Genomic DNA, 51,909 nt, shown 5'->3' on the forward strand with positions numbered 1-51,909 from the left:
CACGACGAACACTCACGCCCCATCCAACGACCGCCAAAGACACCAGTCACAAAACCATCCCAGAACACCAACTACCTAGATCAGATGCTCTCTAACTGCCCGGCTGATGATCTGTCACGCTGGCGGCACTTGCCGTTGCTGGCATGGAAGAGGGGGCACATGCCGATTTGGGAAGCAGCCCTTTGGGCTGGATGCGGACCTTTGGGGACGGAGTTCCTGCAGATTGTCTCTGTAGTCCGGCGGACCCGGAGACTTCCCGGGCAGCAGCAGAGTGTGCTGCTGTCCGCGTTCGTGGTCGCCGCGTTCCTGCGATGCGCATTGGGGGCCGGAGTCGGAGTGGCCACAGCAACGTCACATTCCTTGCCGCCCTTCGCGCTCGTAGCAGTCGGCATGACGACGCCGGTGCTCTTCACCCAGCTAGCGCGCTGGGTGCCGCAGGCAGATTCCGATGCGGGCACCGCTGCCAAAGAGCTGCCGGCGCAGGAGCGCGGGGCTGAGGCGGAGCCCGCAGCTGCTCATGCGCCTCCGGTCTTCTCCGAATCGGTCAAGCACTCCTTCCGCGGCAAGCGGGCCCTGTTCGTCGCTGCCGGGCTGACGGTCGCCTCCGCGCATCCTCTCCTCGCGGCTCCTGCCAGTGCAGAGGAAATCCAGGCGGCCTCGGTCGTCCTGCAGCCCCGGCCCTCGATCACTGCTGGCAGTCCCGTCACACTGTTCCGCCAGAGTGGCCGTCACCGCGATAACGCGCCTGAACAGCAGCGAGGTGAGCATGCAGAGGCCGACACCGCGCCCGCCGCGTATTGCGGACCGGGGACTGCAGCGGACATGAAAGGCGGCTATAGCGTGCGTGCCGCGGTGCTCGACTTCGCGGACGGAATGGGCAGGGTCTTCGACCCGCTGGCTCTCACCCCGCCTCCCCCCCTACCAGCGGCTCCGGATTTCATCGATGCGATGCTGAGCGAGGCGTTCGAACAGGCATGTTCTCACGGATTCCACGACAACCTCACCGAGCCGGACCATTCCTAGGGCGGGGGCGCAGATGGTAGAAAAGACAGTCGAGGAATCCACACCACGGCCTCCCAGGCCCCGCGCGGGGAAGAAAAGCACGGCACGACCCGCCGCACCCGACGTCACCACCGAGGCGAAAGCAGACGTCACCACCGCTAAAATCCCGGCCGAGTGGAAAGGCCTGGCATGGCTGTCGAAAGAATGCCCCGACGTCTACCGTGAACTCCTCGCGCAGAAAATCAAAGACCAGGTCAACGCCCGCCGCCTGGCATGGGGCCCCATCGTCGTACAGATCATCGGAAGCCTCTCCGGCCTCGCCGCCCTCACCGGCCTCCTCCTGCTGTCCTGGCACATGAGCGACCAGCACCAAGGCCCCGAAGCCGCAACCGTCGTCACCTCAGGCGCCGTATCCATCGTCGCGGTCTTCGTCACCGGCAGGGTGACCCAAACACGCGCCAAACCCCGCACAACCACGCGAACGACCCGAACAAACCCTTAATTACATCAAGCCCGTCACCCTGACAGGCGGACGGACCGAGCCGGGCCTGCGGCACTCGCACGTACGCAGACCGCGACCCACAGGGCGGCACCCGCCAGCACCGGCCAACTGACGATCTCAGCGCTGGCCATCACCCTGCCGGCCCCGCAGCAGGCGCCCGGCAGCCCGTGAGCGAGTGGTCTTTGTTCCGGAACAGGGTATGCATGCCGCAGGGACTTGATGGACTGGGGCGATGAAGATCTTGTCGCCTCGTGTCCTGCGGGCTCTTGAACGGTTCAAACGCCACCTATCCCTGGGATCACAACGCCCGCTACCACCGCTGGATCCTGCGGCAGTTGCCGAAGCGCTTCGACCGCGCCCTGGACGTCGGTTCCGGCAGTGGTGATCTCGCAAGGCTCCTGGCCGGAAGAGCCGATGCTGTGCAGGCCGTCGATTCCGATCCGGTGATCACAGCCCAGGCCCAGAAGCTGACCCCTTCCCAGCTCCCCGTCACCTTCACCGTCGCGGATGCAATAGCCGAGCTTCCTGCCGGCCCTTACGACGTCATCACGTGCGTCGCCACGATCCACCACCTGCCGTTCACCCTGGCGCTCACCCGTTTCCGCCGTCATCTGGCTCCGGAAGGGACCCTGGTGATCGTCGGCCTGTCTCGCGCCCAGACCCCTATCGACCACTTGCTCGGTGCTGTCGCCATTCCGGCCAACGCTGCCATGGGCTGGCTGAAGAACAAGGGCCGCCCCTCGCAGCGCCCCATCTCCATGACCGCCCCTACCCGCCCAGCAGACATGACCTTTGACGACATCGTCCGTGAAGCCACAGATGTCCTCCCTGGCGCACGGCTGCGACGACGGCTGTTCTGGCGCTATACACTTGTATGGAATCAGCCCTGAGTGGCCTGTGGCTTCCTCGACCAAACGTCGGTTCAGGGGCTCCTGCGGGTGCTGCCGGAGGATGTTGCGTCCCCGCCACGTCAGACGATCACGTGCACGGAATCCGGCCTCGGGAACGGCATGTACTCCCAGCCCAGGGGCCATCCGCCGTGGCACGGGTCTCCGTCTTCGGCCTCCAGCAGCCGGGGGATCCGCCACTGCCACCACCGTTCCTCATCACCTCGGCCGGGCCACGGAACCGTCGCCGCCAAGAACCGCTCATCCGCCTCACGCAGCCGTGCCTCAAAGGCGGACTGCACACGGGGTGGCAACTGCGGCCAAATACGCGCCAGCACACCGCGGGACCAGATGTCATTGCTCAGCTCCGCCGCGCACCATGAGTAGCCCGTCTCTACGCCAGACACCACGCCACACCACCGTGCGAGCAGCGCGTCCACCGTGCAGGGCTGCCCCCCGGCCCACCGCTCAGCATTAGCAGCGATCAGAGCGGCGCGTACGGTCTGCTGCTCCTGCTCCGTCCAGGCAATCCCGTCAGCAGGTTCATGTGTTCGACCCATGCATCGACTATCGCAGCACACACAGCACTCACGCCGCCCCAAACGCCGCACGGGGCGTCTCGACACCACCACAGTCATGAACAATCAGCCACCTCATCCGATACCAGCCACCGCCCATGTCAGCCGAGTTGAGCAACTCGGCTACGTTCAGACGCTGCTCGGGGCCCAGGCCGCTGCTCTATGCGGCCGTGGTGGCACTGTTTTACGGGCCCTCCGTTTCTTGCTGGAGCTCCGGCCTTGAGTCGCGGGCGCGCCGCATCGGGTGGCTAGTTCAGAGGCGCGGCGACGAGTCTGCCCGTCCGAGTCGGCCGGAGCCGCGTCGGACCTGGCGGATGTCGTCAGAGCCGGCGTGGCGTGGGGGCAGTTCAGGAGCCTGCGGGAGCTGCAGGCTGACCTGCCCTTTCTGCACTCCAGTGAACGCGCCGAAGCGCACGAACGCGGGCCGGCGGGGGTAGTAGAGCTGCAGTGGCGGAAGACGCGGGCGGAGGCGACCGAGGCCCCGGATTTCCCAGAGTTCGGCGCACTGGTGGAAGCGGCTCACGCCAACCCGAGGCTGCGGCAGCTCTATGTGTACTCCAGTCATTGGATGCTTGGCTTCAGCTCCTGCACCGGTTTCCCCTTCCGGAATGAGGTCGCCATAGCCCCGGCACACAACGGCAGCCCCTTCCGCGTGATGAAGCGCCCGCACGCCGACACCGTCGGAGAGACCGCCACAGCCGAGGATGCCGTCGCCCTGGCGGTGGCCCATATTCCCACCGGCCTTGGCGTGGCCGTCGCGGGATCCGCCGAACGAGATGGGTGACGCGCCTGAATTGAGTCACCGACGGTCACCGACCCCGTGACCAGTTGACTCCCCATCAGGTGACCAAATGCGGGGAGATTCAACTGGTTACCCATGGGCGGCATGCCGTTGACGAAGGCTCCGGCGGTGTGGAGACTGCGGTAGCGCGAGAGCAGCCGCACGCCTCCCTCTCGGGGAAGGCTCCGCCGACCCACTAGCTGCCCTCGCCGCGGCAGTCGGGGCAGGAGCGGCGAGGCCGGGGCCTCAGCTCGATGCGGTGCCGGTCGGCGTAAAGCTTGAGGCGACCGGCCTTGAGCGCGGCGGCGGCCGTCGCCGCGGCAAGTGGGAGGATGGCGGCGCCGCACCCCACCCCGAATCCGAGACAAGGAGCACCAGCACGACCGATCGCCCCGCGCCATCGAGGGCCTCGCCCTGACCGCGTCTTCGACGGAGTCCACACATTGGCGGCCCAGTTCGTGCAGCGAGAGCACCGCCATCGTGTTCGTGAGCCGGTACCAGTCCTCCGCTCCAGGCCGGCGGAGTTGATGCGCCGGAAGTCGCCTTCTACTGATGCTCCGGCCACCATGCTTCAGCAGGGTTGTTGTCCGCGCATCCCTCAGCTGCTTCCATGGCGGGGGCGACCCGGTCTCGCCCGTGTCACTGGTTCCAGTAGTCGCGCCGGGGCAACTGAGCCCATAGGTCGCACGGTCCGGTGACCGGACGTGTATCGGTGAGGCGCAGTCCCGCGAAGGCACAGGTGTAAGCCACGGCGTGGTGCTGGTAGAGGTAGGCGGCCAGGACTTCTTCTGTGGTGCTGCTCTGGTCGGGGGCGCCGCCGGGGTGCAGGCCCCAGGCTTCGATGGCGCCGTTGCGGGCGATGCTGCCCTGGTTGCCGCTCTTGGGGTTGGCGAACACGCCGTAGCAGAGGGTGCCGGCGGACAGCCGGGTCAGCACGCCCGGAGTGCTCGGCGCGGAGCCCCAGGGTTGGGTGACCACGCAGCCGCCATGCACGGTCGTGAGGCCGATGATCTGCACGGTCTCATCCGTGACGTACGCGTACCGGTCTTCCAGCAGTTCCTCGACCAGGTTGCGGTCCGCTGGTGTGGCCTGCAGACGGTTCACTGCTTCGGCCGCGTCGATCCCGGCCACACAGGCCAGCCCCGTGCCGTCATAGTGGAAGGTCCCCAGTGCGCCCACGAGCCGGGCACCCTCCGCGGCCGTGGTGCGCTCGGCTTCACTCAGGCCTCGCTCACCGGCCGGCAGCGCGAACAGGTCCGGCGTCGGGCCGGCCAGACTCAGCCGGCCCGGCGACCAGCCGCCTATCAACTCCCGCCACGGGTCGGCCCCGGCAGCGGCGAGGGCCAGCGCGTTGTCCGGCTTCCTGGACATGACCGCCTCCCACAGCGCCGTCACCCCCATCTCCAGCGCGTCCACGTCCGCGACCCGCCGGGCCAACTCCGCGACCACTTGTGCCGAGCCGTGCACGGCGGCCCAGTGGAGAGGCCGACCCGCTCTCCAAGCCTCCGGATCGGCTCCCTGCTCAAGACGCCACCGGACGGTGTCGTGATCCGTCCAGTCCCCTCCCATCCCGCTCCAGCCGTCACCTTGCACCGCCGTAGCACCCCTCCCGCACCACACCGAACGACTCCACCCCTACACTCGCACACCGCTCGGGCAACGCCCCGCGGCCCATATCCCGGTTCCGCCGGGGCCGCGTTCCGGTAGGTCCAGGCGTGTGAGGGTGGTCGGCGTGACAGACCGGGAACGGTGGTATGGCCGCCGGACTCTCTCCGGCCACGGGTGCGACAGCCCACGCCCCGTACCGTCGACGCCCTACGCCCTATAGAGGGCGGTGTTCCGTTCGCAGGGCGAAGGAGTGGTGTGCGGGACGAGGCTCGGTCCGGCGGTTGCCGGATTCCGGCGACGTCAGCTGAGGACGCCGAGAACGAGGGTCACGACGTTCGTGCCGTAGGTCTTCCAACGGTGGGTCGTGCGGCAGTATCGCCGCGGACGCTTCCGCCCGTGATGTGGAATGAGTACATGGCACCACTTGCACGGCAGGTCGCCGTAATACCTGCCGTCCTCCCCCAGCCGAGCCCTCTCCATAGGGCCTACCCTAACGGGCCGGCATGGGCGAGCCCAGCTCCAGCTGAGCGGAACTCGGCGCCTTACCATCGGCGCTGCTCCGAGATCCGCAACGGGCCGATCCGGGCGGATCTGACTCTCCATCCTGCGGTGGAGAACGTGCCGAGTCTGGCGCCCCCGGTGGGCGAGCCAGGGTTCGCCGCGTGCCTCTCACTCTCCCCCCACTGGACGCACCTCCAGCCCGGTCGAAGGTGATGGCTGGAATTCAGTTTTCTGCGGCTTCGCGGAACGCCGTGGTCTTCCGAGCAGCCTCGGAGAGTTCGGTCACATCCGTGAGGGTCAGCGCGCCTAGGGTGGATGCGTCGCTCCACGCGCAGATGACGATCTCCCCCGTCAGACCGTCGCGGTATCCGCAGCTCAGGCGACCGCCCAGCGGACCCGTATCGAAGGACGCCACATCGCGTGCTTTGGCGCCGGCGAAGAAGTTGCGGAACTCCTGGGTGATCGAGTACTTGCGCTTCTGCGCGCCGAGTTCGGAGTCCCACTCCACTGTATTGATGAAGAGGACCGCGTGTACCGAGGCGTCCGAGCCCTTGCCGTAGTACCAGCGCTTCCCGGCGTGGGACGTGCCCTGCGCCGCCCCGGCCCGTTCTGCCTCGTCGTCGGTCAGGAGCCGGTACCCGGCGACCTCCCGCGGGGCCGTGACCGCACGCGACGCGGGGGCTCCCTCCGCACCCGTCGGCGTGGCGCCACTTCGCGTCTGCGCGGCGCGTGCCTCGGGATGGTAATTCCCGGCGGCGATCACGGTGCCCACGGCGGCGACCGCGGCCATCACCGCGACCACGACGGCACGACGCCGCCCGTCCGGCACCGGCGCCTCGCCGTCGACACCCTCCCTGCGGGCGTCGGCGCCGCGCCATGACGCGGACAGCTTCCATACCAGGAACATCACGACCGCCGTGACCAGCACGACGCCCATCACCTGGCCTGCGGCATAGCTCTTGGACGTCTGATCAACGGACAGCAGAGTCATGGGTGAATCGTATATTCGGTCCTGGAGGCGCCCGCCTGTCCCCAGGGGGACGGCGTTGGCCGGATGAGCACGTCCAAGTCCATCGCACCGATCTGTGCCGGGGCACAGCCGAACACGCCCGCAGAAGGTCAGCGCTGCGGAAGTGTGCGGGCCACCAGCAGCCTGACTCTCTGCCAGTGGAGCAAACCATGGCCCTGGCTCCGGCCGTTCGTCGTTGCGGCAGGCGTTCAGTCTGCGGCACTCTTCGCGCCCGTCGGCGGCGGCCTCATCGATCAGCTCCAACAGGTCCTGCGGTGCTATTCAAGGTCGCCGCTGAGCGGATGGCAGAGAAGGGCAGGCCTTGGACCTTCGTTGCCAGTGGAGCGCCGTTGCGCGAGGACGTCCTTGTGTGAACCGATGCCGCGTCTGTGGAGCAATGCCTCGCAGTGTGCTTGTCCCGCCTGCGCGAGCTGGGCTTTTCGTTCCCTGAGTGAGAGAGAGGGTGTGACCGATCCGCCGCCCTGGATGTCAGTGCCGGCTGCTTACATGAGCCCATGGACACCGTGCACACGACCGCCGCCCTCCTCCCGGACCCCGCCGAGCTCCGCGCGCACCTGCGTGCGCTGGCCGTGCTGGACCAGGCGATCTGCCGCGACCCGCGGTTCTGCCGCTACTCCTTCTCCACCACCTGGGGGCCTGGGACGGAGGCGGCCCTGATGGACAACGGCTCGGGTGACGACTTCTCCGTCCTCTTCACCCCGGCCGGTGTGCTCGTCCGCGGCTTCGACCACGAGTCGGAGATGAGCCCGTACGGCACGGACGACGAACAGGTCTGGCCCGGTGTCATCGACGAGGTGCCCGCCGCGCTGCGCCCGCTCCTGGACGACCCGGCCTTCGTCGACGAGGGCCTCGGCGCCCCGCGGGTCACCGCCTGCCTGTGGTGGGAGACCGGCGGCAGCGCCTGGCACACCGGCTCGGCCATCGAGTTCCCCGCGGGCAGCCCGGACCCGGACGGCTCCGGGCGCCTCTTCCGCCTCCTCACCGACCGCTCCCCCGAGGCCGTCCAGGCGCACTTCGAGGAGGACTACGGGCGGCCCGTCCCCCTCGACACCGTCCGCCACGTCCTCGCGGGCCACCCCCTGACCCCCGAAGCCGCCCGCGGCCTCAACCCGGCCGCCCTCTCCGACGAGGCCCTGCTCCGCCGGATCGCCGCCGACCCCGAGGTCGAGGCGTACCTTGCCTGCGACGGCGAGTTCGACCTCACACGGACCAACCCAATCGAGTCGATCACCCTGCCGGCCGGTCTCCCGGTGGAGCCCGTGGCCGGCTGCAACGCGGGAGGCACCCACTACCTCTGCGGCCCGGCCAGCCCCGACCGCGTCCGCCCCGTCCTCTACACCGACTCCGAGGGCCAGGCCTCCCTCATCGCGGAGTCCCTCGCCGAGGCCCTGACCCTGGCCATCGTCCTCCCCTCCTGGCACGACGCCCTGGCCGGCTTCCGTCCCCCCGCGCTCAACGCCGACTACCTTGAGGACAACCCGGACCACCCCGAGGTCCGCGACCGCCTCCTCGCCGCCCTCCGCCTCCCCCCGGCCACCGAGCCCGAGGTCCTGGCCCGCCTCCTCACCACGGCCGCCCGCACCGTCCCGGACGGCATCCTCCCTTCGGTCGAGGGCGAGGAGGACGCGGCCTTCGAACCGATGTTCCGTCTGCCGGCCGAGTAGGACAGCCCCGCCGCGCGGCGGGGACGTAGGTCCGCCGCCGGAGCGGTGTGGTTGATCCTACTGGCCAAGTAGCGGACTCAGTGCTCGCCGACTGCGACGGCGTCGAGGCGGATCGCGGAGAGTGCAAGGTTCTCCGACCGGTACTCCCCGACCTCCGCAGGGCGTAGCCGGACGGAGGCATCCCTATGGAGAGGACAGAGGGCGATGAGTGTGGCTGAGAGTTGGTCGCGTGTGATGAGTCTGCTTCGGGAGCACGCGCCGGCCGATCACGCGGATCTGCCCGGGCCCGCTACGGAGCAGATGCTCGCGGCAGCCGAGGAACGGATGGCGATCTCCCTGCATGGGGACCTGCGGACGTGGCTGTTGCAGAACAATCTGGATCTGCCAGAGGAAGATTTCGACGACGAAGTGCAATGTTGCGGTTTCGACGGGTTCCCCGACGAGGGGAGCTTCTTTCTGGGTATCCGGACGATGGAGAGGCTCTACGCGAACCGCTCCACGTCCTGCGGATTCGACCCGCCGGATCAGCCGGACAACCCGTTCTGGCGTAACGAGTGGATCCCGTTCCTGTCGGACCAGGACGGCTGGACGGGAAAGTTCATCGACGCGAGGGACGGACGTATCGGCAGATGGTTCGTGGGTGAGCCCACGGTCACCGGCGAGTACGAATCGATGGCTCACTACTTTGACTCCGTGGCGGCGATGCTGACGAGGATCGGCGCGGGGGACTATCCCGTCTGTTCCGTTGCCGAAGGGCGACTCGTCTGGTCGTGAGACGGTTCCCAACTGGATGACGGCCATTGCCAATCCGTCCTCACCCTGGAACGGCACTGAGGTTCCTCAGCGTTGATGTTCCAGGGTAAGGACGGCTGCGGCGATGACGGTCATGCGGTTGGGGCTGCAGCGGGCCCGGCGCAGGATCTGCCAGGACTTCAGTCGCGCGATGCTTCGTTCGACCGGTGCTCGTGCCACTGACAGGGCTCGGTTGATCGTCTGCTGGGTTGTGGTGAGGCCCTGTCGGGAAGCCGTCTGATGGGCGTGGTCACCCAGGGGCCGGCCCCGATGTAGGCGCGGTCGGCGAGCACGGGGACGCCATAGCGTTCGCTGATCCGGATGATGCGGTGGGTGCGGGCCGCAGTCAGGTTGTGGGTGCGGCCGGGCAGGGCAGGTGAGATCCACAGCAGTTTGCCGGCGGGTCGGCCACGACCTCACGGTCACGCTGTGGCGGCGGTGCTTCTGGGAGAAGTCGGCCCGGCTGTCGCCGACCCGGTCGCACTCGGCGAGTGTCCCGTCGAGCAGGACGTCATCCGCATCGGCCTCGCGCAGGACCGGCCGGAGGCCCGCCGCCCGGCCGGACAGGTGCTGGACGACCGCCCGGACGTAGTCGTGGGCGGTGCCGACGGATATGCCGAGGCCGACGGCGATCTGCGCGAGCGTGTCGTGCCGGCGCAGATAGACCAGGCCGACGAGGGCGCGCTGGTGGGGCGGTAGCTTGCAGCGGCGGTCACCGTCACGGGTGGCGATGAGCATCGATACCCACTCGGATCGCGTCCATGGACGTGGTGTACGGCGGGTTGTAGAGGTCGTCGCTGGTCAGGGTGGTTTGAGCGTGCACGCGGGTGGCGTGGGGCATAAGGGAGCAGCCACCGGCTGAGCCTCCGGACCTACCGATCAAAGTCCGTTCCTGGAGGCCCCGATGACCGCTCCGCACAGTGTGTCCTTCCCCGAGCTGCTGGAGGACTACCTCGCCTCGGCGAGTCCCGATCTCGTGCGGCAGATGCTGGCCGCCTTCGCGAACGCGCTGATGAGCGCGGACGCGCAGGAAGAGTGCAACGCCGAGTACCGCGAGGTCAGTCCGGACCGCGTCAACCGGCGCAACGGCTACCGGCCCCGTCCGTGGGACACCCGGGCGGGCACCGTGGAGTTGGCCGTGCCCCGGCTGCGCGAGGGCTCCTACTTCCCCGAATGGCTGCTGGAGCGGCGCCGCCGTTCCGAGCAGGCCCTCATGTCCGTGATCGCCACCTGCTATGTCCGCGGGGTGAGCACCCGCCGGGTCGAGGGCATCGCCCGCGAACTCGGCGTCACCCAGCTGTCCAAGTCCCAGGTCTCGGCCCTGGTCAAGCACTTGGACGGGCAGCTCGACACCTGGCGCAACCGGCCGCTGGACGCCGGACCGTATGTCTTCGTGTGGGCCGACGCGCTGACCATGAAGGTCCGCGAGGACGGCCGCGTCGTCAACATCGCCTGTCTCATCGCGGTCGGTGTCACCGCCGAGGGACGGCGCGAGGTCATCGGCCTGGACACCGCGACCAGCGAGGACGGCGCCGGCTGGCTCGCCTTCTTCCGCTCGCTCGTCGCCCGCGGCCTGGACGGCGTCCGCCTGGTGATCTCCGACGCCCACCCCGGCCTCGTCAACGCGATCGGCGCCACTTTGCCCGGCTCGCAGTGGCAGCGGTGCCGAACCCACTACGCCCGCAACTTGGCGTCGCAGGTTCCGAAGTCCGCGGTCAGCGGCGTGATGACACTGCTGCGGACGGTGTTCGAGCAGCCTGACGCCGAGGCGATCAACCGGCAGATGGACCACGTCATCACCTCGCTGTCCCAGCGGTTCCTGAAGGCCGCGGCCCATCTGGAGGCCGCCCGCGAGGAACTGCTCGCCTTCACCGCGTTCCCGCAGCAGGTCTGGAAGCAGATCTGGTCGAACAACCCGCAGGAGCGGCTGAACAAGGAGATCCGCCGGCGCACCGACGTGGTTGGTATCTTCCCCGACCGCGACGCCGTCCTCCGCCTCATCACCGCGGTACTGGCCGAGCAGACCGACGAATGGACCGAACAACGCCGCTACATCGGCCCCGACATCCTCGCCGCCTGCACCGACGACCCCCGCATCGACCACGACACCCCCGAAACCGGGGCCCGTCACCCGCCCTCGGCAGCTGAAGCGATCTACCGCTCTACAAGGGCCGGAGGACACCCTCGGGGTCGGTGGACGCGGCCTCAGCGAACTCCTCGAAATCTACGTTCGCGAGCGACAGGTTCGCGTGGACGTCGTGGACGGCGGCCGGAGCGGTACGGAACTCACGGGGTGATGGGGAGTCGATGAGCTCCTGGTAGTACATCGGATCGAGATCCTCCTCCTCGCCCCACATATTGAGCGCAAGGAGCGCGTGCTGAGCGGACTGAACAGTCACACGGTCGACCACGAACACCACGCTCAGGTTCTCATCCCGGCTGACAGCAGCGAGGACCTCGTCGGGCGCGGCTTCGGCCCAGACCGGATCATCGACAAGGTGGACGCGAGCTTCGAACTCGCCGTTCTCACCCCATGGCTGCACCAGCTCCGCTGCCACCGCATGCCACGCGGTTTCGTCGTCGTAGTCGGTCCTGATGATCAAGGCGGCAAACTCATCGCGTCCAACAATCTCCGGCAACACACGCATGCGCCCTCCCTCAAAGCTCGGTTAGCGCCCGACTGTCTCACGGAGCACTGACACCGCTCTGCCTCGGCGAAACTCCCAGCCTCTGCGGCGCCACCGCCGACTGGTCTGAACAGGGCCTCCAGGCCATGTGGGTGATGCCAACAACCGTGCCGGTCAGCCGCATCGGTACACCACGTCCGTGGACGCGACCCACGACGTCTTCGGCTAACGCAGCATGAGGCGGGTTGAAGCCTCCCCCCGCAGGGCGAATCCGAAGGGCGACAGAACCTTCATCTTCCGCACAGCACCGTTTCTGGAAGCTTGCCTACAAGGAGCGCGCGTCCAGCACGTCGGTCTTGGCCGGGGGCCGCACATCCAGCGGCTCGTCGAATGCACTGAACGTCGTTGCGCTGTGGAACCTGGCGCCCGCGTAAACGGCCTTGAGGATGTACGGCTCATCGTTCGCACAAGACCCCCCAAATGATGAGCAGCTCACGTTACCCGACCTGCTCAACGGTCCATGTCGTCGGCGGCGTACCGCGAGAAGAACAGCCATCCGGGGCCTATTGCCCTTTACCGTGGTGGTGCCGCCGTCGTCAGGACGAGCGGTACGGGTGGGCCCGCGGCCACTTCGCACGTACGCGGGCCCTCCCTCCACGACGATGGCTATACGCGTCGGGCCAGTGGGTGATCTGGGCTGTCCATTGGCGGGTGGCTACAGGGTCCGCAGGACGGCCACGACTTTGCCCAGGATCCTGGCGTTCTCGTCGAGTGGGATGGGGGTGAAGGCTGTGTTGCAAGGCTGGAGCCAGATGCTGCCGTCGTCGGCGAAGCGGAGTTTTTTCACCGTGGCGCCGTCTCCTTCGACCAGGGCGGCCACGATGTCGCCTTGCTCAGCGGTGGGCTGGCGCCTGACCGTGACGGTGTCACCCGAGAGAATGCCCGCGTCGGTCATGCTCTGGCCTGTCACTTTCAAGGCAAACAGCTCGCCGTGGCCGACCAGTGCGACGGGCATCGGGAGCAGGTCCTGGACATCCTGCTCGGCCAGCAGGGGGGCGCCGGCTGCGATGTGGCCGACGAGCGGGACGTAGACCACGTCGGCGGCCCGTTCAGCTTGGCCGGCGCGCTCGGCAAGGTCTGCATCTGACGGCTCCGGATGACGGTGGACATGGGTGAGTTGTTGGCCCCGCAGGGTCAGTGCGTAAGCGCGCGGCCGGTGGGGGTCTGGCGCAGAAAATGCTTGCTCTGCAGAGCGTGAAGCTGGTGGGCGACGGAGCTGGTGCTCACCAGGTGGACCGCCTCGCCGATCTCCCGCATGGACGGCGGATAGCCGCGCTCACGTATGAAGGCGGCCACGAAGAAGAGAATGGCGCGCTGGCGCTGGGTCAGACCGTCAGCGTCTTCGCGGATTCCCGGTGGCCGTCCGGGCAGGGCACGAGTAGCACGCATGGGATCCCCCACTCATCGATCTTGCGTGGCCCCGACCGTAACCCCACATCCCCGGGCAACGGAACACTATTTCGACAAACGGCGTCACCGACGCCACCCGCCCTGCCATCGCCCCCGAGACGGTTCGCCATAGATAGCGGGTGTTCACCACCTCGCGGCGCGCTGAACTCGGTCATGCCGTGACGCGTGTAGCAGTCGCAATTCGGCGGGGCCACAGACGGATGAACCGGTAGTGGGTGGCGGTCGGGGGTGCGGCGGACCAGCGGTACATGCGGTCGGGAAATGCCTACGACCGAAGCCTGTCCGTCGGCGACCTCGACCGCGACGGCCACAGTGACCTCGTGGTCCGGCACCGCCGGTAATCGTTCACACCTACCTGGCCGCCTACGTCAGCCTCTGCCCCTGAAGATGCGCCCCATAGGGCACATGCCATGCCCCACCCCGCACCATCCGGTGGAGAGGACAGCGCACCCCTGCAGGATCCGTTGCCCGCTGGCGCCTTCGCCGGAATGCCCGGGGGCGCCCCGTTCCGGCCATTCTCCAGCGTTCCCAGCATGGCGCACCGGTCGGCGCGCCATGCTGTGGCCGGATGAGCAAAGGAGGTCCGATGGGTGATCACCGCAAGCCGGATCCGGATCTGGGTAAGGGCGAGCCGCCGCCCGGGAACGGTGATGGGCAGGTTCCGCCGCCGCCCCCTCCGTCCGGGACCCGCAGGAAGTGACCTGTGACGGGTGAGGGACGCGCCCACCGGATGGCCGTCGCGATGGACAAGCGCGCAGCCTGGCCTGCGGACTCACCGTGGGTCCGCGACGCCTTCGCGGCGCGGCCACGGCATGAGTTCGCGCCGGACCGGCTGTGGCACTGGGACGGATACGCCTACCTTCCCATCGACCGGGAGAGCGAACCGCACAAGTGGCTGTCCGAGGTGTACGCGGGCCTGGACGCGCCGGCCATTACACAGATCGACGGCGGCGTGCCCAGCTCCAGCCTGTCGTGTCCGGCGATCATCGCGGACATGCTCGACTCCCTCATGCTGGAGCCCGGTCATCGCGTCCTTGAACTCGGCACCGGCCAGGGGCTCAACGCCGCGCTGCTGGACTGGCGGGCCGGCCCCGGCCTGGTCACCACCATCGAGATCGACCCCGTCCTCGCCGCGGCAGCCCAGGAGCGGCTGAAGGCCGTGGGTGCACGCGTGGCGGTGCACACCGGCGACGGTGCGCTGGGCTGGCCCGACGGCAGGCCCTACGACCGCGTGATCTCCACGTACGCGGTCGAGGACGTGCCGTGGGCCTGGATCGAGCAGACGCGGCCAGGCGGACGCATCGTCACGCCGTGGGGCCGCCTCGGGCATGTGGCGCTCACCGTCGCCGAGGACGGCATGTCGGCAACCGGCTGGATGCAAGGGCTGGCCGCGTTCATGCCCACCCGGGGCACCGCGCCCTCCCGCCGTGGCTGGCGCCAGGTCCGCGGCGACCGCCCGCCCGACCACCAGGGCACCGTCTCCTTCACCCCCGACCGGCTGAACGACGCGAACGTGCTGTTCGCCCTCCGTGTCGGCCTGCCCGACGTGGACGTCTTCACCCGGACCCGCGACGACGGCACCGTCGACGGATATCTCCACGATGGCCACTCCTCGTGGGCCACCCTCAGCCAGACGGGAATCGGCGTGGCCGACGCTGATCAGGGAGGCCCCCGCCGGCTTGCCGGCGAAGCCATGTGCGCCCTCGAACTCTGGACACGACACGGCGAGCCCTCGGTGTACGACTTCGGGATGACCGTGCGGCCCGACGGGCAGTACATCTGGAGCGGGTCCCCCGACTCCGATCCCTACTGCCGGTGACCCGATCAGATAACGTACCCCTCAGCACGGCGCGTCAGCGGCCAACTGGTCCGGGCGCACCGCCTAGGTGGGGCCTGGGGCCCGATCAGGCGGCGTCGGCGCCGGACTTCTATCGTTGATCACGACGGCTGGTACGTCCTGCCCACCATACGCACGGTCGCCTCGGCCTTCCCTGGCACACCACTGTGAGGACCTGCACTGGGTAGGGAGCCGTGACGCTCGGGGCTGCCACTGTGGACGCTCACGCAATTCCCCAGGCTCCCGTCGTGTCCCAGGTGTCTCGTGCCGACGACGCTGCTCGTTAGAGTGCCTGCGTGTCGAAGACGAGCGTGAGCAATGAGACAGGCAGCCTGCTCTGCCTCTGGGTGGAACCGTGGGGAACTGATCACTGGATGCGTCCGGGTGAGGAGTTCACCGTCGTGACCGGGACGGAGCCCGAGGACTCGCCGTTCAACGTCGTCGTTCATGATCAGGGCATCACGGTGTGGGTGAATTCGGGAAGTGACGCCGAGGTCTTCGACAAGATCGGCAATCCGGCGCCGTGCGGGCATCAGCGGCCTGCCGACGCCGGATTCTGACCGGTCGGGTCGTCAGGTGAGTGGCTTGACGGGCCTGTCGGTGGTTCTTAGGCCGCTTGTTCGGGCGGTAGCTGGGGCCGTTCATGCTGACCTGGTGGCTGGTGTTGATCAGCCGGTCCAGGAGCGACTCGGCGACGACTGGGTTGGGGAAGAGGGGATACCAGTCGCTGGGCGCCCGGTTGCTGGTGATGATCAGGGACCGGCCCTGCCGCTCGCTGACCAGTTCGTAGAGGTCATCGGCCTGGGCCGCTCCGAGCTGGCGCATGGCGAAGTCGTCGAGGATGAGCACGTCGGGCCGTACCAGTTCACGGATCCGCTTGTCCCAGGTGCGGTCCGCGTGGCCGCCGGCGAGGTCCGCCAGGATCCGGCTGGTCTTGGCGAAACGGGGTCGGGAAGACACACGTCGCCCAGGCTCTCGGTCACTTCGCGGTCCGCCAAGGCGCCCACGTCCGGGATGAGCTCGCCGACCTCCATCTCGGCTTCTACGACGAGCTGCACGCCACTCCACAACTGCTGCCCTGGCTCCTCTCCTTGGAGGAGGGCCGCATCGACGCCACCCAGCTGCTGGAAGTCGAGCGCATCTCGTCCAGCTGAGCGATCTTGGATGCGAGGCCCCGGTCTGATCCGTCACCCCGGCTCGTCGCGTGAGCGCGCGGTCGACGGGAGGCGCGCGGCAGCTGGAGGCGATGGAGGGCGCGCCCTCTCCCTCACCGCACTGGGGACCCTCGCCCGCCGTCGCTGACGAGGACACCGCACCCCTGCACGGTCAACTGCCCACTGGCTTGACCGGCTGACATTTACTGCACGCGTCGTCGCCGGAACGCCCGGCGTCGAGGCCTTTGCCGCTGCAGGGGAACTGTGCTTCCGTTGTTGTGGTGGCAGGTCGTGAGCCGGTCACCACGCAGACGCTGGACGACGCGGGCCGTGAGGTATCCCGGTTCGAACAGTTCTCCAAAGTCCGCCTCACCAACCCCAACGCGTGGCCGGCCTATGTCCGGGTCTACCTGGTCGACGACCAGCCGCCTGAGGACCAAAGCCAGCAGGTCGTCTCCGCCGACTCCATTGGGGGGTTTCACCCGCGTCCCCTGCCATGGCGCCCCCACCATCGAAATCAAAGGCGAAGCAGCCACCGCTGTGGCGCACGACTCCCAGAGCCCAGCGGTCAGCAGCAAGGCGTACTACTCCCAGTAGACCGCCCCCGACCGGACGTTGAGCCAACACTCCGAAGACGACGGGAGCGCCGGTGGCTACTGGGTCCACTCCGGTCAGGTGCGAACGAATCCGGTCGGGTTGGCCAGATAGCGGTCGAGGTCCGGGTCCTCGTGAAGCGCGTCGAACTCGTTGTAAATCGTCCATTGCGCTTGGAGTTCGGCGCGCAGCCGGCCGAGCGCTTCGTAGACGGCCTCGTTGAAGTCGGCGCATTCCGCTTCGCGCCACGGTCCCGGGTGTGGAGGGTAGTCCCAGTTCAGCGACGTGTCGTAGCGCGCGATGAGCGCCACCAGGTCGCGTCGGAGGTCCTCACCTATGGGCAGTCGATCCAGATCGACCGCATAGCCCCACGCCCCCCGGTCCTCCGGAACCGTCCACAGGACACAGCCTGAACCCGCGTCGAAGAAGAATCTCGCGGTGGGCATGACGCGGGCCTCTCCATGTACATTCCGGCTGTGGGGCAGCCATCACACTACTCAACGGAGCTGGGAGACGGCACGGCCCGGATCGAGAACTCCGCCTTGCCGCGCTCCGGACGGCGTCAGATGCTCGTGACAGGAGTGCCTGGCGGGCGCAAGCGGCGTTCCCCGGCCGGGTGTCTGTCCTCATATGTGGAAACGCACTGAAGAGCACCGCGTCCGGGACTTCGAGGCCGCATCGTTCGCGGCATTGCTGGACCGGCGACCATGCTGCTGGCTCTGCTCTTGCGGTGCTGGGTGACCGCTGTGATCCAGTTCGTTCTCCTTGGGGACGGCGCACTGTTTCTCGCCTCACTGCCGACGTATTGGAATCCGTGAGCCTCGCGTTCAACGTCCGGCGTCGAACAAGCGGGCCTCGAAGTGGCAGGCTGTTGCCGTAGGAATCGCGAGGGACGACCAGCCAAGGCCGCTGTCGACGTACTGGCTCTCCTGGATCGCCGTGCCGGCCGCCGATCAAGTGGGAGTCCTTGCGTCCGTGGGCCTCACCGTGCGGCCTGTCGGCCCAGTCGTTCCATCCCAAATCGCGGGTGCGCGCCTCCACGCAAACCTCCTGGAACGCACCATGACAGGAATGGGCCTGCAACCACGCAAAGTGCGCACCGCGGCCGGGGGCACTCCCACGGGGTGCTCCCGGCTCCGTATGAGTACGCGTGCCGATGGACGCTGCCAACTACGCTGCGAGAATGGGCAGATGACTTTGAAGTGGGTCCTTACCGCCGTATCTGCCGTGCGCGACAGTGTAAAACGCCTTCTCGGTCTTCTCCTCATCCTCGTGCTCTCCGCCTGCTCGTCCCATGACCGCGCCACGAGCCAGAAGGAGGTGCGCGACCTCGCGGGCAGCGCGCAGGCCCAGCAGTCCCGGAAGGCGGCTGAGGATCACTTGCGGATGATCGTGAACGCGTACGCCAAGAACACCCCTCTGACCCTTGGTCTGGTCACCGTGAACGACTTATGCGCCGGGGGAACAGCAAAACAGTTGTTCTTCCAGACCGGTGACGACCAGTACAAGATCCGCTGCGGCCTGCGCGTTACCGCCTACTACGGCGCCGACCCGCACCGGATCGCTGACGTCCTGGACGGCATCCTCGCCGCTGGGGACCATGATTCCTCCCACGGGGCCCCTGGCGCTACCATCCCGTTTCACCACGGAAGCCACGGCAGTCCCATTATCGACTACTACCGGGGCGAAACCTCACACCCGGCCGCTCAGGACACTCCGGAACCAGCCCTTTTGTTCGACACCGAACAGACGTTGTCATGGGACACGGTGCGAAGCAGCAGGAAAACACTGATCAATGAGCCGGATAAGTACACGTCCAACGACCCGCCAATGACCCGGTGCCTTCGCGAGCCGACATCAAGGACAGTCAGCGACATCCGCATCCAGCACGGAATGGTCTTCAAGCTGGAACTATCGATGATCAACTATCATCGAGTCTCTAAGGATGGCAAGACTGTCCAGGTCTGGCGATGAGTGACATCACCGCGCGGCCCTGTGCCATCAAGGCAATGTCGGCGAGGCAACGAAAGGCCGGCCATATTTTAGCTGCGCTGATTCATAGCCTTCACTGCTCCAAGAACGGTAAGGGCACGGGGATCTCACGACTCTCCCCCTCGGCTCTTCTGACCGTCCAGGCCGCCGAGCAGACCGACGCGCGGGCGTTGCCCTGACGCGGCACCTGATCGAAGCCGAGGAGCCGGCAGCCGATGGACACCCCTCAACCGCTGACCGACGAGGAACTCGCCGAAATCCAAGAACTCGCCGAAGCCGCCACCCCGGGGCCCTGGCACGTCCGCTTCCTCGATGACGACTACGCCATGAGCCTCGTCGCCGTCAGCATCACGCCCGACACCGGGCTCGGCGAGCGCTGGCCGGACTTCGACCACCGGCAGATCGTCGCTGCCACTCTCGTCCAACAGCCGCGCTACGTCGATGTCGCAGACGAACTCTGGGACGAGAATGCTCGGTTCATCGCCGCTGCTCGCGAGGCCATCCCCCGCCTGGTCGCGGAGGTTCGACGGCTCCGACGGGATCCCGGCGACGCATGAGCGTGATCGGTGTCCGGCCCGACCAGGCGTACTGAGCCATGGCGGAAGGGATTCGCTTCACCGAGTGGGACAAGACCTCCGATTCTGGCAGACACCGACAGACCCAGGCCGTGAACCACGTCCGCAACTCGAGGCGAGCTGTGTCTGGTGCGGCGTTAGCGCGGTTCGCGGGCGTCGTTGCGGATTCTGGCGGCGGTGTCCGCGTTCTCGCCGAGGCTGACTCCCGTGCCGCCGTTGACCAGGGCGCCGGGGTCAACGACGAGGACCTCCCCGAGGGTGTAGTGATCGGCCCAGACGCAGAGGGGAGTCGTGATGGTGTGTTGATTCACCTCTGTACGAAAGTTCTGGCACTTCATCACGGCGTCGCCCAGTCCGCTGGGATGCATCCTCTGGAGGGGGCCGACGAGTTTGGTGTACCCCTTCGGTCCCTCGGCTGCGTTCTGGGCCATCTTCGCGAAGTCCCGGTCGACGCTCTGCTCGGGGGCGCTGATCGACCCCCAGGCGCCGGTGAAATGGACGGTCTGCCGCGAGGCGGAACTGCTCGGTTTATAGGCGATGCGGACAGGCGTGGGGTTGGAGATGCCGAGAGCGGTGTAGTCGTCCACGGCTGATGCCGGGACAGGACTGGTAAGCGACGCGTCGTAGACGAAGGCACCGCCCAGCACGCTGTGCGGCGCGGTGAGCTGATAGGGACGCGTGTCGGCCGGCGGAGTACTGCGCGTGCTGGTGGGTCCAGTCGTGCTGTCGGCGTTGTTGCCGGTGTGGCGGCCATACGCGTAGCCGCCTGTCGCGGCCGCAACCAACGCGCACGTCAGGCTCGCGGCGAGCAGTGCCAGCCGTCTCTTCGAGCGACGCCGTGGCGGCGTCGGGACCGGAGGGTAGACAGGCCCGAACCCCGGCCCCGGTGTCTGCGGAGGCCCATACGAATTGCCCGGCTGCTGGTACACGCCCGTTCCCCTTTCCGCGCCATGATGTGCTCGCCTGCCATCCTCGCCCACCGGCCAGTCAACGCAACCACCAGCCCCAGCCCGGAGAACGCGCGAAGAGAGGCGCTCCGTGCTGCTGGCTTCCTCTGACGTGAGCAGCGCGAGCAAACCATCACGCCTGAGCAGGGCCGGGCGGTGTAACAGGGCGCGCTTTAACCGATCAGGCGGCGGCGCCAGTCGATGGGGGTGACGGTGATGGCTCGGCCGGGGTCGTGGTCCCACTCGGTGTGGAGGCCTGCTGCATTGAGTGCGGCCACGACCTCGCGGCCGATGGCCGTCGTGGTCTCGGGTGAGCCGTCGAAGCCGCCGTAGAGGAGCATCAGTCCGCCGCCTGCGGTAGCGGAGTCCGTGCACTGGGTGTGGAAGTAGACGAAGCCGCGGGCATCGGGGCCGGCTTCCTCTGCGATCTCGCTCTGGCCGCAGCTGCGGCAGCAGGTGAAGTTCTCCCGAGCCGTGATGCCGGCTTCCTCCAGGGCGGTGAACGCGCGGGTCAGCTTCTCGGGGTCCGTCTCGCCCTGCCAGGTCGCCTGCTCGGCGACCCGCTCCAGCCACAGCCGGTCGGCCAGCTCCTGCGCCTGCTGGGGCGAGAGGGGCCTGCGGTCCTCGGTGATCAGATAATCTTCGGCGAGCTCGGCCAGTTCGGCGCGGGAGGCATAGCCGCCGGCCAGTACCTCGCGGACGCGTCTCTCCAGCTCCGCCCGCTCATCGGCGCCGAGGTCGAGCGGCGGTACCTGTGGGGCGGGGCCCAGGTCCAGCAGCGACCACGCCGGGCCGGCGTCCCAGCCGCGCTCCTGACGGGCCCAGCCGGTGAGCACTGCGATCACGGAGCCGGGCTCGTCAGCCGTCGCCTGGAATTGGCGGTCAGCGGCACCGTCGCGGTACTCCAGCGTGTAGTCACCGCCCGCCTCATGCCACACCTGGGCGAAGACGTCAGGCAGGTCGGGTATGCGCTGAATCACCAGGAAGCGGTCGCCGTCACCGCCGATCCGCCGCACCAGCCCTGCCAGCTCCTCGGCGGACACTTTGGCGTGCCGCTCCCCGTTCTCCGTCCTCACCACGATCTCAAGCATGACCGAACCCTAAACGTGGTCATGTGCTGCCCTGCGCGCTCCCCTGGAGCGTCGAGATGGGAGCGCCCCGCCCCCGGGCGACCTTGCGGTCAGTTCACCGGAGGCGGGGCACTCACCTCACATGGGCAGGCATCGCCCGCCCCGCGCCTCAGTACAGGTCGTGGTAGGTGTTCCAGCCGTCGCCGAGCTTCACCCGCGACTGGAAGCCGCCGTAGCCGTTGGCGGTGCAACGGAAAAGTTCACCACGGGAGTTGGAGGCCAGCAGGTCGCCGCCGACCTTCACCTTGCCGGCGAACGGGTCGCCGCCGGTGTTCGAGCCGGGGTAGAGGTACAGGTCGCCCCCGGGGGTGCGGGCCAGCAGGTCGGGCTTGCCGTCGCCGGTGACGTCACTGGGGGTGATGATCTTGCTGTAGGCGTTCCAGCCGCCGCTGGACCAGCCGGGGTTGCCGGCGGAGGCGGTGTTCGCCTGCGGGTAGAGGGTGAGGGTGCCGTTCGACGACAGTGCCAGCAGGTCGGGGCGCCCGTCGCCGGTGAGGTCGCCCGGCGTGAGGACATCCTTCAGCCACTCACTCTCGTGGTAGGGGAAGGAGTACTGCGACTCGTCCGCCCCGTTGAACGTCTGCAGCCATCACTTGCCGCTGGGCGTGCGGTAGAGGAGTTCGGAGACGCCACTGCCGTCCAGGTCGAACCGGGGCTTGGCCGCACCGGCCGCGGCAGCGCCGGCCAGCTGGTGGGCGCTGCGGGCCGGCAGCGTGAACGAGGGGTGGGCCGGCTCGGGCTGGACGGGGACGGCTGCCGTGTGGGGTGCCGCCGGCGCCTGCTGGGCCGATGCCGTACCGGACAGGAGCATCCCGGCCGACAGGGCCAGAGCGGTGCAGGCCGCGAGACGGCCAGTGCGCAGGGCACGCCCAAAAGACAAGGTTCCCCCCAGGGAAGATGGTGATGAAACGGGGTCGCACTCGCCGCCACTTATGTGGCGACTGGAGTGCACGGAGACATTTCTGACCTCACGCGCGGAGTGCGCGTCACAGTCCACGCCCGGCCATGGGCAGTTGAAGGGACTATGGCGTCGCAGCGCCGGGCGCCGCCACCTGGTGGACCCGGGACGTGTCTGGTTTGCGCATCGGCTGTCAGTTGGGCCGTGGCGCGCCGCTTTCTGCGGGTTCAGTCCCACCAGAACTCCCATCGGTGGAGGTCGATGAGGTCCATGGCGTAGGAGGCCAGGTCCGGGTGTGAGCCCTGCCAGAGGGTGTCGGGGCAGAAGGCGAAGTGCTCGGCGGCGACGGCCAGGGCGTCGTCGGTGCGGGTGGGAGGCGTGGCGATGCTGAGGTAGAGCGTGCTGAATCCGACGCCGACGACGCGGGCGCCGAAACGGTCCTCCCAGTCGCGCACGACGGCGGCGAAGGTGGCGGTGTCGTTGTCGTAGTTGACCGGTCCCGTCCAGCCGGACGCGGCGAGGGCGTCGGCGCCGCGGTCCGCTGTGACGAGCCCGAGCCGCGCGTGCGGGTTGCGTTCCATGAAGGAGCGCGCGTACTGCGCAGCAATCACGTCGGGGTCCGTTACGGCCGTGGGTGTGGGGGCCAGGCCCGGCCAGGTCCTGTCAAAGGAGGCGGTGGCGGCGGGGTGCTCGCCCGCCGTTGGCCGGTCTTCGCCGGCGTCCGTGTAGGCGTGCCACCAGCGGGCCAGGAGGGTCGCGGGGTCGTGGTCGGCCGGAGAAGACATGCGCTCGGGCCAGAGTTCACCGCAGCCCCAGGGGCGGAAGTCGGCATCCTGCGGGTCCAGGGCGTCGAGCAGGAGCGGCCACAGTCCTGAGGCGGCGTGTCCGGCACGCAGCCGGGACCACAGCTCGACCGAAGCTGGCGCATCGCTGAGCCACAGTGGCTGTACCTCGCCGTCGCCTTCGTCCGAGGTGATCAGGCGGCCGGGCGGCAGAGCGATGCCCTGGGGCAGTCGTGATTGAGGGTTCACGAGCGGATGCTACGTGCGGGGACTGACAACACGACGGCCTTAGGTTTGCGACCCAGAAGGCGGAGACGACCGGGTCCGGCCTCTCGGGGGCGGGCCGCCTGCCTCCTCCTTCTCGGCCCCAGGGTTCCGCACGTCCGGCCCGCTCCCCCGCCCGCCACGGCACGGCTCTGTGTTCCAGCAGTCGGGCGGGGGAGCGGGGAATCGGCGCCGCGGTCCCGCTCCGGCATCCATGCCCGTTGCCGGAAGAACTGGCGGTACTTGGTCTACTTCCCCGCCAGGGTGGGCCTGCGGTCCTGTCGTTGCTCGTCGCCGCGTTCGTCACCTTCTTCCTCCGATGGGACTGACTCAGGAAGGCACGGCACCGTACGGCCTGAGGTTGGCCCCACCGCACTGTTACAGGGACCGCAAGACCGCGACTACCTTGCCCAGGATGAGCCCGTCTTCGCCGAGCGGTATCGGTGAGAAGTCGGCGTTGCAGGGGGTGAGCCAGGCGCCGTCATCGGTCAAGCGAAGCTTCTTCACTGTGGCCTCGCCGTCGGCGGTGAGGGCTGCCACGATGTCGCCGGGCTCGGCGCTGGCCTGGCGGCGGACGGTGACGATGTCACCGTCGAGGATGCCGGCGTCCCGCATGCTCTGGCCCACGGTCTTCAAGGCAAACAGTTCCCCGCGGCCGACCAGGGCCACGGGCATCGCGAGCACGTCCTGGACGTCCTGCTCGGCCAGGATCGGGGCGCCGGCCGCGATCCGGCCGACCAGAGGTACCTGGACCATCCCGGATGTGGGTCCGGCCTGCGCGACCCTGGCGGACAGCTCCGCGTCCGACGGCGCGGGCGTGGAGTGGGCGCTGATGATACGTCGTCCCTGCGCGGTGGGGACGTAGGTGCGGGGCCGGTTGGGGTCCTGGCACAGCAGTCCCATGCCCTGGAGTGTATGGAGCTGGTGGGCCACCGAGCTGGTGCTGGCCAGATCGACGCTCGCACCGATCTCCCGCATCGAGGGCGGGTACCCGCGCATGCGCAGGGACTCCGCCACACAGGTCAGCACAGCGCGCTGGCGCGCAGTCAGCCCGTCGGCATCCTTGCGGATCCCCGGAGGCCGTCCGGGCAGGACAGGAGTGGCACGCATAAGATCCCCCTCTTTGCCGATCTTGCGTGCCCCTGACCGTAACCTCCCGGCCTCGGATAAGGGAACACTCATTCCCCGGTTGCGGACGCCGTGGAGCGCATGCGGGCCTGAGTCCGTCACCTGCGGCGGGCCTGCGCTGCCGGCATCCGCGCGCCGTGTCGTGGTGAACGGATGAGTCGGCACTCCGCAGTGTGCGCGCGGTGCGCGGGCCACGCTGTGTTCGGTGTGGCTCCGTTCGCCTGCGCGAACAGCTGACAGCCCTGCTGTGAGGGGGCGGTGAGGGACCTGTGTAAGGTGCAAATCCTCAAGGGTGCGGTACAGACCAATCGCGCCATCTTCTGACCAGCCGGGGGGCTAGTCCTTCATGCAGTTCATCAAGCGCACGCTGAACACCGCCGCGATCGCCGCGGCGCTGGCCGCCACCGCCACTACCGCCTTCGCGGCCGGGAACCCTGCGGGGGAGGCCACCAAGAGCGCCCAGGCCGCCGAGCGGCACCAGGCTCCGCAGGTGAAGGGGAAGCTGGCCGCGCCCCGGGCGGCGGCCGGTACCTGGGAGCGGACGGCCACCTTCCCCATGGCCGCTGTCGAGCGGGACGGGTGGCTGAATTGGCACTACCCCGACGGCCGTGGCGGTTTTGAGGCGTCCTGGCCCACTGTCGCCAACTTCAGCGCCTTCAAGCACTACCTCCAGGTCGACCAGGACAAGGACGGCGTCAAGGACGGCGCCTGGAGCGTCCTGAAGGACGGCAAGCTGCTCTACACCACGGCCAAGCCCAACCAGGACCCCTCCACCCGGACCATCGGCGGGGGCTGGCAGATCTACAACAAGGTCCTCTCCCCCGGTAACCTCGCCGGGGCCGCTGAGTCCGACATGATCGCGGTGGACAAGTCCGGTGTCCTGTGGCTCTACCTGGGGTACGCCGACGGCCGCGCCACCGCCCGCACCAAGGTCGGCGGCGGCTGGGGCCAGTACACCGAGATCGCCGGACAAGGCGACCTCGACGGCGACGGCCGCACCGACATCGTCGCCCGCGACAAGGCCGGCACGCTGTGGCTCTACACCGGCAACGGCAACCGCAACGACCCCTTCAACAGCCGGGTGAAGATCGGCGGCGGCTGGAACACCTACAACCGCCTGCTGTCCGTCGGCGACCTCGACGGCGACGGCCGCAGCGACCTCGTCGCCCGCGGCAACGACGGCACTCTGTGGCGCTACTCCGGCAACGGCGACTCCCGCGACCCCTTCGACAACCGCGTCAAGATCGGCTGGGGCTACAACTCCCTCAACTTGATCTGAGCCACCCGGCGCATGCCTGGCCGGTGGACGGATCCCGGTAGCGCCGTAGCGACAGGTGTGTGGGCGGTTATGCAAGAAGAGCCTCCCACATAGTCCTCTGCCTGATCCGCCGTGTGGGGCAGGTCCGTCCGGGCAGCCTGAGTTCCGCTGCCGCGCGCTCGCAGCAGTGGCGGCGCTCTACCTTTCGGCGGTGCCTCACCGTCCATCTCGCAGATCCGTTCTTGGACCCGCTCACCGGCCCGCTCCGGGCCGGTGAACGGGTCGAACCAGTGCCGGTCCCTGCGGGCTTCGGGAGCGGAAAGGTTCACCGCCGCCCAGGAGAACACTCCCAACAGGGTGGAACGCCCGTGCTGTGTGGCGCGCATGGAGAGCGCGGACGGAGCGGCGCGTACGGCCCCAGCTGCAGGCCGACCCCGAAGAAGGGGCGCCGTGCCGGTCACGCTGTGATCACTTGACTGCGGCAGAGTTGCGTAGCAGGCCGTCATCCGCCCTCGGCTCCGTCGGCGATACGGCGACGCCACCACCGGTCTGAGCGCCACTGTCGATGATGGGCGAATGGATCGGGCAGGGTGCGCTCGCGGTATGCGGCGTCCAGGGCGGCCACGTGGCGTTTCAGCTCCGTGCGGGGGCGAACAGGCAGCTCTTGCAGGACCTGGTCAAGCACGTCGCGTGCATGACGCACGTCGTCGAAGGAGCAACCGCGGCACGAGCACGGCGCGTTGCGCAGGTAGAGAGGGCCGCGTCCCTGCTGTGCCAGGAACTCGTGGTAGCGCCGCAACGCCCGTGCAGTGGCACTGGGGTAGATGTAGTAATCGCGGGAATGCCACTCCACCCGATGTATCGCAAGGCTGGTGCGGGCAGAGAGCCCGCGGATCCGGTCCGGGGACAGGTCCTCCCAGATACGAGGGCCACATCGTTCGGCGCGCAGGGCGCCTGGCCGTCTACGCGGCATCGGCCTTTCGGTGGGCAGTCATGCACTCATCATGCCAGCCCCCATGCCTCCGCCACCGCCCCGGCCGCAACAGCGGGGCCAAGCCGTCGCCATCCATCGGCGGTCTCCATGGCGACGGCCGCAGCGACCTCCCGGCCCCCACCTCGGGCGATGACCTGTACCGCTACTCCGGCACCAGCCACGCCACCGGCCCGTTCAACAAACGCGTGGCTAGGGACGGACGCTGGGGCCGCTATGGGCTGGGGCACTTCCCTACCGGGAAGCGCCCCAGCAGTCTCGTGGAACTGCAGCCTCTTGGCGGAGTCAGTACCGCCGGGGATGCTGTCCCGGGTGGGGTTCGGCGCTGTATCTCAGTCCCACCTGGTGTCGTGGGCAGCCGCTCAGTGACCGGGACGGAGGGCGCACCCCGATTTTGAACGCGTTCAAATGGCCTGGCAGTATGGCGCTGACGCGGTCGGTGAACAGGCGAGCCGCGCTATCGCGCCGTGTTCGGAGAGGTCCTGGCTGTGAAGCATGAAGTGTCCGGCAACCGGATGGTGTGGGCCTCTTCGGTGGTGCTGCTCGTGGAGGCGGCGCTCGCTCTGGTGGTGACGGTCGTGTACAACCAGACCACGGAGTCGCCCAACGTGGGGGGCAATTACGCGCTCGGGCTGGTGGCTGTGCCCTGTGTCGCGGTGGCAGGTGTGGTGCTGGCCGCTGCCGTGTCGGGAGCCATCGTGCTTCCCGTGGTTCGGGTGGGTGGTGCGCTGGGGCGGAAATTCAGTGGCCGCGAGAGGTGGTGGTGGGGGCCGCTGCTGGTGGCTGCTGTGCTCGCAGCCCTGTGGTGGGCGGCCGCCGTCGGCGGGGCCGTCGCATGGTCGTTGTGTCCGGTGCTGTGGGTGGTGACCAGCGCCGCGCTGGCTCTTGCGGCATGGGTCACGGGGTCGCGGTGGGTGAGACGGACCGGCGCGGTGGCGGGGTGGGGCGGGCTGTTGGTGATCTGTGTCGGAGTCCTGGGCGGCGTGGCGCTGCAGCTGAACCTTCTCACGGCGTACCGGCCGCCGACGCTCTCTCCTGCCGCACTGCTCGGGACGTGGTCGGACAACGAGGGCGCGACGCTGAGGTTCGCCTTGGACGGCAAGGTCACCGCGTCCGGCGTCAAAGAACACCGCGAGGAGAACTTCAACACCACAGTGAAGGCGTGCACCGGCGAGGGCACCTGGTCCTTCGACGACGGTGACAACTCCTGGACCCAGGAAGTCCAGGTCACCCTGCCTGACTGCTCATGGCCGGCCTGGAACGTAGGCGGTACGCAGCAACGCCCGACGCTCTACCAGTACATCGGCGACCCGGACTCCTGGGACCTGTACACACTCACAAAAAGCGAAGTGATGACGTCGGCGTCCCCAGTCGACACCACCGGCGCCCACGGCCGTCCGGAACTGTCCGCACTGCGACAAGCCGGTCACCATCGTCGCCCTGCTAGCCACCCCCGAGGCCGCACGACCCACCACCCCGATGGCCAACCCGGACGTCACCCCGATGCGCCGCAACTGAAAGAGCAGGTCAATCACCCTGCCGACCTTCTGGACGGCAGGGTCAGTCCGCGTCCGCAAACATGGTGCTGATGTTGTTCCGCATGAAGGCGTCCTTCCACCCCGGACGTTCCTCAATCCAGCCGCTCAAGGCGACGATCACCCTTCTCCTGGGACATCGTCCGGGTCTGGTAGTGCTCCGCCGCGGTCCCGTCGCGGAACGCCGAGTACGACTGGGTGCTCATCGAGTGGTGTCAGACCCGTGGGCGATGATCTGGCCATGCTGCAAGCGAGAGATGAATACGGCCGACGGGTGAGGAACCCGAAGGACTCCGCGGTGAGCCAGATGGTGGCGAACCTCGGCCGTGGCACGGGCTCTGACCGGAGTTCCGTGATCAATCTACTCACGTGCTCTCGATGGGACTGGTCGGTAGCATCCGCAGATGACGAACGAACCCGTGGTCGAGCTTCAGGAAGCTGAGTACCGCCGTGTATGGGAGCGGTTCTGCGCGGAGTTCGCGTTCCGGCCCAGCGTGTACCCGACGAAATGGCCGGCAATCAAGGAGCCCGCGGCCTCGCTGACCTGGAGCCTGGCGGCCTTGGACGACGATCCGTACTACGAGCGACTCGAGCGGCTTGTCGAGGTAGTTGAGCAAGGGCTGACGGCCTGCGTTTTGCCGCAAGGCAGGATGTTCGCACTGGACTGGCAGCACGCCTCGTTCCGATTCTGGCCCCGCATGGTCGGAGGTCCCGGGCAGGAGCGGTGGCCTTTGAGCCCGTACCCGGATGGCGACTACTACATCTATCTCACGGAGGACTTCCTGACCGGCAGCTTCGGGCACCCCTGGGAGCACTCCCTGTGTCTGTTCGGGCAGGCGTTCCTCGACATCGTTGCCGGCCAGGTCGACGAGATCCTCGGCGTGCCGATACGCAGATCCGGTCGGGCTACCGATCACCAGTAGCACGGCGCTGCACTCATGAGTTGGTGAGGATCCGAGTCCGCAGGAGCGAGAAGGATGCCCGGCCGTACATCGCTCGCTTTAGGGTCTTCACGCGGTTGACGTGACCTTCGACGACTCCTGAGCTCCAGCGCAGGGTGAGTGCGGCAGTCACGGCAGCGAGGTCGCCGCGGAGGAAGCCGGCGAATCCGCTGATGGGCTTGGGTGCGTCCTGCTCGGCATGGCGGATCCATTCGGCCAGCAGGAAGCCCTGCTTCCACCGCCGAGCTGATTCGCTGCCCGGGATCAACTGCCCGACCCTGATGGGAGGTTGCCACTTTGACGGATGGGGCCGTGGCTGCCGGTCGATGACAGCCGACGGAGCTCGTGGATGCTCAGTCAGCCGCTTCCTCCAAGCGCCCCAGGATCGCGCGCAGTGACTGGGTGCGATACGAGGCGTGCGACGGGAGTTGGGCGAGGCACGATCGTAGGCGCCGTACTGTTGCCAGCCGGACGTTGCCCGGACCGATGGCGTCGATCACCACGGCGACCGCGTTCAACGCCCAGGACTGGGCGAACGGGTGGGCCTCCTCGGTAGCTGCCGCCACGAGAGCTGGCAGGAAGTCTCCCTCGGGCAGGGCGTACAGGCGGGCGTAGGCGGCCAGCCGGGTACCACCGTCGGCCGATCCGAGCGCGTCAGCGACGTCGAAATCATCCAACTGTGGTGTCAGCCTGACCAGCTCCGCGACGATCTGCTCCTGGCGGTAGGTACGTGCTGCGCCAGACGGCATCCTCATTCGCAGGTCGGTGAATTCACCTAGGAGCCGACTGACCGCCTCGTTCGCCCTCTCTCCCCGGCCACGGTCGTCCCCGGCGGCCACCAGTGCGACCCGCGCCTGGCGACTCGCGTCGTTCACGGCCAGCCGTGTCTCCTCGGCGCGCTGTTCGGCAGCCTCCACACGCTCCTCCAGCTTGCGGTACTGGAGCTTGGCGCCGCCGGGAAGCTCAATGCTCTCGAACAGATCACCTAGCCACGGCACTACCGCGATCGCGGCCAGGATCAGGGTGGCGCCGTCGATCTTGATGTCCGGCCTGGCCAGGTGGAGGCCACCAACTCCCAACGCGCCAAGCGAGATCACCGGCGCTATCAACCGCTTCCGCCAACCCACCGACGCGCCCCCTGGCCCCGATTCTGGCAACGAGCCCAGCATTCCAGAGACTTGAGCGCGACGTGCCGCATCCGTCCACTAGAACGCCGAGCGTTCACCGCGCCGGGGCACGTCTAAGAGATCATCTCATTTGGTGGGTTGGGTAGTCTGTCTGTGTGCTGATGGTGGAGCGTCTGGTGCCGGACGGATTGTGGGAGTTGTTTCAGCGGGTGGTGCCGGAGGCGCCGGTGCGTCCTCAGGGGGGCGGGCGGCGTCGCCACGGGGATCGCGAGGTGCTGGCGGCGATCATCTTCGTGGCCACGACGGGGTGTACGTGGTCGCAGGTCCCGCCGGTGTTCGGCCCGTCCGGGGCGACCGCCCACCGTCGCTTCATGGAGTGGAGCCGACAGCGCGTGTGGGCGAAGCTGCACCGCCTGGTCCTGGACGAGCTCGGGGCCCGTGGCGAGCTGGACTGGTCGCGGTGCGCGATCGACTCGGTGAACATGCGGGCGCTGAAAAAGGGGACCTGACGGGCCCGAATCCTGTGGATCGGGGCAAGTACGGGTCGAAGATCCACTTGATCACCGAGCGGACCGGGTTACCGATTTCGGTCGGTATCTCGGGCGCCAACCTCCATGACAGCCAGGCACTTGAGCCGATGGTCCGTGGCATACCGCCCATCCGCTCACGCCGCGGTACCCGCCGTCGGCGACCGGCCAAGCTTCACGCCGACAAGGCCTACGACAACCGTCACCTGCGGAAATGGCTCCGCAGCCGAAACATCACACCCCGCATCGCACGCAAGGGAATCGAGCCCTCCCAGAAACTGGGCCGCCACCGCTGGACCATCGAGCGGACCATGGCCTGGCTCGCCGGATGCCGCCGACTCCACCGCCGCTACGAACGCAAAGCCATCCACTTCCTCGCCTTCGCCAGCATCGCCAGCACTCTCATCTGCTACCGCAGACTCGCCAAATGAGATGATCTCTAACTGCCGCTCCTACCAAGAGCCCGGCCACTGACGAGGAATACGCCCTGCTGACAAAATCCCCACTGCACCAGTTGAAGTTCGGTCGGGCAGGACGTCCACGACGCGGCCAGCCTCGACGTCGACCAGGAGGGTTCCGTAGGTGCGGCCCTTGCGGAAGGCGAACCCGTCGACGCCGGGGACCCGCGGGGATTGTTCCGGAGCGGTGGGAGGGTCCAGGAGTTCCAGCAGCCGGGTGCGGCCGGCGACGAGGTGCAAGAAGCGGCACAGCCGTTCGCCGGCCCGGCCGCCGAGCTCGACCGCGACCTGACGCTGCCAGTCCTTCAGCCCCAGGCTGGAGCGGCGATACCGCTCACAGCCCATTTACCTGCTCGACGAACGTCCGGCGCTGGCACCGGGTCCGGTCGCAGAAGAATCGCCGGACCCGAAGCCTGACCAGCAGTTCATCCCCGTCAGAGGCCGCTCGGCCAGCCTTCGCTCGTAGGAGGAGTGGACTCTCCGGGCCCGGGCACAGCATCCCGGGCATCTGGGTGGTGGGCCACAGGCTGCCGCCACCACGACCAGGACCTCCGCCGTGAACTCCACGGCCTCCAAGCGAACATCGACGTCCGGGAACAGCACATCATCCAGTGAGCAGACCCCCACGAGCCAGTCGTGCCCTGCCGGAACGTTCCCGCACACGAGCCCTGGCCTGGGAAATCACGGAACTACGGTCAGAGCCAAAATTCGAGATCCGCCTCAAGGCACGAACGACGCCAAAACACTCCGTGCGCACCCGGTACCAGGGCCCGTCCCCCCCTCGCTCGATCAGTCCGGAGGCAATGCTGTGGCTCATCGTGCGAGTGTCCACGACCAGAGCATCGACATCAAAGGAGAAGCAAGCGCTGCCGTACCGCCGCCGGCTGCGGACGAGGGCGGAGGCATTGGCCACGACACCATCGGGGCACGAAGATGTATTCGACCGTGTGCCGAAGCAGAGCGGCGCTGACCTGTCCCACAGGCCGTGCGCCGCTCGCCTGGCCAGCCCGCCGCCGCTCGCGTCGTTGGGTCAGCCCAGGCCGACGGCGGCCAGCGCGGTAGTCCAGTCAGTGGCGATCGCGTGCCGGGCGGCATCCAGACTCACCTGACCGCTGCACACGGCCGTCTTGAGCCGGTTCTCTACCGTGTCCTTGTTCCCCGCGCTCTTCCCGCCGACGCTGTAGCGCGGCTCAGGCCAGAGGTTCTGCGGATCCCGCGGCGCACCGCCCAGCTCCAGGGGCACGAGGTGGTCCTCCTCGTAGTCGGCGGTGGCAGTGTCGCTGTAGCCGTAGGCGGCGATCTGCTGGATTTTGAGGGGGCTGGTGTAGCTGGTGGGCGGGCGCACCGTGGAGGTCCAGCCGGACACGCAGATCGTCGAGTTGATGGTGGTCTGGGTGACGTCGGGGTTGTAGGCGCCGGGCTGGCAGACCGGGTCCGGCAAGGGCAGGTAGGCCTGCGAACACGAGCCCGGCACTGGTGTCGCTGTCGTGCTGGCGTGGGCCGAGCCGGCGGTCAGGCCGAGGGCGCCGGCGGCAAGAGCCAACGCGGCAGCAGGGGCAAGCCGAGGGAGCATGCGCATGGGGGGTCTCCGTCACCTTGGGCCCGGATAGGGACCCCGGGCATCTGACGGTATGACACCACCACAGTGGTCTATGCGAGTAGAACCATGGGGTGACTAGACGGTGACGTGCGCGATTCTTGCCCGCCGATGGGCTGCTCCTGACCGGATCTTCAGCCTCCCTTGGTCGACGACGCCCCAGCGCGCCTCCTATCAGGGCCACCACGTGCTCTCGGCCGGGTCTGCGCGCGCCGTTGCCGGAACCGTCAGTCGAGAGCGTCACCGAGCGCCGTCAGCAGAGCGTGTTCGCACGTGCCCGGTCCGTCCACGGTGTCCACGAAGTTGGCGATGAGCGCGACCGCCACGGTCAGCGCGCGGGGTTCGCTCTCCGGCACGGGCCCTGCCCTCTCGCGCCAGGCCACCGGGTCGCCGTCGTCGAAGGACACCCGCACGGCCTGGGCCACCATCGGCAGGTCAGCCGACTCCACCAGACCGTCCCAGCGGCGCAGCTTGCCGATGAGCGTGTTGGTGAATTTCTCGGCGAAGGCGGCGCGGCCGGGCTGCCCGGCGCCGGTCCGGTGCAGTGCGCCGTCCATGAGGAACAGCGTCCCGCGCAGCAGCTCCGGCGCACCGTAGAGGGCTGTGGCATCAGCGATGCGCCGGCTCAGGGCAGGCCACTGACGCTGATCGTGGCCCGTGCGCACGAGGCAGACCTGGTCCCATGCCGCTTGCACCGCACCGATCTCCACCCGCGCCCCACCGGTTGCCACAGCCAGCCAGCGTAGCCACGCCTGTCGCACGGCAGGCCCCAGCGACGAAAAACAGCCGCGAAAGAGCCGGATACTCGATGCCCGAGGCAGACCCGTGTCCGGCGGGGGCTTCGCTGTCACTGCCCGATCAGTCACCTGGCAGCGGCATCGCCTGGTGACGGTACGGAGGTGCTGGAGAACGGCTGCTCAGCGACCCCTGCTGTGCTGCTACGTGTCTGTGAGTTCGCGGAGGGTGTCGGTGTAATACCGGCGGCGTTCGGTCATGAGTGCGGTGACGTCGTCGTCCGTCACCTGGGAACATCTTTGAAGACGCTCCAGCAGATTGTCTCGCTGTTCGTGCCCGGAAGCCGCGACGTAGGCGATCGTGCGGGCCGTTCCTCCCCCGGCGAGCAGCAGTTGGTGGGGCAGGCCGCACCAGGTGTCGAAGCTCGTACAGATGGCTCGCCACAGGCACCAGATGTCCTCGGGCCGGCGGTGCTCGGCGAGCAGGAGCGCGGCGGTCTCGATGGTGCGGCTGAAGCCCCAGCAGTGGCGGTGGAACCGTGTCTCCTGCTCCAGCAGGAAGCGGGCGAAGGCGTGATCGACCGGTCCCGGGGTGAGGATGAGGTCATCCAGGACGTCCCTGCGGTCCTTCCAGTACCGGTCGAGTGGCAGGCCGTCAGCGTCGTGGGCTGCTTCGAACTCAAGGAGGGCCCAGCGCTCCGGATCCTCCAGCCACCAGGCGGGCGCGATGGCGTCGCCCTTGGACGTAGGGACAACCGTTTCGTCAGGAATGGCAAGCTCCCTTGTCGCGGGGTGGGGGTCGCGGCGCGTGTCCGCGCAGGGCGGCACGGCGCGGGACGGGACCGTCATGGGTGATCTGCACAGTAAAGGGCGCCGCCGACCGCGACGACAACGGGATTCGATGTTGTACGCGCGCTGTACCGGGAGCCACGGTCGACCGAATCGCCAACGCCCAACGCTCCGAAGCGCGCTCTCGTTTCTGGATATCGCTGGCGGCGGCCGACACAACGACAGCCTTGCCGGCCCGGGTTCGGCCCCTGGCAGTTGCCGCGGCGTTCTGGGGGTGACCTCTCAGATGGGGCGGTACATCTCTGTGGTGGTACCCGGCGGCAGCGCGCGTGTCATGTGGAGGTAGGCCGTTCCGTAGGGGGTGTCGGTCCGCAGTAGTTCCCACTGCTCCAGGTCGTGTGCCAGTAGCGGCGCAACAGTGCACGGAACTGCGCGAATTCATGATCGTTCAACGGGCCCGGCCCGTCTGTATGCGTGGCTATCGCTCGACACTGGGTTCTGCCCGGCGGATCTTGGGCAGCGGCTCTCTCCGGCCCTGGAAGGCCGTTTGCTGCAAGAGTCAGCAGAGCCGGTCCGGGGAGGGAAGCTGGGTGATCTGTTCATCGCCCCAGGCGTAGACCTCCAGGTTGGACAGGTAGCCGTCGTAGGCGAAGACCAGCGCGCCACCGACGGCCTGTCCATCAGGACCGAGCACCGTGGCATCGGCGACGGGATTCTCGGTGACGGGCGCACTGGGCACCGACAACCTGTCCAGAGCGAAGTCGATGCTGGCGCAGGAACATGTGCAGTGACCGGTCAGCCGGAGGTGGGGGATCTGTGCACGCAGAGCGTGATGGACAGGCTTGTCGCCCTTGAGGAGCGCCTCAAGGAGCGCGGCCGCTGCTGCGGGTATTCGATCACTGGTCGTGCTGGTCTCCATACCCTGACCCGACCATTTACCAGGCGGAAGGTCAAACCGGAAATCCGGCGTAAGCCGGTGCCCGGGACCTGTCACGGACGCAGCCAGAGGCGGATCGCGGCGACACACACGGACACCCGCAAGCACACGCGGTGGCATCGCTCGGGGGCCGACGATTCAACGCACAGGCAGCCGAAGTGCCAGTCAGACCCTGAGCCACGACCACCGGAACCCGCTAGGAGTATCAATGTCAGACCCCGCCGCTATCGTTCGAGCGTTCACGATCTTATCCCGCCCATCCGCTCCCGGCGCGGACCGCGGCGACGGCGGCCCGCCAAGCTCATGGCGACAAGGGGTACGACCCCGGCTGCGCGGGTGGCTGCGCTCCCGGAACATCACCCCGCGCATCGCCCGCAAGGGGATCGAGTCGTCCTGGCGGCTGGGCCGTCACCGTTGGACTGTGGAGCGGACGGTGGCCTGGCTTGCCGGGCGCCGCCGGCTGCACCGCCGCTACGAACGCAAGGCCGAGCACTTCCTCGTCTTCGCCGGTATCGCCGCCGCGCTCATCTGCTACCGGCGTCTGGGCGGGTGAGCCGGTTCATACAGCTCCGAGGAACCCCGGGTCGGCGTCGTCGAACTGGCGGCACGAGTCGCGGCTCAGCCCCAGGAGTTCCGCCATGGGCACCGCACGGCGACTGGTCGCCAGCAGGTCCTGGCGGGCCTCGGCCGACCACAACGGCGGGAAGAACGACAATCCCTGCCGGCCGTTCAGCACGGAGACCTCAGTGCGCCAGCCGTCCCACCGCAGACCCCCGTAGAACTCCTGCAGCCCTCCGGAGAGAATCCAGGACAGCCAGGCCGAGTGCCCGGCGCCCAGCGCTTCCCAGCCAAGGGAATCGGGGGCGAAGTAGACGATCTCGCCCGGCTCGCCGGGCCGACCGGCCTCCCGCGGATTGCCCCCATTGAGGGCGAAGACCCCGCCCAGCACATCGTGCGCAACCACGAGCCCCGCCCCCGGCCGCCAGGCTGGATCGAACGTCGAGGGCATCGCATTGATCTCTGCCAGGCCCGGCAGTCTCTCGGCGCCGGCGCCACCCGGGCTTCCGAAGATCCGCAACCAGCCGCTGTCCACGAGCAGACCGCCGCAATTCAGCACGATCCCGCCCAGGTTCGACCGGGCCGAGACCTGGAGCTGCAACAGGGACGCGCGGCCTGTCTCGGCGTCGCCGGGCAGCACCTCAACTGGTACGTCAGTGCCGGACAGCTCCTGAAGGAGGAGCGGCCAGGCTGGATCACCGACGTTGAGCAGCTCATTGACCTCGCGCATCCCCGCATCGTCGCACCAGCACTGAAAGCGCAGTCCGCCAGGGCACCCTCACTTCGATCCACCAAACGAGACGATCTCTTAGTGAGCGTTTTGGTTATGTTCGCGCTGGTCTGATGTAGTTCTGAACTGCCGATGCCGCAGAGCTGTCGTGCCGTCTGTGCTGGAATATGGCTTTTCTGACGAGCGGTCGGCAGGCGAAGTGATCCGGTTGCCACCGGAACATCCCGTCTCGATTACACATGCCCTACTTCACGATGCATCCAGGACGCCCGGCACGCTCCCGATGCCACCGCACACTCCCTCCCCGACAGCCGCAAGCGCCGGTATCCCCACACCATGCGACCACCCCGGCCCTACCCGAGCGGCCTGTCCGACGCGCGGTGGGAACTGATCCGCCCCACCCTCGAAACCTGGCGCCAGGCCCGCGCCGGAATCCGACGGCCCCACCACGACCTGCGGGCCCTCATGAACGCCATCCTCTACGTCGACCGCACCGGCATCCCCTGGCGCTACCTGCCGCACGACTTCCCACCCTGGCAGAGCGTCTACGGCTACTTCGCCCACTGGCAAAACGACGGCATCTTCGACCACCTCAACGGCCTCCTGCGCAGCCTGCTCCGCCAGGCCGAAGGCCGCGAACCAGAGCCCACCGCCTGCCTGCTCGACTCCCAAAGCATCAAAACCTCAGCCAACGTCCACCTCGCCGACCAGGGCATTGACCCCGCCAAAAAGATCATCGGCCGCAAACGGCACATCGCCACCGACACCCTCGGGCTCCTCCTGGCCGTCCTCGTCACCGCCGCCAGCGCCCACGACTCCGCCGCCGGCACCCACCTCATCGACCACCTCGCAGCCCGCCACCCCACCATCACCAAAGCCTGGGCCGACAACGCCTACAAGAACAAAGCCATCGAACACGCCGCCACCCGCGGCATCGACCTCGAGATCGTCCAACGCGACCCCCACACCCGCGGCTTCACCGTCCAACCCCGCCGCTGGGTCGTCGAAAGAACCCTCGGCTGGCTCATGCACCACCGCCGCCTGGCCCGCGACTACGAAACCCACCCCCACCGATCAGCAGCCACGATCCAAATCGCCGCCATCAACCTCATGACCCGACGCCTCACCCACCAGAACACCCCCAACTGGCGCCACACCTGACCCCAAATGAAACAGACAACCGAGAATCAAACGCTCACTTAGGCGAACGCCTGCGGGGGGAGGAGGCCGTGCCGTTGGTCGCAACCCTGTTGGATGTTGTGGCGAGTGTCCACACGCCGGAACAAGTCCTCGAACTCCACAGCTTGTTGCGCGGGGGGAGCCGTGCGCTGGACGCTGAGGAGCTGCTCCGTCGCGGCGTGGCGAGCGGCTGGTCTCCTGAATCGATCAAGCTCGTGGCCTGTCAGCTGCCCGTGGAAGACCCTGCTCTTTCCGCACTCCTTGAGGCAGCGGCGGAGTTGCACCCGGATCGGGTTCGCCCACTGCTCACGCAACTCTCCGGGCACCGGCGGTTCGCCATGCTCCGCGGAATCGCACACTACGCCCAGGTGAAGTACCTCACCCACTACTGGCAGGACCCAGAGTGGCGATCAATCCAACGTCTTATCGCCTCAGAAGTGACTCCCCCTCGGGCAGCGGCCGCGCTCTCCGCCAGCGGGACTCGGGGGATGGCTCACATGATCGGTCAGCTTCGGCCGATCCCCCAGATCATTGATATCTGCGGGTCGCTGACCCCAAGGGACGCGGTCCTGTTAGGAGCGGTCATCGAGTCGGGGATAGTGGCTGCGGAGAAGGCGGGGCGGGCTGCCGAGCTCCGTCGCGGCCTGCTCGCCCGAGGGATGGACTGGCAGCTTTCGCTGCAGCGCAGGGTCGACAGCTTCCTGCTCCTCCACGAGTCTTCTTACGGCCCCGTAAACAGGCAGTGTACCCGCCGCAGACCCCCCAGCCTGCGTGGAGGGAACGCCAAATCTGACATGGAGACGGTTGTCTGATTTCTTGGTCCTTTTGACCGGCCGGCTGCCGCAATGCTGCGCCGGGAAAGAACGGCTACGCCTCGGAGGCTGTTTCGAACGGCGTGGCTCAACAAGCGCCTCACCGCACCAGGCATCGCACAACCAGGGAACCGTGCCCGGCGAGTTTGGCCACTTCGACGACCCGGCCGGGACAGGGGGCCTGGGGCGGCCCTTCGCAGTGAGAAGGCTCGGCCCACCCGAGCGCATATTGGCCCGTGGCTGCCGGGACCCTGCCGTGTCTTGGTTGGGCAGGGCCCGGCAGGTCAACGGGTCATGTAGAGGGCGGCATGACCCACAGGGCGAGCGGGTCCATGTCGTCCCGTTCCACGGTGAATCCGGCTGAGCACAGAATCCCCATCACTGCGGTTTGCACGTGACCTGCCGCCTTGATGAAGTATTGGAAGGCAGGGCCGCCGTCCGGGCGGCTCGTGTCGTACGCGCTGTGTACGGACGGATCACATTTCCAGTAGACGGAGGCTGCTGCTGGATGGTCCTCAAGGAGTTCGACTTCGACCTTCGCTCCTGGTGACGGGTCGTCGATCGTGCCCAGGGAGGCCGGCAGTCCGGCCTTTCGCAGCTCATCGCACACCTGGCCAGCCAGCCTGGACCGCGCCTCAGCCACCTCCGCGGTGACGTGCTTGAGCCCGAGGTCCTCGGGTGTCAGGTCATCGAAGTTGATGTTGATCACGCTTCCTTGGTTGCCTGGGGTGCCGGATTCTAAGAATCCGGCACCCCAGTGACTCATCCAGACGGCTGCCGCTCAGCAGACCGAGCGAGCCTTCCCCTCTCAAACGCTTCGATCATCGTCTTGAGCATGCTGGCGGATCCAGGGCCGTTTGGTGTTGACCAGGTGTAGGGGATCCCTTCCAGCAGCGGAGCGCACTTGTCCGGACAGGGGCTGCGCTCGCTGTAGAGCTCAGAGATCTGGCTCCGGTTGAACCCCTTTGACTCCAATTTCTGAATAATCTTCTCCTCAGAGTGAAGCCCGAGTGGCGTGTTGGCGAAGACAACGAAGTCATCCTTCGCGCCGGTGGCAGCGGCCCACCCCGGAACCCTCGCAACCGCGACATTCATCCCAAACTTGTACCTGAGCCCACTGCCAACCCGGAACTTGTAGGCCACGACGGCCAGTTCCGAACCGGCATACGGGATCATCTTCCTGCACAGATCACCGTCACCAGCGGCTGCCGCACGGAGCGGCTTGGGCTTTGTACACAGCCTGACCAAGTTGCTGATGTACTTCGCACCGATACCTTCGATAGCCAGTTCGCTTAGGCCGGCGGTGCGCAGGGCCCTCCAGGCGTCTGTGATGCCGATGCCGGTTCGGAAGGCGGCGTCGAGAGACTTGACGCCGTCGGTGATGGCCTTGATGGCGACGTTGCCGAAGACGAGGGTGGTGATGTCGAAGGCTGCCCAGCCGCAGTTGCCCCAGCTTCCGCCGCCTCCGGTGACCTTGTCCCAGCAGCCGGTGAAGTCTTCGGTGAGCGCCTTGATGAATCCCTTGGCGACGGCGCGGTTGAACTCCTGCTGACTGATGGTGTAGGTGACGTCCTGCGTCTGGGGGTCCTTCAGTTCCACGCTCGCGAGGAACAAGGTGTCGGAGGCGGGGCATCCGTACTGTGCGTCAGGGATGTTCGGGTTGGTGCACAGGTACAGGTCGACGGACACCTTGGAGGTGATCGTCGCGGTGATGACGCAGTCACCGGTGTGGATGATGACGTTGCAGTTGTCCTTCTTGACGTTTTCCGGGTCGCCGACGGGCTCGACCTTGGTCTTGAAGAAGACGCCGCCGATGCTGCCGGCCCCGGTCGAGATCTGGGTGTTCTTCTCCTTCGTCTCGGTGCGCTGGGCAGCGTCCTGGGTGTCCTTGGATGCCTGGTCGGCGTCCTTGGCGGCTTGTTCGGCCTCGGTGGCGGCGGTGTCGGCGCGGTCGGCTGCGGCCTGGGCGTCCTTGGCGGACTGCGTGGCCTGCCTGGCGGCCTCCTGCGCTGCCGCCGCGTCGAGCGCGGCCTCGTCGGCCGAGGCGCGGGCCTCCTTGGCGTAGCCTTCGGCTCGGCCGGCTGCCTTATCGGCGGCTGCCGCGTCCTCGGTGGCCTGCCGGTCGTATTCGACCGTGCGGGCCAGGGACTTGGCGGCCTCGGCCGCATATCCGGCAGCCTGTGCCGAGTAGCCGAGAGCTTCCTTCGCATACCCGCGGGCTTCTGCCGCGTACGCTGCCGCGTTGGCGGCGTGGAGGTATGCCTCCTTCATGTCGCCCTGGGCCTGGTTGGCGATGTCCTTGGCCGCCTCGGCCTCGGTTTTGGCGTTGTCGGCGTGGGCCTGGGCGACGGCCTGCTGCTGCTCGGCGATCGTCCGCGATGCCTGTCCCGTCAGCACCACCAGGGAGGCCGTGCTGTCGGTGTCCGCGTACGGGCCACCGAGTTGGACGGCGTCGTTGGCCGGCTTGGCGACCTGCCGGGCGGCAGCCGTGGCGTCGGCTGCTGCCTGCGCGGTGACATGGGCGTAGCCCGCCGCCTTGGCCGCAGCTGCGAGCGCGGTGAGGGCGTCCTTCATGGCGGCGTCGGCGTTGGCCTTGGCCGACTTCGCCTGGGCTGTGGCCACGCCTGCCTGCTTGACCGCGGCGGCGGCTTCGGTCGCCGCGTGCTGGGCTGCCTCGATGGCGTCCGCGGTGGCGCTGGTGGCCGTCCTGACGGCCGCGTCGGCCTTCAGTTTCGCGGCCTGTGCGCCGTCCGCGTCGGCACGTGCCCGCTTGGCCGCCGCCTCCGCCCGGGTGGCCGCGGCGTCGGCCTCGGCTGCCGCCTGGGTGGCGGCATCGGCCTCGGAACGGGCCCGCCCGGCTGCTGCTTTTGCGTCGTTCGCCGCGGCAGCGGCTTCATCTGCCGCCTTGCGGGCGGCGTCCGCGGCGTCACCGGCGTCCAGCGACTGTGCGTAGGCTTCCTTGGCGTCGGCCTTGACGCGCGCAGTGTTGGCTTTCTGCTCGGCGTTGTAGGCGTCGCTGCGCAGCTCGACCGCCTTGTCGCGGGCCTTGACCGCGTCGTCGCGCTTGCCCTTGGCGGTCTGCTCGGCGGCTTCGGCCCGGTCCTTGGCCTCCTTCGCTTTGCCGGCCTCGGTCTGGGCGTTCTGCTTGTGCTGGTTGGCTTCGCCCTGCTTGGCGGCGGCGGTCTCCTTCTCCGCCTTGGCCTTCTGCTCCTCGGCTTCCGCCGCGAGCCGCTTGGCGTGCGCATCGGCTGCGGCGGCCTTCGCCTGGCCCTCGGCCTTGACCGCGTCAGCCAGCTTCGCCTTCGCTGTCTCGGCGTCGGTCTTGGCGTTGTCGCGGTGAAGTTTGGCGGCATCCCGGGCGGCCTTGGCCTGCACCTCGGCCGTCTCGGCGGCCTTCTTACGGAACTCGGCTCGTACTTGCGCTGCCTGGGCAAGAGCGCGCTGGGTGATGGTGTCGCTGTCGGCCGCCGAGGCGCGGGTAGCGGCCTCCGCGGTCTCCCCGGCCTTGACCATTGCCTCCAACGCGGCAACCGTGCCCTGGGTGACCTGGTCCTTTTGCTGCCCGACGATCAGCCCGCGGCCCCGCGGAGCTCCGTTCTGGTCAGCGATCGCGTAGGCGGCCTGCTGCGCCGTGGTGGAGGCGGCAGCAGCCTTCTTCGCCGTCTCCAGCTGGGCCCGGATCACGCCGAGCTGGTTCTTCGCCTCCGCCTGCGCAGCGGTGACGTTCGCCCTGGCCTTGTCCACACTGGCCTTGGCCGGGGCAGGGCCGGTGTGCCCCTTGGGAGCAACTTTGAACTTCTGCCCGTCCGTACCGTTGCAGGACAACAGCAAGGCGTCCTGGCTGTTGGTGAACGAGCGCAGGTCCAGGCACTTGCCCGAGTTCGTGTTCTTCAGGCTCGTGGTAGCGCGGACGTCGGCTTCCCACGTCTGGGCCGGAGAGTCGTTGCAGCCCCAGATCTGGATCTTCGTACCGTCCGCGGTGCCGTCTCCGCTGACGTCCAGGCACCGGCCGGAGCCGACGTTCATCACGTGAAGGCCGTGGTCGTCCTGGTAGAGACGCCAGTCCTGTGCGGGGTCGTTGTTGCAGGTCCAGATCTGGACGGGTGTGCCGTTGGTCTTCCCTCCGCCCGCGACGTCCAGGCACTTGCCCCCAGCGGCGACCACCTTGATCACGTTGGAGGCATCCCCGATCCAGCCGAGACCGCCCTCGGTGGAGTAGTCCAGCCAGCGGGTGGAGTAGTCCGCCACCCACGACTGACCCAGCAGCCTGCCCAGGGCGAACGTGCCGTCCTGCAAGGCCTTCGCGGCCGTGGAGCTGGAAGCGAGGATCTGCTGACGCTGGGTGGCCTGGGAGACGATTTCCTGCTGCCACTCTGCGGCTGCCTGCCCCACCTCCTTGCCCAGCACCCGGTCGGGGTCGATCGGGTCGTGCCACGAGCAGCTGGCGAAGCGGGCCTTCAAGTCCTCGACGGCGATGCGGAATTCAGGGCTGTCCGGCGCCGGCGCCGTGGCGGGGAACCCGCCCGAAGAGAGGAAGATGCGGGCGTCGTCGGCGAACACCCGGGGGACGAACCACTGGTTCTCCTCGACCTTCCCCGAGTTCTTCTTCCACAGCGCCCACGCCTGCTGCTCCTGCGGGGTGCCCCCGGTGGCATACAGCTGGTCACCGATCGCCAGCGCGGCGGCCTTCGACTTGTCGTCGGCGGTCGGCGACGGATCGAAGAATGGGTTCCACACGTCGTCCCCGGCCCCGTACGACTGGTACAGCCACGGCAGCAGCCCCACCTGATCGAAGATCTTGCCGCCGCCTCGCGGCGGGTGCGGGTAATCCAGGCCGCTGACGGCGCCGGACCATGCCTGCTCCTGGTCGCTGACCTTCTTCAGCCACTGGGCGGTGCTGTCGCGGTCCGCGTTGTTCGCCTGGTGCAGGGGCGTCTTGTCGTCCATCAGGTCCCGGCGGACCTTCTGGTGGAGCTGGTCCGGCGCCAGGGTGATCGCGTCCTGTGCCAGGGCATACAGGCTGGGTCCGCTCTTGCGCAGGGCCTGAGCGGCCACGCACTGGTCCTCGCGCAGCTGCTCAGCGGACTTGGTGTCGTAGCCGTCGTAGGAATCCCCGACCAGACCCAGCTCATCACGGCCAGCGGGCCGCGCAAGGTCGGGCCGCACCGCGAGGCCGACCACCATCGCCACGGCGGTCAGCAGGAGAATGATCCGTGCAGCCAGCCCCGACTTTCCGGGCCTGGGTAAGAGAGGGTTCGGTGATCTGGAGCGCAAAGCAGGTGCCTTTCATCCCGAGGTCGAAGCGACCCAGGGCACACCTCACCCTCACGGGCGACAGTCTTCCCCCGGCCGCTGCTGAACGTGCGCGCACGCCGGGCCGGGTCAGGACCCTCCGTGCATGCGGGCAACCGTAGGCGCAACCGCGTCAAATAGCACGGGAGTTCGATGATTCCGGCCAGTGTCGCGCCTACTCAGCGCAGCGGTACCACAGCGTGCCGTCGCGCTGCGAGCCCAGGGAATCCTGTGATGTTCCTGTGAAGCGGACGCACGCGTTCGACGAGGCGCACGCAGGGCGGATCTGTCCAATTCTCACCAACTCCGCACCGCGGGAAGGCCCCAGGCGGCGGGGGTGAAGCGGGCACGGGAAAGGGCGCTGGCCCGGGCCGTAGTGCTGGGGCAGCGCCCTTGACGGTGTAGACCAGGGGCCAGACGGCGGCGAGCGGCCCGTGCGGGGTCTTGGTGTGCTGCATGGCCGTCAGCTTGCGTACGAAGACGATGGCGAGGATCGCGGCGGCCGAGCATGAGAGCGTCCTCGAGCATGACCAGGTCTGTACCGTGCTGGAGCGAGGCGGGCGTCTTGGCGTGGTCACTCCACTTGATGCCCAGGCGCTGCGTCCCCACGGCCGCGGCTCACATCGCCCACCAGCGCTGGATGGGAGCGTGGGACACCTCGCGCCACGGGCCGTCGGGGGCCTGCCGCGTGCACGCCTTCCAAATCTCACCGGCTATCCCGACCGGGACCCAGAGATCCCACGCCCTCCTCTCCGTCGGCGAGCCGACGACGCCACCACAGGTCAGAGCCCCACTGTCGCTGACGGGCGAAGGGATCGGGAAGGGTGCGCTTGAGGTATGCGGCGTCCAGGGAAGCCACTTGGCGTTTCAGCTGAACGCGGGGCCGGGCAGGCAGCTCTTGCAGGACCTGTTCCAGCACGTCGCGTGCATGTCGCACGTCGTCGAAGGAACAACCGCGGCACGAGCAGTGCGCGTACCGCGGGTACAGAGGGCCACGCCCCTGCGGGGCCAGGAACTCCTGATATCGCCGCAACGCGCGTTCAGTGGCACCGGGATAGATGTAGTAGTCGCGGGAAAGACGCTCCACCCGATGTATCGCAAGGCCGGTGCGGCCGGAGAGCCCCCGGATCCGGTCCGCGGGCAGGTCCTCCCACATGCGTGGGCCACATGGTTCGGCGCGCAGGGCGCTCGGCCGTCTACGCGGCATCGACCTTTCGGTATGCAGTCATGGACGCCATCATGCCAGCCCGTATGTCCCTCCCACCCCAGCCGCAATAGGTGGGACAAGTCTTAGGGAACCACCCGTCGCACGACCAGGGTTCCATGTCCCTCTACTTTGGCGACCTCAACGACGCGGCCGGGTCGGGGAGCGTGTACGAGCAGACCGTTCCCGATGGCCATGGCGACGTGCTCCGGGCTGGTGGCGCTGCCGGCGCTGAAGAGCAGGTCGCCGGGCTGGATGACGGACAGCGGCACGGGGACTCCTTCGCCGACCTGGGTGTAGGTGGTGCGGGTGAGCTGGATGCCGACGACGCCGTAAGCGCGTTGCATGAGGGAGGAGCAGTCGCACCGGCCGCTGGGGTCGCTGCCGTGGGGGTTGGTGCACGAGCCGCCCCACTGGTAGGGGGTGCCGAGCTGGGCGAGCGCCCAGCGGATTGCCTGCTGAACCGGTAGAGGCGCGGTGGCGGGGATCTGGTAGCCGGCGGCCGGTACGGTGCCGGGCGGCATGGCCTCGTAACTGGTGGCCGCCGTGGCGGCGCAGCTGCCCCAGAGCTCCAGGGCAGGGTCCGAGCCGGACGGGGCCGAGCTTGCGTTCCTGGCGCAGCCGGCACACCCCGGCCTCCCCGGCCGCCGCGGTGCGGTGGGGCGTCGTCCGGGGCCGGCTGGGCCGGTCGTGCAGCCCCTGCTCGCCCTCGGACCGCCAGCGGCGGATCCACTTGTGGGCCGTAGCCCGCGAGATGCTCATTTCGGCCGCTACATGGGCGACGGGCCGACCGGAGCGGACACGCACAACCAGAAGCCGCCTGCCGTGAACGGTCAGCCGGGCATTACGGTGGGACACGAAGACCTCCGTGCGGTGCGTTCCCAGACAGCTCCACCACATCGGAGGTCTTCGCCATGTTCAAGACCCGCCAGTGTCAACAACGCTCGTGATCAATACACCTAGTTCCACCAGCCCGTGTCGGCCGAGCCGGTGATGTGGCCCGTTTCGGTGGCGTACGAGTAGCCGTCCCAATACGTGGCCCCCGGGCAGGACCCGTAGAGGTGGTAATTCCAGACGCGCTGACCGTTCTGCTCGTCGTTGAAGTCGGAGCTGGCGCTGCTGCCGCACCCGGACAGCTTGACGTAGACGCGCTCGTCGGTGCGCGCGCCGCGGCTGTCGACGTAGTAGTTCAGGTCGGCCTGCCTGGAGTTCTGGGAGGTGGTCAGGCAGATGCTGACGTACGCCCCGTACTGCGTGGTGTAGTGGGCGCAGTGGGTGCCGTCCGCGTGCGCGGCCGTGGCGCCGAACATCAGGCCCGACACTGCCAGGCCCATAGTCGCGGCGGTTGCCGGGAGCCGCTTCACGATCTTCATGACTCTCCCCCTTGACGATCCCCGACGGTCGGGAGCCCCAGATAGGCTGGCGCATATACCGGCGATCCTCTTGAGACGCATTACGTTTCCCCTTCTCGGCAGGCGAACGGTGGTGTGACGGAGCGCTGGGCGGCAAACCCCGAAGGCCACCCTCTATTTGCGGTCCGCAGTCCGACAGTGCTGATGCGACGAGTTGTCCGCGCGGCCGGGAGGTGATCCGCGCAGGTCATCCACACAGCTGGGGCCGGACAAGTGGCGTTGTCCGCGGACAACTGTGGGACTGACCGAGCGCAGGAGCTGCCGGGCCAGGCCGCTGCACAGCCAACTCGCCCGGCCGCTCTGGCCGCTGGCCGCGTCACTGCCACCCCGCGCTCTCAGCGATCGCACCAAAGGGACCTCGGCCTCCTCCCCGCCACCGTGCCAAGGCCGTTGTTGTCAGTGCCGGCGCCTACCGTCGCGCTCATGGGCTACGACATCCACCTCACCCGCCGCGCCCCCTGGTGGCACGAGGCGGGACCCGAGATCACCGCCGTGCAATGGGCGGCCGTCGTGGAGGCGGACGCGGAGCTGGAGATGGTCACGCAGCCACCAGGCGGGGACGGGCCCTGCCACTGGATCGCGCGCATGGTCCCGCATCCGCCCGAGGAGCAGCCGGCGACCGCCCTGTACTGGGACTCCGGCGAGGTCCGTGCCAGGAACGCCGCCGACCTGCTTGTGGCCAAGATGCGGCAGACCGCCCTCGCCCTGCACGCCAGGGTCCAGGCGTCCGTCGCGGGGCTTGCCGCGGCGGCGGGTGGTTTTGTCGAGGGCTTGGCGGACGTAGTCGAGGCGGTCGGTGTCCTCGAGCCAGACGATGTTGTCCTCGTGGGCCAGTTCGCTGTCTTGCAGTAGCGAGCTCATCAATGCGGCCCCTTCTCGTCCCTGTCGTTGTGGCGGTGGCTGGCCGGTGTCGTGACGGCGGCCAGGTGGCTGTGGTCGGCGGGTGGTACGGCGCGGCTTTCATCGTACGTGCGCGGGGTGGCAGGGCGCCCGGATCAGCCATGCCCACCCCCGGCGGTCGTCGGGGGCCTTCTCCGGCCGCATCGTTGGTCCCGGCCCTGCACCCGGGAGGCACCACGGCCTTCAACTGCCTGCGCCTACGGGAGCTGACGGGCCATCGGTGTAGCTGCATGGAAAGGTCGATGACGGCCCACAGGCGGGTGCCGTCTGGCGCCTGGTCGGTGCCGCACGCCGCGACCGAGGGAGAGCTGGCCACTGCGGTCAAGGACGGCTCAGCGCAGGTGGCGGGGGTGTGGTGGTGGCTGAGGACGAGGATGCAGGCACGATTGCCTTCGTCGGCCAGGTGCACGCTGATGCGCCGGCCCGCGTCCGCGACGGCCGGAGCGATCAGCGCGGCCACCACCCCCCGCACCGCGGACTCATCGGGGCGGTACCCCCAGGCACGCAGCTGTTCGACGATGCGGCGCTGGGCGGTGGAGGCAGTCCACGGGGCCGATTCCAGGGGCCAGTTCACGCACCGGCGGTTCGCCAGCCGCACCCGCGCCCGCGCACCCTGCAACACCGGCGCGTGTGCGGTGCCGGGCTCGGGCGGGAAGGGGGACGGCGGCTTCTTCGGCGGTGTCGGGGTCTTGGGGGATAGTCCGGCCGGTGCTCCAGCGCCGCATCCAGGGAGGTCTCGGACATGCGTTGCCCCTCCTCGCATACAGCACGAGCCGCTGCCGATTCCCGTACAGTCCATGCTAGGGGTCAGTCTGGCGGGCCGTCAGCGCCTTCCGGCGAAGCCCCACAGTCCCTCCAGCTCAAAGGGTGGCGGTAGACCGCTCAGCGATCGACCACCCAGCGTGCATCCGCCGGCCAGCTTCCCGTGCCAACGATGTGCTTCACGAGCCTGAACGCTTCACCGAGGGGAACCGTGTTCTCATCCGGGTGCTCGTCGTCCTGCCCATTCGCGAGGACGAACCCTCCGCTGGACCCCTGGGCACCGGGGGCCACGGCATGCTCGCCGGGATCACCCTCGTCTTCGAGCAGCATCACCATCGCGCGCTCGGTATTCGTCACGAAGGCCAGTGACCGTCCCGAGGAACTGGTCAACCACGTCTCAAGCTGTCCGCCGTCGATCCTTGACCGAAGAGCTTCCAGCACCGTCTCGGACGACACAAGGACGGTGCTGTGGTCATTGATCACCCAGGACTCGGTCACGAGCACGACGATCTCACGGACGGATCTAGAGACAGTCCCCAGGGGCGGTGCGGACAGAGAACGGGTCAGTCACATTCTCAGCTTGGCGTTTAACCTCATGGGCAGTTCGCGCATACCGTAAGCGCGTGAACGACATCGACACCGAATCCCTTGGGTGGGAGCTCATCGGCTGGGACAGCGACGAGCAAGCCGCTCATGTCACTGGCCTGACCCGAATCGAGATCCTGAGTATCAGGGACCTGTTCCCGGGCCGCGGCGACGACTTTCTTGAGACCGCTGTCTACGAGGTTCCGTCCGCGCTGTACTCGGCGATGCGGCGTGCCGTCCCGCACCTGGAGTTCCGTGAGGGGCTGGAGTACCAGATCGGTGGTTTCCGCATATCAGTCTGAGCTTGGCGATCCACTGATGCGTCGGGCTTCGTGCCGACCTTGTGGTGTCGGGCCAGGTATAGGACTCGCCGGTCGCGCGGCTCACCATGCTTTGGTGGGCCGCGCGCTCCGCTGGGTCGCACACAGGTGTTTCGAATCGGGCACTTTCGGCATGTGATGCGTCAGAGGTGCTTTGCTGACGTGCCAATTTCCGCACGTTCCTCAGTTCGGCTGCGCCGGGTGCGCCAGCTCCACACTGTGTGTCCTACGAGGGCCACCGCTACGCTACAGGCCCCGATGCGTACCGTGTTCAAGGTGACGACGAGGACCTGCGTGTCCGCCTCGGCCCTCAGTCGCTCGTTGGCCTCGAACACGGTGACCACCGGAATGAGTAGGCGGAATGGGAGCCCGCCGACGCCGGGGGTGCGTGCCACGTTTCCGATGAACCCCAAAGGCGCACCGAAGATCACCGCGCAGGCTGCCCACACGTCGATCTGGTCCATGCGGAGACTGCCGCCGTGGTCCGGTACCAGCTGCCCTTTTATATCTTCCGGTATCGAATCGTCGGACGCGGACGGAATTCCCGACACAGGAGCGGGGTACAGGTCCTTGAACACGTAGTAGGTGATGACGGCGACAATCAGGCCGAGGGGCGCCAGCAGCGACGACTCGATTTTCGAGCGGCGCCAGTAGCCGACCAGGAACGCATAGCACGCCCACGTCCATCCGATGGGGAACATGGCCCCCACACCGGAGACGACGGAATTGTCTACCTTCTCGGAGGCGGGGCCGATCAGGCCGAGCAGCACACCCACCACAACAGCCACGGCGATCGGCATAACACGGGTGCGCCACACGTGCATGTTCCCTCTTCCCTGTTCCTTGAACCGAGTTGGCGCCGCTTCAGGGCCACACTCTCACGTACGGCCCTGAAGCGGCGCACCAACCTACCCCACGCGCCGCAGAGTTACTCCTAGGCGGAGGTGCCGGATATTAGTCGACGGCGTAGTAGGTAGAGCACCTGTAGATCAATCCCGCTCTGATGCTTGCCTGGGAGACATCACCGGCAAGGGCGCTGGAGCTGTCCTTGGTGCCGTTCATCTCCGCCGTGGACCTGTGAAACCTCGACGGGTGATAGTAGTTCGAGTAACACCTTTTCATCGTCGTACCGCCGGATGTAGAGAGGTACCAGCCGTAGCACCATGTGCCGCCGGCTGACGGGTTCGTGCACTCATCCACCTCGGCGGGGCCCGCCGCGACGCCCATCGTGGTTGTCACCACACCCCATTCGGAGGGGTTGCCCAGTTGTGCGGGCACGGGCGTGCCGTCGCCCCGGTGGTGAACGGTAACCGTGGTGGTGGGGGCGATAGCCCCGGGGCTCTGCGCTGCGGCAGGCGTTGTCAGGAGCCCGGCCGCTAAAAAACTCCTCCCGTAGTCCCCCCGTGGGACTCGAACAAAGTTTCTACAGACCCGCACTTTCCTGTAAAGGGAGTTCGAACGAGTTGACCGAAAGTCTCACTTGATCGATTTACTGGCCTATTTCGGAAATTTCTTCACATAGCGACACCCCTCTCAGAGCAGTTGCGTGAATACCTCCCTGGAGGCTTGCGATCTTGGCGCCCGCGTCTCCTATCTCTTCCGCTGTGGTCAGCGGCCCTACGAAGGGAGTCACCTATCGGCGAGTACCGGATCGTTGTCCGTGACAACCAGCTCGTTCCCGTCGGAATGATCGACGACTACCTCTCCCTTGAGATGGTCCTGAAATTCAACGACGTCGGGCAGTGGACGCTCAAGATCAATGCGGGGCGGCCCCACGCCCGGCTTCTTCAGCCGGGTTGTGGCATCGCCGTCTACCGCGAAGGCGTGTCACTACCGATCACGAGCGGTCTGATCCAGGGCATCCAGAAGTACTGGACTGTTGACACGGACTCCGGTGACGGCGCTCTGTTCATCACCGGTGCCGATGACAACCAGCTCGTTGCTGCCCGTCTCGCCTTCCCCGACCCGGGTAATGCAGTAGAACAACAGACCCGGGCGAGTGACGGTGCCACCGACCGGGAAGCGGCCTACGCGCTGCAATCGCTGATCGACTGGAACGCCGGAGTGCATTCCCGCGGTGACCGTCAGCCTCTTAGCTATGCGACACCGGACGGTTCGGCCTGGCCGTATGACCACTGGGGACCGACCACCGCATTCACCGCGCGGTTTGACAATCTGCGGGATGTCATCAGGCCGATTGCCGAGGCCGGCCAGCTGGGATGGCGCAATGTCTGTGACCCCGAGTCCCGCGCCATCCGTCTGGAGACCTACCAGGTACAAGACCGCACGGGCACGGTCCACTTCAGAGATCATCTCATTTGGCTGGGTATGCTGCTGGTCGTGTCGGGGATCGTTGAGCGGCTGGTGCCGGACGAGTTGTGGGAGCTGTTCCAGCGGGTGGTGCCGGAGGCGCCGTCGCGACGTCAGGGTGGTGGCCGGCGTCGGCACGGCGACCGCGAAGTACTGGCCGCGATCGTGTTCGTGGCGACGTCAGGCTGCACGTGGCAGCAGTTGCCGA

Annotated in this window: 43 protein-coding genes and 11 pseudogenes; 22 read left to right on the plus strand and 32 right to left on the minus strand. The window is 67.7% G+C overall.

Annotation, left to right across the window (positions count from 1 at the left end; translation table 11 throughout):
• Positions 1 to 390: 390 nt before the first annotated feature.
• The 4 genes and pseudogenes from ACZ5ID_RS34510 to ACZ5ID_RS34525 all read left to right on the plus strand — a co-directional run bounded on the left by ACZ5ID_RS34510 (position 391) and on the right by ACZ5ID_RS34525 (position 3,753).
• A complete protein-coding gene (locus tag ACZ5ID_RS34510) occupies positions 391 to 1,023 on the plus strand; it encodes a hypothetical protein (RefSeq protein ID WP_468906070.1) in 633 nt (210 codons plus the stop codon).
• A gap of 13 nt (positions 1,024 to 1,036) precedes the next feature.
• A complete protein-coding gene (locus ACZ5ID_RS34515; protein WP_468906073.1) occupies positions 1,037 to 1,504 on the plus strand; it encodes a hypothetical protein in 468 nt (155 codons plus the stop codon).
• Between the two features lie 232 nt (positions 1,505 to 1,736).
• Positions 1,737 to 2,394, plus strand: a pseudogene (locus tag ACZ5ID_RS34520) (class I SAM-dependent methyltransferase).
• A gap of 906 nt (positions 2,395 to 3,300) precedes the next feature.
• Positions 3,301 to 3,753 (plus strand): DUF6193 family natural product biosynthesis protein, encoded by a 453-nt coding sequence (locus ACZ5ID_RS34525; RefSeq protein WP_468906075.1) that lies wholly within the window; start codon positions 3,301 to 3,303, stop codon positions 3,751 to 3,753.
• 636 nt (positions 3,754 to 4,389) lie between these two features.
• Here the strand turns inward: ACZ5ID_RS34525 and ACZ5ID_RS34530 are convergent.
• Both ACZ5ID_RS34530 and ACZ5ID_RS34535 read right to left on the minus strand, forming a co-directional pair.
• Complete coding sequence (locus tag ACZ5ID_RS34530) at positions 4,390 to 5,319, minus strand: ankyrin repeat domain-containing protein (RefSeq protein WP_468906077.1); 930 nt, start codon at positions 5,317 to 5,319, stop codon at positions 4,390 to 4,392.
• 763 nt (positions 5,320 to 6,082) lie between these two features.
• Positions 6,083 to 6,850: a hypothetical protein gene (locus ACZ5ID_RS34535; RefSeq protein WP_468906080.1), complete on the minus strand. Its 768-nt coding sequence runs from the start codon at positions 6,848 to 6,850 to the stop codon at positions 6,083 to 6,085.
• A gap of 533 nt (positions 6,851 to 7,383) precedes the next feature.
• On the opposite strand from ACZ5ID_RS34535, the gene ACZ5ID_RS34540 reads away from it, so the two are divergent.
• Positions 7,384 to 8,553 (plus strand): hypothetical protein, encoded by a 1,170-nt coding sequence (locus ACZ5ID_RS34540; protein WP_468906082.1) that lies wholly within the window; start codon positions 7,384 to 7,386, stop codon positions 8,551 to 8,553.
• A gap of 204 nt (positions 8,554 to 8,757) precedes the next feature.
• Positions 8,758 to 9,327: an SMI1/KNR4 family protein gene (locus ACZ5ID_RS34545; RefSeq protein WP_468906085.1), complete on the plus strand. Its 570-nt coding sequence runs from the start codon at positions 8,758 to 8,760 to the stop codon at positions 9,325 to 9,327.
• A 66-nt stretch (positions 9,328 to 9,393) separates the two neighbouring features.
• Here ACZ5ID_RS34545 and ACZ5ID_RS34550 read toward each other — a convergent pair.
• Both ACZ5ID_RS34550 and ACZ5ID_RS34555 read right to left on the minus strand, forming a co-directional pair.
• Positions 9,394 to 9,737: pseudogene (locus ACZ5ID_RS34550) on the minus strand (transposase family protein).
• A gap of 235 nt (positions 9,738 to 9,972) precedes the next feature.
• A pseudogene (locus tag ACZ5ID_RS34555) lies at positions 9,973 to 10,083 on the minus strand (transposase family protein); the annotation flags it as partial.
• A gap of 166 nt (positions 10,084 to 10,249) precedes the next feature.
• Here ACZ5ID_RS34555 and ACZ5ID_RS34560 point away from each other — a divergent pair.
• Positions 10,250 to 11,464 (plus strand): annotated as a pseudogene (locus tag ACZ5ID_RS34560) (IS256 family transposase); the annotation flags it as partial.
• 43 nt (positions 11,465 to 11,507) lie between these two features.
• On the opposite strand, the gene ACZ5ID_RS34565 reads toward ACZ5ID_RS34560, so the two are convergent.
• Both ACZ5ID_RS34565 and lexA (ACZ5ID_RS34570) read right to left on the minus strand, forming a co-directional pair.
• Complete coding sequence (locus ACZ5ID_RS34565; protein ID WP_468906087.1) at positions 11,508 to 11,993, minus strand: DUF6924 domain-containing protein; 486 nt, start codon at positions 11,991 to 11,993, stop codon at positions 11,508 to 11,510.
• 694 nt (positions 11,994 to 12,687) lie between these two features.
• Positions 12,688 to 13,421: pseudogene (gene lexA, locus ACZ5ID_RS34570) on the minus strand (transcriptional repressor LexA).
• Positions 13,422 to 13,690: 269 nt separating this feature from the next.
• Here lexA (ACZ5ID_RS34570) and ACZ5ID_RS34575 point away from each other — a divergent pair.
• Positions 13,691 to 13,783, plus strand: a complete 93-nt coding sequence (locus ACZ5ID_RS34575; protein ID WP_468906090.1) for an FG-GAP repeat protein — start codon at positions 13,691 to 13,693, stop codon at positions 13,781 to 13,783.
• A 362-nt stretch (positions 13,784 to 14,145) separates the two neighbouring features.
• On the plus strand, positions 14,146 to 15,261 hold the full coding sequence (locus tag ACZ5ID_RS34580) for a methyltransferase domain-containing protein (protein ID WP_468906093.1): 1,116 nt from the start codon (positions 14,146 to 14,148) through the stop codon (positions 15,259 to 15,261).
• A 621-nt stretch (positions 15,262 to 15,882) separates the two neighbouring features.
• Here the strand turns inward: ACZ5ID_RS34580 and ACZ5ID_RS34585 are convergent.
• Together ACZ5ID_RS34585 and ACZ5ID_RS34590 are read right to left on the minus strand one after the other, a co-directional pair.
• Positions 15,883 to 16,224, minus strand: a pseudogene (locus ACZ5ID_RS34585) (ATP-binding protein); the annotation flags it as partial.
• A gap of 880 nt (positions 16,225 to 17,104) precedes the next feature.
• Positions 17,105 to 17,473, minus strand: a complete 369-nt coding sequence (locus ACZ5ID_RS34590) for a hypothetical protein (protein WP_468906095.1) — start codon at positions 17,471 to 17,473, stop codon at positions 17,105 to 17,107.
• 745 nt (positions 17,474 to 18,218) lie between these two features.
• Here ACZ5ID_RS34590 and ACZ5ID_RS34595 point away from each other — a divergent pair.
• Genes ACZ5ID_RS34595 through ACZ5ID_RS34605 form a run of 3 tightly spaced genes read left to right on the plus strand, consistent with a single transcriptional unit; the run spans position 18,219 to position 19,576 of the window.
• Positions 18,219 to 19,001: a hypothetical protein gene (locus ACZ5ID_RS34595; RefSeq protein ID WP_468906097.1), complete on the plus strand. Its 783-nt coding sequence runs from the start codon at positions 18,219 to 18,221 to the stop codon at positions 18,999 to 19,001.
• Positions 18,998 to 19,198, plus strand: coding sequence for a hypothetical protein (locus tag ACZ5ID_RS34600; RefSeq protein ID WP_468906099.1), 201 nt, complete (start codon positions 18,998 to 19,000; stop codon positions 19,196 to 19,198). Before ACZ5ID_RS34595 ends, ACZ5ID_RS34600 begins: the two co-directional genes overlap by 4 nt.
• Positions 19,199 to 19,234: 36 nt before the next feature.
• A complete protein-coding gene (locus ACZ5ID_RS34605; RefSeq protein WP_468906101.1) occupies positions 19,235 to 19,576 on the plus strand; it encodes a hypothetical protein in 342 nt (113 codons plus the stop codon).
• A gap of 155 nt (positions 19,577 to 19,731) precedes the next feature.
• On the opposite strand, the gene ACZ5ID_RS34610 is transcribed toward ACZ5ID_RS34605, so the two are convergent.
• The 7 genes and pseudogenes from ACZ5ID_RS34610 to lexA (ACZ5ID_RS34640) all read right to left on the minus strand — a co-directional run bounded on the left by ACZ5ID_RS34610 (position 19,732) and on the right by lexA (ACZ5ID_RS34640) (position 24,725).
• A complete protein-coding gene (locus tag ACZ5ID_RS34610; protein WP_468906103.1) occupies positions 19,732 to 20,523 on the minus strand; it encodes a hypothetical protein in 792 nt (263 codons plus the stop codon).
• Positions 20,524 to 20,714: 191 nt separating this feature from the next.
• Positions 20,715 to 21,632: a DUF6891 domain-containing protein gene (locus ACZ5ID_RS34615; RefSeq protein ID WP_468906105.1), complete on the minus strand. Its 918-nt coding sequence runs from the start codon at positions 21,630 to 21,632 to the stop codon at positions 20,715 to 20,717.
• A gap of 148 nt (positions 21,633 to 21,780) precedes the next feature.
• Entirely contained in the window at positions 21,781 to 21,915 is a 135-nt protein-coding gene (locus tag ACZ5ID_RS34620; protein WP_468906107.1) for a hypothetical protein, read from the minus strand.
• A gap of 9 nt (positions 21,916 to 21,924) precedes the next feature.
• Positions 21,925 to 22,257 (minus strand): annotated as a pseudogene (locus ACZ5ID_RS34625) (FG-GAP repeat domain-containing protein); the annotation flags it as partial.
• A gap of 3 nt (positions 22,258 to 22,260) precedes the next feature.
• The gene (locus ACZ5ID_RS34630; protein ID WP_468906109.1) at positions 22,261 to 22,551 is read right to left on the minus strand and encodes a hypothetical protein; all 291 of its coding nucleotides are present in this window, start codon (positions 22,549 to 22,551) and stop codon (positions 22,261 to 22,263) included.
• A gap of 245 nt (positions 22,552 to 22,796) precedes the next feature.
• Positions 22,797 to 23,600, minus strand: coding sequence for a DUF4253 domain-containing protein (locus ACZ5ID_RS34635; RefSeq protein WP_468906111.1), 804 nt, complete (start codon positions 23,598 to 23,600; stop codon positions 22,797 to 22,799).
• Positions 23,601 to 23,993: 393 nt separating this feature from the next.
• Complete coding sequence (lexA, locus tag ACZ5ID_RS34640; RefSeq protein WP_468906113.1) at positions 23,994 to 24,725, minus strand: transcriptional repressor LexA; 732 nt, start codon at positions 24,723 to 24,725, stop codon at positions 23,994 to 23,996.
• Positions 24,726 to 25,089: 364 nt separating this feature from the next.
• Between lexA (ACZ5ID_RS34640) and ACZ5ID_RS34645 the strand changes: the two genes are divergently transcribed.
• The gene (locus tag ACZ5ID_RS34645) at positions 25,090 to 26,022 is read left to right on the plus strand and encodes an FG-GAP repeat domain-containing protein (protein ID WP_468906115.1); all 933 of its coding nucleotides are present in this window, start codon (positions 25,090 to 25,092) and stop codon (positions 26,020 to 26,022) included.
• A gap of 481 nt (positions 26,023 to 26,503) precedes the next feature.
• On the opposite strand, the gene ACZ5ID_RS34650 is transcribed toward ACZ5ID_RS34645, so the two are convergent.
• Entirely contained in the window at positions 26,504 to 26,854 is a 351-nt protein-coding gene (locus ACZ5ID_RS34650) for a hypothetical protein (protein ID WP_468906118.1), read from the minus strand.
• Positions 26,855 to 27,480: 626 nt separating this feature from the next.
• Between ACZ5ID_RS34650 and ACZ5ID_RS34655 the strand changes: the two genes are divergently transcribed.
• Both ACZ5ID_RS34655 and ACZ5ID_RS34660 read left to right on the plus strand, forming a co-directional pair.
• On the plus strand, positions 27,481 to 28,581 hold the full coding sequence (locus tag ACZ5ID_RS34655) for a hypothetical protein (protein WP_468906120.1): 1,101 nt from the start codon (positions 27,481 to 27,483) through the stop codon (positions 28,579 to 28,581).
• Positions 28,582 to 28,931: 350 nt separating this feature from the next.
• The gene (locus tag ACZ5ID_RS34660; protein ID WP_468906123.1) at positions 28,932 to 29,450 is read left to right on the plus strand and encodes a DUF2716 domain-containing protein; all 519 of its coding nucleotides are present in this window, start codon (positions 28,932 to 28,934) and stop codon (positions 29,448 to 29,450) included.
• Positions 29,451 to 29,463: 13 nt separating this feature from the next.
• On the opposite strand, the gene ACZ5ID_RS34665 is transcribed toward ACZ5ID_RS34660, so the two are convergent.
• On the minus strand, positions 29,464 to 29,736 hold the full coding sequence (locus ACZ5ID_RS34665; RefSeq protein WP_468906125.1) for a transposase: 273 nt from the start codon (positions 29,734 to 29,736) through the stop codon (positions 29,464 to 29,466).
• Between the two features lie 85 nt (positions 29,737 to 29,821).
• Positions 29,822 to 30,565, minus strand: coding sequence for a hypothetical protein (locus ACZ5ID_RS34670; RefSeq protein ID WP_468906128.1), 744 nt, complete (start codon positions 30,563 to 30,565; stop codon positions 29,822 to 29,824).
• Between the two features lie 191 nt (positions 30,566 to 30,756).
• Here ACZ5ID_RS34670 and ACZ5ID_RS34675 point away from each other — a divergent pair.
• Positions 30,757 to 31,553, plus strand: a protein-coding gene (locus tag ACZ5ID_RS34675) for an IS5 family transposase (protein WP_468906161.1) whose coding sequence is annotated in 2 segments (ribosomal slippage) — positions 30,757 to 31,093 and positions 31,093 to 31,553 — 798 coding nt in all. Because the reading frame shifts where the segments join, the coding sequence is not laid out codon by codon here.
• A gap of 1,057 nt (positions 31,554 to 32,610) precedes the next feature.
• Here ACZ5ID_RS34675 and ACZ5ID_RS34680 read toward each other — a convergent pair.
• The 4 genes from ACZ5ID_RS34680 to ACZ5ID_RS34695 form a co-directional block, all read right to left on the minus strand.
• The gene (locus ACZ5ID_RS34680; RefSeq protein WP_468906130.1) at positions 32,611 to 33,123 is read right to left on the minus strand and encodes a hypothetical protein; all 513 of its coding nucleotides are present in this window, start codon (positions 33,121 to 33,123) and stop codon (positions 32,611 to 32,613) included.
• Between the two features lie 281 nt (positions 33,124 to 33,404).
• On the minus strand, positions 33,405 to 33,872 hold the full coding sequence (locus tag ACZ5ID_RS34685) for a hypothetical protein (protein ID WP_468906132.1): 468 nt from the start codon (positions 33,870 to 33,872) through the stop codon (positions 33,405 to 33,407).
• Positions 33,873 to 34,115: 243 nt separating this feature from the next.
• Positions 34,116 to 34,760 carry a hypothetical protein gene (locus tag ACZ5ID_RS34690; RefSeq protein WP_468906134.1) on the minus strand — a complete coding sequence of 215 codons (645 nt, stop codon included), beginning with the start codon at positions 34,758 to 34,760 and terminating at the stop codon, positions 34,116 to 34,118.
• A gap of 499 nt (positions 34,761 to 35,259) precedes the next feature.
• Positions 35,260 to 35,619, minus strand: a complete 360-nt coding sequence (locus ACZ5ID_RS34695; protein WP_468906170.1) for a hypothetical protein — start codon at positions 35,617 to 35,619, stop codon at positions 35,260 to 35,262.
• 261 nt (positions 35,620 to 35,880) lie between these two features.
• Between ACZ5ID_RS34695 and ACZ5ID_RS34700 the strand changes: the two are divergent.
• Positions 35,881 to 36,190, plus strand: a pseudogene (locus tag ACZ5ID_RS34700) (transposase); the annotation flags it as partial.
• A gap of 6 nt (positions 36,191 to 36,196) precedes the next feature.
• On the opposite strand, the gene ACZ5ID_RS34705 reads toward ACZ5ID_RS34700, so the two are convergent.
• Positions 36,197 to 36,925, minus strand: a complete 729-nt coding sequence (locus ACZ5ID_RS34705; RefSeq protein ID WP_468906137.1) for a DUF2625 domain-containing protein — start codon at positions 36,923 to 36,925, stop codon at positions 36,197 to 36,199.
• Positions 36,926 to 37,261: 336 nt separating this feature from the next.
• Between ACZ5ID_RS34705 and ACZ5ID_RS34710 the strand changes: the two genes are divergently transcribed.
• Both ACZ5ID_RS34710 and ACZ5ID_RS34715 read left to right on the plus strand, forming a co-directional pair.
• Positions 37,262 to 38,086, plus strand: a complete 825-nt coding sequence (locus ACZ5ID_RS34710; RefSeq protein ID WP_468906140.1) for an IS5 family transposase — start codon at positions 37,262 to 37,264, stop codon at positions 38,084 to 38,086.
• Positions 38,087 to 38,160: 74 nt separating this feature from the next.
• Positions 38,161 to 38,916 carry a hypothetical protein gene (locus tag ACZ5ID_RS34715; RefSeq protein WP_468906143.1) on the plus strand — a complete coding sequence of 252 codons (756 nt, stop codon included), beginning with the start codon at positions 38,161 to 38,163 and terminating at the stop codon, positions 38,914 to 38,916.
• 292 nt (positions 38,917 to 39,208) lie between these two features.
• Here ACZ5ID_RS34715 and ACZ5ID_RS34720 read toward each other — a convergent pair whose 3' ends face one another.
• From ACZ5ID_RS34720 to ACZ5ID_RS34750, 7 genes and pseudogenes are all read right to left on the minus strand, one after another.
• The gene (locus ACZ5ID_RS34720) at positions 39,209 to 39,625 is read right to left on the minus strand and encodes a hypothetical protein (protein ID WP_468906145.1); all 417 of its coding nucleotides are present in this window, start codon (positions 39,623 to 39,625) and stop codon (positions 39,209 to 39,211) included.
• 53 nt (positions 39,626 to 39,678) lie between these two features.
• Positions 39,679 to 44,100 carry an RICIN domain-containing protein gene (locus ACZ5ID_RS34725; RefSeq protein WP_468906163.1) on the minus strand — a complete coding sequence of 1,474 codons (4,422 nt, stop codon included), beginning with the start codon at positions 44,098 to 44,100 and terminating at the stop codon, positions 39,679 to 39,681.
• A 1,398-nt stretch (positions 44,101 to 45,498) separates the two neighbouring features.
• Complete coding sequence (locus ACZ5ID_RS34730) at positions 45,499 to 45,936, minus strand: C40 family peptidase (RefSeq protein ID WP_468906147.1); 438 nt, start codon at positions 45,934 to 45,936, stop codon at positions 45,499 to 45,501.
• 46 nt (positions 45,937 to 45,982) lie between these two features.
• Positions 45,983 to 46,270: pseudogene (locus ACZ5ID_RS34735) on the minus strand (helix-turn-helix domain-containing protein); the annotation flags it as partial.
• 101 nt (positions 46,271 to 46,371) lie between these two features.
• On the minus strand, positions 46,372 to 46,785 hold the full coding sequence (locus ACZ5ID_RS34740; RefSeq protein WP_468906150.1) for a hypothetical protein: 414 nt from the start codon (positions 46,783 to 46,785) through the stop codon (positions 46,372 to 46,374).
• Positions 46,786 to 47,544: 759 nt separating this feature from the next.
• A pseudogene (locus ACZ5ID_RS34745) lies at positions 47,545 to 47,685 on the minus strand (DUF6009 family protein); the annotation flags it as partial.
• Between the two features lie 921 nt (positions 47,686 to 48,606).
• On the minus strand, positions 48,607 to 48,984 hold the full coding sequence (locus tag ACZ5ID_RS34750) for a hypothetical protein (RefSeq protein WP_468906153.1): 378 nt from the start codon (positions 48,982 to 48,984) through the stop codon (positions 48,607 to 48,609).
• Positions 48,985 to 49,109: 125 nt separating this feature from the next.
• Here ACZ5ID_RS34750 and ACZ5ID_RS34755 point away from each other — a divergent pair, with 125 nt between their 5' ends.
• Positions 49,110 to 49,373 carry a hypothetical protein gene (locus ACZ5ID_RS34755; protein WP_468906156.1) on the plus strand — a complete coding sequence of 88 codons (264 nt, stop codon included), beginning with the start codon at positions 49,110 to 49,112 and terminating at the stop codon, positions 49,371 to 49,373.
• Positions 49,374 to 49,534: 161 nt separating this feature from the next.
• Here ACZ5ID_RS34755 and ACZ5ID_RS34760 read toward each other — a convergent pair whose 3' ends face one another.
• Together ACZ5ID_RS34760 and ACZ5ID_RS34765 are read right to left on the minus strand one after the other, a co-directional pair.
• Positions 49,535 to 50,215 (minus strand): hypothetical protein, encoded by a 681-nt coding sequence (locus ACZ5ID_RS34760; protein ID WP_468906158.1) that lies wholly within the window; start codon positions 50,213 to 50,215, stop codon positions 49,535 to 49,537.
• Between the two features lie 130 nt (positions 50,216 to 50,345).
• Positions 50,346 to 50,618, minus strand: a complete 273-nt coding sequence (locus ACZ5ID_RS34765; RefSeq protein WP_468906165.1) for a lactococcin 972 family bacteriocin — start codon at positions 50,616 to 50,618, stop codon at positions 50,346 to 50,348.
• Between the two features lie 486 nt (positions 50,619 to 51,104).
• On the opposite strand from ACZ5ID_RS34765, the pseudogene ACZ5ID_RS34770 reads away from it, so the two are divergent.
• Together ACZ5ID_RS34770 and ACZ5ID_RS34775 are read left to right on the plus strand one after the other, a co-directional pair.
• Positions 51,105 to 51,644, plus strand: a pseudogene (locus tag ACZ5ID_RS34770) (Gp37-like protein); the annotation flags it as partial.
• A 75-nt stretch (positions 51,645 to 51,719) separates the two neighbouring features.
• Positions 51,720 to 51,909 (plus strand): transposase (locus ACZ5ID_RS34775; RefSeq protein WP_468906167.1); only part of this gene is annotated, 190 nt, incomplete at its 3' end.

Source organism: Streptomyces sp. NPDC031670, assembly GCF_055580545.1.

Excerpts from the sequence above, each read along its gene's own strand:
- ACZ5ID_RS34710 (WP_468906140.1), top strand. The coding sequence starts at position 37,262 with ATGCGACCACCCCGGCCCTACCCGAGCGGCCTGTCCGACGCGCGGTGG.
- ACZ5ID_RS34515 (WP_468906073.1), top strand. The coding sequence starts at position 1,037 with ATGGTAGAAAAGACAGTCGAGGAATCCACACCACGGCCTCCCAGGCCC.
- ACZ5ID_RS34695 (WP_468906170.1), bottom strand. The coding sequence starts at position 35,619 with ATGGAGACCAGCACGACCAGTGATCGAATACCCGCAGCAGCGGCCGCG.
- ACZ5ID_RS34590 (WP_468906095.1), bottom strand. The coding sequence starts at position 17,473 with ATGCCCACCGCGAGATTCTTCTTCGACGCGGGTTCAGGCTGTGTCCTG.
- ACZ5ID_RS34575 (WP_468906090.1), top strand. The coding sequence starts at position 13,691 with ATGCGGTCGGGAAATGCCTACGACCGAAGCCTGTCCGTCGGCGACCTC.
- ACZ5ID_RS34510 (WP_468906070.1), top strand. The coding sequence starts at position 391 with ATGACGACGCCGGTGCTCTTCACCCAGCTAGCGCGCTGGGTGCCGCAG.
- ACZ5ID_RS34645 (WP_468906115.1), top strand. The coding sequence starts at position 25,090 with ATGCAGTTCATCAAGCGCACGCTGAACACCGCCGCGATCGCCGCGGCG.
- ACZ5ID_RS34615 (WP_468906105.1), bottom strand. The coding sequence starts at position 21,632 with ATGCTTGAGATCGTGGTGAGGACGGAGAACGGGGAGCGGCACGCCAAA.
- ACZ5ID_RS34545 (WP_468906085.1), top strand. The coding sequence starts at position 8,758 with ATGAGTGTGGCTGAGAGTTGGTCGCGTGTGATGAGTCTGCTTCGGGAG.
- ACZ5ID_RS34600 (WP_468906099.1), top strand. The coding sequence starts at position 18,998 with ATGAGTGACATCACCGCGCGGCCCTGTGCCATCAAGGCAATGTCGGCG.
- ACZ5ID_RS34740 (WP_468906150.1), bottom strand. The coding sequence starts at position 46,785 with ATGAAGATCGTGAAGCGGCTCCCGGCAACCGCCGCGACTATGGGCCTG.
- ACZ5ID_RS34540 (WP_468906082.1), top strand. The coding sequence starts at position 7,384 with ATGGACACCGTGCACACGACCGCCGCCCTCCTCCCGGACCCCGCCGAG.
- ACZ5ID_RS34530 (WP_468906077.1), bottom strand. The coding sequence starts at position 5,319 with ATGGGAGGGGACTGGACGGATCACGACACCGTCCGGTGGCGTCTTGAG.
- lexA (WP_468906113.1), bottom strand. The coding sequence starts at position 24,725 with ATGCGTGCCACTCCTGTCCTGCCCGGACGGCCTCCGGGGATCCGCAAG.
- ACZ5ID_RS34605 (WP_468906101.1), top strand. The coding sequence starts at position 19,235 with ATGGACACCCCTCAACCGCTGACCGACGAGGAACTCGCCGAAATCCAA.
- ACZ5ID_RS34765 (WP_468906165.1), bottom strand. The coding sequence starts at position 50,618 with ATGGGCGTCGCGGCGGGCCCCGCCGAGGTGGATGAGTGCACGAACCCG.
- ACZ5ID_RS34660 (WP_468906123.1), top strand. The coding sequence starts at position 28,932 with ATGACGAACGAACCCGTGGTCGAGCTTCAGGAAGCTGAGTACCGCCGT.
- ACZ5ID_RS34730 (WP_468906147.1), bottom strand. The coding sequence starts at position 45,936 with ATGCCGCCCGGCACCGTACCGGCCGCCGGCTACCAGATCCCCGCCACC.
- ACZ5ID_RS34725 (WP_468906163.1), bottom strand. The coding sequence starts at position 44,100 with ATGGTGGTCGGCCTCGCGGTGCGGCCCGACCTTGCGCGGCCCGCTGGC.
- ACZ5ID_RS34565 (WP_468906087.1), bottom strand. The coding sequence starts at position 11,993 with ATGCGTGTGTTGCCGGAGATTGTTGGACGCGATGAGTTTGCCGCCTTG.
- ACZ5ID_RS34760 (WP_468906158.1), bottom strand. The coding sequence starts at position 50,215 with ATGCACGTGTGGCGCACCCGTGTTATGCCGATCGCCGTGGCTGTTGTG.
- ACZ5ID_RS34690 (WP_468906134.1), bottom strand. The coding sequence starts at position 34,760 with ATGACGGTCCCGTCCCGCGCCGTGCCGCCCTGCGCGGACACGCGCCGC.
- ACZ5ID_RS34595 (WP_468906097.1), top strand. The coding sequence starts at position 18,219 with ATGACTTTGAAGTGGGTCCTTACCGCCGTATCTGCCGTGCGCGACAGT.
- ACZ5ID_RS34535 (WP_468906080.1), bottom strand. The coding sequence starts at position 6,850 with ATGACTCTGCTGTCCGTTGATCAGACGTCCAAGAGCTATGCCGCAGGC.
- ACZ5ID_RS34705 (WP_468906137.1), bottom strand. The coding sequence starts at position 36,925 with ATGCGCGAGGTCAATGAGCTGCTCAACGTCGGTGATCCAGCCTGGCCG.